Raw genomic sequence first — 57,671 nt, 5'->3', positions numbered from 1 at the left:
TTGGTCAGCAGCACTTGTTCGGGCTGAAGCTGATGATGTGTGGCAATCGCCTGACGGGCAGCGTGGTAATCGGGTGCTGGGTAGCATTCAACACCGGCCAGTTGCTCCATCAACCAATCGCGAACCCACGCGGGCGGGCCCATGGGGTTAAGGTTGGCACTAAAATCTTCCAGGCGATGATCTGCGGGCAAATTGAAATGTGCTAACAGTGCCTCGGCTTGGCCGCCGTGGCTGGGCCATTCAAGCTCATTCATATTACCCCCGAGAAGATAGCCATCTTCATCGCTATCGGTACGATCATTAGAAGAATAAAGAGTAGCGTAAACAACAGCCACGCACCGTGCATTAAACGCACCGTGGCGCTGATGTGTGCAACCCGCAGCACGTTAATGGGTTCGCCTAGCGTCGCGCGGTGCGATGCTAGGCCTTGGTAGAAGCTCGTGCCGCCCAACTGCACACCCAGCAAGTGGGCAACCATTGCCTCCGGCCAGCCAGCGTTTGGGCTTAGGTGGCGCGGCGCATCGTGGCAGGTACTGCGCAGCGCACCTTTCCAGCGCACAGATAACACACCTGCAGTGCTTAATAGCAGGCCTGAAAGCCACAGACACAGCGCCGTTAAGCGCGCCGGTAGCCAGTTGGCGATATCGTCTAGCTTGGCAGAAAAAAATCCAAAATCGCTGTAGCGCTGGTTTCGATAGCCGACCATCGAATCCAAGGTGTTCACCGCCTTGTAAGCCAGCGCTAACGGTGCGCCGCCAATGAAAGCAAAAAATAACGGTGCAACAATGCCGTCTACGGTATTTTCTGCCACGGTTTCCACCGTGGCGCGAGTAATATCGGCTTCATTTAGCGGGTGGGTATCGCGCCCCACAATCATACTCAGCGCTTGACGCGCTGCGGGTAAATCACCGTTAGTCAACGGCACGACAACGGCGCGCGCCGCATCACCCAAGCCCTTAATAGCGAGCGTGGTGGAAAGCAGCCAAAGCTCAGCGATAAGCGCCAAGCCTGGGTGCAGCTGTGCCAATGCCCAAAGCAACAGCCAGCTGACACCCAATACGCCGCCCACCACGCTGACCGTTAGTAGCAATCCGCTAAATCTTCGCGCAGCAGCAGAGCCACGGTTCCAGCGCCGCTCAAATACGCTAATGAAGCGCCCGATCAACACCACCGGATGCGGCCACGAGCGCGGATCGCCGACGATTAAATCAATCATAATGGCCAGCATGATCAAACCTGCCCCACCGAGCGTGGCGCCAGCGATCATGGCTTCGCCTTGTCACTAACGCCCGCCGCGTCAAACGTGGCCATTTCGCGCATCATGGCGGTTGCCGCCTGTAGTAGCGGATACGCCAGCGCCGCACCGCTGCCTTCGCCTAGCCGCATGTTCATATCAAGCAAGGGCTTTGCTGCTAAGGCCGCTAACGCAATATCGTGCCCCGGCTCTTGGGAACGATGACCAAAAATGAGATAGCCACGCACTGCGGGGCAAAGTCGGCAAGCGGTCAGCGCGGCAACGGTGGCAATAAAGCCATCGACAATCGCCGGTAGCCGCTGGGCAGCCGCCGCCAAGTAAGCCCCCGTCATGGCGGCAATTTCCAGCCCACCCAGTTTAGCCAACACGTCAAAAGGTGCCTTAGGGTCAGCGCGCCGTGCGGCAATAGCACGCTCAATCACTGTGATTTTATGCGCTTGCTGGACGCTGTTAATCCCCGTACCCGCGCCTACTAGGCCTGCCACTGATTCGCCGGTCAAGGCCGCTAACATCGCGCTACTGGCGGTGGTATTCGCAATGCCCATTTCGCCAATAATCAGGCAATGGGTGCCGGCGTTTTTGGCTCGCTCAACGGCCGCAATGCCCGCATCAATCGCGGCCAAGGCCTCATACGCTTGCATCGCGTCTTCCACCAGCATATTCCCGGTGCCATGGCGTACCTTGGCATTGACCACGCTGGGTTCAGTTAGATGGCTTGCCACACCAACATCGACTATCTCAACACGGGCGCCAATCTGCCGGGCGAAGACATTAATCGCCGCGCCGCCGTGTACAAAGTTGGCTACCATCTGCGCGGTTACCGCTTGAGGAAAAGCCGAGACGCCTTCCGCGGCGACGCCGTGGTCTGCCGCAAAGACAATCACTGCTGGTGCTGCAACGTTGGGCCTTAGCTCGCCCGTCATGGCGCTAAGCTGAATCGCCAGCGCTTCCAGCGCACCCAGGCTGCCGGCAGGCTTAGTCAGCGTATCTAAATAGCGACGCGCTTCCTCACCCGCTAAGAAATTAACGGGTTGAATGCGGTTAACAGTGGCATGCATGCGGGCTCCAGCTCAGGGATGGCTCATTCAATAATCAAATGCGAGGTATAAAAGGGTAGCAAAAGCCCGAGTGCTATACTTGCTATTTCACGGGCGGCGCTCACACTCCGGCTAGATTTTATGACGTCATGGAGGCCATTGTTGGCGATGTACTCCGGCCTAATTTGAGGTAATAAAACTACAAACAGTGTTTTTATTGCCGTAAAGTCTCTTATATCGACACCAAAGAATGTAAAATAACTACAAGTCTCACACACCGTCTCTATCATGCAGAGGTCACTATGCCGAGTTCAACACCTGCCCCATTAAACCCCATTGTTGCCGAAGTCACCCAGCGCATTCGTGAGCGTTCTGCCGAACGTCGTGCTCTCTACGAGCAGCGCATGACTGATCAGCACAAGCGTGGTGTGCATCGAGGCGAGCTTAGCTGCGGTAATCTGGCTCACGGTTTCGCCGCCTGCAACCCGCGTGATAAGGGCGAGCTTAAGCTGATGAACAGCGCGAACCTGGGCATTATTTCGTCTTACAACGACATGCTCTCAGCGCACCAGCCGTTTGAAACTTTTCCTGAAACTATTAAAGCCGCCGCGCGTGATATGGGCTCGACCGCTCAATTTGCCGGCGGCGTGCCGGCGATGTGTGACGGCGTTACCCAGGGCCAGCCAGGTATGGAGCTGTCGCTGTTCTCCCGCGACGTGATTGCGATGTCTGCAGCCATTGGCCTGTCACACAATATGTTTGATGCCGCTCTTTATTTAGGCGTGTGCGACAAAATTGTCCCTGGATTATTTATTAGCGCGGCGCGCTTTGGGCATCTGCCAGCCATGTTTGTGCCCGCAGGCCCAATGCCCAGCGGCTTGCCCAACAAAGAGAAGGCGCGTATCCGCCAGCTTTACGCAGAAGGTAAAGTGGGCCGAGCGGAGCTGCTTGAAGCCGAGTCCGACTCTTACCATAGCCCCGGCACCTGCACCTTTTACGGCACCGCAAACTCCAATCAGCTAATGATGGAAATGATGGGGCTACACCTGCCGGGCACGTCGTTCGTTAATCCTGGCAGCGACATGCGCGAAGCATTGACCCGCTACGCCACCGAGCAAGCCATTCGCAATACTGAGCCCGGCGGCAACTATCGTCCGTTCTATAAACAGATTGATGAACGCGCTATCGTTAACGCCCTGGTGGGGCTGCTGGTCTCGGGCGGCTCGACCAACCATACGCTGCACCTGATCGCGATGGCCGCTGCTGCCGGCATTACTCTTAACTGGGACGACTTCACGGCGCTTTCCGCAGTGACGCCCAGCCTGATGCAGGTTTATCCCAACGGCCAAGCGGATATCAACCACTTCCAGGCCGCAGGCGGCATGAGCTACCTGTTCCGCGAACTGTTAGCGGCAGGCCTTATTCATGGCGATATCCCTACTGTCTTCGGCACCGATTTAACCGCCTACACCCAAGAGCCTTTCATTGAGAACGGCAAAATTGTCTGGCGCGAAGGCCCTGAGAAGAGCCTTGACGAAGACGTTCTTCGCCCTGTCGCAACGCCTTTCGCACCCACTGGTGGCCTAACGGTAATGAAAGGCAACCTGGGCCGCGGAGTGATCAAAGTGTCGGCGGTGGCAGAAGAGCATCGCATTGTAGAAGCACCGGTCAAAATATTTGAAGACCAAAACGATTTGAAAGGTGCATTTGAGTCAGGCGAACTGGATCGTGACGTTATTGCCGTAGTACGTTTCCAAGGCCCCAAAGCCAACGGCATGCCAGAGCTTCATAAACTGACGCCGTTCTTAGGCGTGCTGCAAGACCGCGGCCACAAAGTAGCGCTGGTGACTGACGGACGAATGTCAGGCGCATCGGGCAAAGTACCTGCCGCTATTCACATTAGCCCTGAAGCCTTGGATGGCGGCCCGCTGGCCAAGCTGCGCGATGGCGACATCGTGCGCTTAGATGCGAATGCAGGCACGCTAGAAGCAAAGGTTGATCCCGCTATCTGGGCGAAACGTGAGCTGGTGGTGGCCAATTTAGATCATTACCACGTAGGCATGGGTCGTGAGTTGTTTGGCGGCTTCCGCCATTTGGCCATGCGCGGCGAAGAAGGCGCCGGGGTATTTGGTGGGTTTGAAGCCGATGATCTCGCTCGCCAGCAGGAGCACATTTCACAAGAGGATGCTTGATGCGACCGGCATTAATCGGCGACATCGGCGGCACCAACGCACGCTTTGCGCTGGTGCCGCCGGGTGAAATGGCCCCACGCGATATTTTAAACCTGCCCTGCGCCGATTACCCCGGCGTAGTAGACGCGATTCAAGACTACCTGAATCGCGTAGGCGTTAGCGCTGCAGGCGCACCTCAAGAAGCATGCTTAGCATTCGCCTGCCCGGTTCACGCTGAGCGGGTCAAAATGACGAACAACCACTGGGACTTTATGAAAGGTGACGTTCAGCAAGCGCTGAACTTATCGCTATTTAAAGTCATTAACGACTTCACTGCTCAGGCGCTGGGCGTGCCCCACGTGGCGGCAGGTGATTTGGTAGAGATCCAGCCTGGGAACCCCCAGGCGCATTCAACCCGCTTAGTCATCGGGCCAGGCACAGGGTTAGGCGTTGCTGGCGTGTTTCCCGGTCAACATGCCTGGATTCCTCTACCAACAGAGGGCGGTCACATTACTTTCGCCCCCACTGACGATACCGAACGCGCGATTTTAGATATTTTTAAGCAACGCCGTTCGCGTGTTAGCGTTGAACGCCTACTTTGCGGTCAGGGCTTATTAGAGCTTTATCAAGCCTACTGCGTTATTGAAGGTGTCGAGCCGCGCCTGACGACCCCTGCCGACGTCACAGCAGCTGCCAATGAAGGTGATAGCCTTTCCACCGCTGCCCTGCTGCGTTTTCTTAAGATTTTAGGCGATGTTAGTGGCGATGCCGCCTTAACAATGGGCGCGCGCGGCGGGGTTTATCTGTGTGGCGGCATTCTTCCACGGCTGCTGGAATGGCTGCCGAAAAGCGAGCTACGTACGGCCTTTGCGAACAAAGGCCGCATAGGTGCTTATAATGCGGATATCCCCATATGGGTTGTTACCGCCCCCTGGACAGGACTGCTGGGCGCCGCAGAAGCACTATATAACGAAGAAGTTTTCTAACAAATTCAATAAGAGGCAGCTTATGACGCCAGTCATCGCATTTGGAGAAGCGCTCGTTGACATGCTCTCCAATCGCTTAGGGGTTTCAACGGCTTCCCAGGAAACCTTCACACCCTATGCCGGTGGTGCCCCCGCTAATGTCGCCGTCGCCTGCGCACGTTTAGGTGTGCCCAGCCAGTTTTTAGGCATGCTAGGCGATGATACGTTTGGCCATTTCCTGGTGCGAGAGCTTAATAGCCACGGCGTAGATACGGGTGGCGTAGTATTCACAAAGCAAGCACGCACGGCGCTGGCGTTTGTTTCCCGTGATGAGGCTGGCGAGCGCACGTTTGATTTTTATCGCCCACCTGCCGCGGACTTGCTTTACCGCCTTGAGCACCTACCCGCGGGCGTTTTCGAGACCCCCGCCATTTTGCATCTTTGCAGTAACAGCCTTACCGACCCCGACATCGCCGCCGTCACCCTTGCGATGGCCACCATGGCTAAGCGGGCAGGCTGTTTGGTCAGCGTAGACGCCAACTTACGTCACAACCTGTGGCCTGAGGGGTCGGCGGATATCAGCCTTGTCACCCAGCTACTCGACGGCGCCGAGCTACTCAAGCTCTCCCAGGAAGAGCTTGACTACCTGCGTGCCGATCATGACGCTGAATCGTGGCTAGCCCAACGGCTAGCGGCGGGAGTGAAAATTGTTTTGATCACCGATGGTCCCAACGACGTCGTACTCAAGGGCATCGATATTGATCAGCGCATTGCGCCACCCAACGTTGTCGCCGTTGACACTACCGCCGGGGGCGACGCCTTTATCGGTGGTCTGCTCGCCGAACTCTCGGCTCACGGCATTAACGAAAACTGGCAGCGCGATAGCAACTTTCTTGCCCAAGCAGTCGATACCGCATGCCGCTGTGGTGCCTTTGCCGTGACCCGGCCAGGCTCCTATGCAGCGCTACCCACTCGAGCGGATATTGCTATACGTTAAAAAATATCTGTCAGCGGTTTGATTAGCATTGCAGTCAGCATGCAACTAGCCGCTTGCCGATATTGTCACCCGCTAAAACGCCGATCAATGCCTCGGGCACTGCGTCCAGCCCTCCTTGCATGATATTCAGTCGCCACTCCAGGCTGCCTGCATCGAGCCGCACCTTCATATCCTTATGGAATGTGGATAAGTACTTTTGGTAGGAGGGAATAGTAAAGGGCATGACGCTCACTTTACGACGAGTGAGCTCAGCAAGATTCGATGGCGCTTGGCGAGGATTGTTTTCTTGATACTGGCTTACTAAGCCACAGAGAACTACTCGACCGTTTTCTCGCATCAGTTCATTGGCGGCATGAAAGACACGACCACCAATGTTTTCAAAATTAAGCGTTATTCCACCAGGCAGTGCATTACGAAGCATCATTTCAAAATCAGATGCGTAATGATCTAACACCTCAGTAAAACCGATACTTCGCAGCCAATCGCGCTTATCTTGCCGCCCCGCGGTTACTACGACGCGAGCGCCAGAGTTTTTAGCTAACTGCGCTGCAATCGACCCTACCGCACCGGCCGCTGCTGAGACGAGTACGGTGTCGCCACAAACCAGCTGTCCGACATGCAGCATACCCACCCATGCCGTAAATCCCGTCATGCCCATTGGGTGCATTAACTCTAAGGGCGCCGGCAGCACGCCAGCGCGGTGCCATAAACCGACACCATCATGAGCAATAGAATCCTGCATCGGCAAGTGTCCAACGGCCCAATCTCCGGCGCGCCAGTCTGGATGACGGCTATCTACAACCTCCGCCAGGGTCCATCCTGACATAACGCTACCTGCTTTCCAGCGCTCTATATAGCCGTAGCCTTCTTGCTGCATCCGCGTTCGCATATACGGATCAACACTAATAAACTTCGGAGCGAGAAGGAGTGCTTTAGAGGGTAAGGAAGGCGCTTCACAAATGCTAAAGTCACTACCGACGAGCGCGCCCCCGGGTAGCTTTTTCAGCATCAACTGACGATTTACTGGCATTTTAACCTGACAAATATTTAGCGAATATTCATGACGAATGTTTCTTTATGACATAGCGAAACGCTAATCGCTATTGCCTAACCATTTACTCTTACAATGACAATACCCTAATAACGCCCCCTTTATGGATGTGGGGACAGAGTGAGTATCGTCAAAATAATAAAACATTGAACACGTATTGCTGCTGTTATCCCCTTTGTGCAGCTTAGCTCGACTTATGTCTAAAGCCGTTTGGTTGTAGAAATGTCAGACATTTAATAAACTGAACTAAATACGGTTATTAACGAGACGCGCCATGACGCTGGACACCCTGCCGCCCCACACAGGTGGTGCCGAACATTTAGCACGCCTACTGGCGCAGGCATTGCTAGCAGGCCGTTGGCAGCCGGGCGACGCCTTTCCCCGCGAACTGGATATCGCTAGACACTTTGCGGTTAGCCGTAACCAGGTTCGCAACGCGCTAGCCACTCTCACCTCGGCGGGGCTATTAGAGCGCACGGCAGGCCGTGGCACGCTGGTTCGCGAGATGGGTGACTGGCACCTGCTCGACCCGCTAATGAGCAAGTGGATGACAGGCCTGGTCAATATTGACCCCCAGTTAGTACGTGCCATCTATGCCTTTCGCTACTCAGCCGAACCCATGGTGGCTGGGCTAGCGGCTCAGGCAGCCCTACCTGAAGATCTTGAGCGCCTAGAAACCGCCTTTGCCGGCATGGAAAAAACCGCTGCCAGCACTGATTTACGTGGCGAACACGCCGAGTACGACGTCGCTTTTCACGATGCGACCTACCGGGCTACTCACAATCTCGTCTGGCGGCAAATGGGGCATCTGCTGCGACCTTCTATCATGGCCCTTGTTTGGGGATCGCAAGACCGCACTGGCACCTTAGACGACAGCCTTTCACGCCATCGCCAGGTGCTTGAAGCGATACGCAACCGAGACATCAGCGCCGCAGAGTCCGCCGCGCACGAAGTCCTTCGCCGTACGGCTATCGATCTTGGCATCGTCAGTTAATCATTAAGAGGAAGATTGAATATGAAAATCACCCGTCTCAAGACCTGGCAGGTTCCGCCGCGCTGGTTATTTCTGAAAATCGAGACTGACGAAGGCTGCTACGGGTGGGGCGAACCCGTCGTAGAAGGTCGCGCCGCCACGGTTGAAGCCGCCGTGCATGAGCTTTCTGACTATCTGATTGGCCAAGACCCGCACCGCATCGAACATCTCTGGAACATGATGTATCGCGCTGGTTTTTATCGCGGCGGCCCGATTTTAATGAGCGCGATCGCGGGGATCGATCAGGCACTATGGGATCTTAAAGGTCGCGATCTGGGTGTGCCTGTTCACCAGCTACTCGGTGGTGCCGTGCGCGACAAGATGCGCATGTACGCCTGGACCGGTGGCGATCGCCCAAGCGATGTAGGCGCGGGTGCTAAAGCGCTGGTCGAAAAAGGATTTACCGCGTTCAAAATGAACGGCACACCAGAGATGCAGATTGTTGACTCCCACCGCAAGGTCGACGAAGCCGTGGCCAGGGTCGCAGAAGCCCGCAATGCCGTGGGCCCTGATGTAGGCATTGGTATCGACTTTCACGGCCGCGTACATCGGCCAATGGCCAAAGCGCTGCTACGCGAATTAGAGCCATTCCACCCGATGTTTGTGGAAGAACCGGTTGCGCCGGAACACCTGCCCTGCTTGAAAGATATTGCAGGAGGCTTGGGTTATCCGCTGGCGACGGGTGAGCGCCTGCACACGCGTTTTCAGTTTCGCGACCTGCTCGCTGATGGCATGATTGATATCATTCAGCCCGATATCTCGCACTGTGGTGGCATCAGCGAAGGTCTTAAAATTGCCGCTCTGGCATCCGCCTACGATGTGGCGCTAGCGCCGCACTGCCCGCTTGGCCCGCTGACATTAGCCGCCTCGCTCCAGCTGGACGCGGTGAGCCACAACGCTTTTATTCAAGAACAAAGCATGGGCATTCATTACAACCAGGGCAACGATGTACTCGACTACCTGGTTGATAAATCAGCTCTCGCCATTGAAGACGGTTTCTGCGCGATTCCCCAAGGTCCAGGGCTTGGCGTGGAAATCAACGAAGAGTTCGTTGAGGAGCGCTCCAAGGTTGGCCATCGCTGGCGCAACCCGGTGTGGACGCACGAAGACGGCTCTATTGCAGAGTGGTGAGCATGAGGTTAATTAAATGAAAACAACCGCTGCAGAAATAGCGCCTCAGTTAGCTTGGATTGCCGTGGACTGGGGCTCCAGTAACCTGCGCGCCTGGGGGCTGGATAAGCACGACCACGTGATTGCCCATGCCAGTAGTGAAAAAGGCATGCTGTCGTTAAAGGCCGATGAGTACGAAGCAGAGCTGCACCGACTGGTAGCTGACTGGCTGCCCGACAGCGGCCAGATCAACGTAATGGTGTGCGGTATGGCCGGGGCTCGACAAGGGTGGCGGGAAGCCGCTTATTTGCCGGTGCCCACGCGCCTTGATCAGCTTAGCCAGGGCGCTGTGATCCCTACGCTGTCTAACGACCGGCTGCGCGTGCATCTGCTGCCTGGCTTGAGTCAAACCCGCAGCGCATCCGCTCATTTTGATGTCATGCGCGGCGAAGAAACCCAACTGGCGGGCCTGGTGGCCGATAACGCCAGCTTTTCGGGCCTTGCATGCCTGCCCGGTACTCACGCCAAATGGGCGATGCTGGCATCCGGTGCCGTCACGCAATTTACTACCTATTTAACCGGCGAAACATATCAGCTGCTGGCACGCCAATCGGTTCTACAGCACTCTATTGGTAGCGACGACTTAAACGATTCGGCTTGCCGCGACGCGTTTATAGCGGCAGTCAGCGAGATCCATAAAGCGCCAGCCACCTTTAGCAGCCGCCTTTTTGGCCTACGCGCGCAAGACTTACTCGACGGCACCTTACCACTAGGCAAGGCGCGCTCAGCAATACTCGCGGCAAGGCTTTCAGGACTGACTATCGGACTGGAGCTTTCAGGCGCTTGTCACGCATGTCCGGCGTCTGAGCCCATTACTCTGATTGGCAATCAGGTGCTTTGTCAGCGCTATACGCTGGCCCTGAATGCTATCGGCTATCAAACACAGTATATGGATGGCGATACGGCCGTACTCGCAGGTTTACGCCTTGCGCATCAAGCGCTGAAGACTTGATGCACGCGCGAATCGCTTGGACCACTATCGGCATACTTAAGGTTGCAACAATTAACGTAAGGAGAGATTGGCTATGACGCTGCCTCTGATTGGTATTTTACGCGGTGTAGCGCCCGATGAAGTCGTTGATATCGCGGCAGCGGTGCTGGCGGCGGGCATTACGCAAATCGAAGTGCCGCTCAACTCCCCCAGCCCGCTGGAAAGCATCCGCCGATTGGTCGATGCATTTGGCGATCGCGCGGTGATTGGCGCAGGCACGGTGCTGACGCCGGCACAAGTGCGCGACGTCCACGCCGCTGGGGGGCGCTTGATTGTATCGCCTAACTGTCAGCCAGCGGTCATCGAAGAAACCCATCGGCTTGGTATGGCAAGCTGGCCGGGCATTGTCACGCCCTCCGAAGCCTTCGATGCGTTAGAAGCAGGCGCCACGGGGCTTAAGCTATTCCCCGCCGTTCAGGTAGGTTTAGAGGGCATGAAAGCCGTTCGCGCCGTGCTACCGGTAGGCACTCTGCTATATGCGGTGGGCGGAGCAGGCATCGATAATTTTGCCCAATGGCGCGCCGCTGGCGTTGACGGTGCAGGCCTGGGCAGCGCGCTATACAAGCCTGGCCAAAGCGCTTCCCAGGTGGGGCAACAGGCGCAAGCCCTTGTCGATGCGTGGTTGGCAGGAGAACAATAAGGGGAGCTAACAACAATGGGCGCAGGCATGCATGTTGCAACGTGGCAGGCAGAGTTAGCGGTTGATTGCCGCTGCACATTAGGTGAAGGTCCGCAGTGGGACGCTAAAAATAAGCGCCTTTATTGGTGCGATATTCTTGGAAAACAGCTGCACTGGCTATCCCCTAGCAGCGGGGAAAGCGGCTATTATCCGCTTGATCATAGGGTATCGCTAGCCACTCCCCTTGAAGAAGGCGGACTGCTGTTAGTGGGTGAAAATCGCTTAAGCCGCTTCGACCCTAGCAGCGGCAGCGTAGAAACATTTTGTGACTTCGAAGCCGATAACCCACTTACCCGCAGCAACGATGCCCGGGTTGATCGACATGGCAGCCTGTGGCTTTCCAGCATGGGTAAGGCTGCCGAAAAAGGCGCAGGCAGTCTTTATCGCCTGCATCGCGGCCAGCTCACACTTTTACGCTCGAACCTGACAGTTCCCAACGCCATTTGCTTCTCTGAAAACGGCGAGTTCGCCTGGTTTACCGACACCGCTGCCGGCGTAGTGATGCGCTGGGCGCTAGATCGCGATGGATGGCCAACGGGTGAGCCAGTGCCCTGGGCTGATTTCTCATCTGTACTGGGCAACCCAGACGGCGCCGTAATGGACAGCGAAGGCTGCCTGTGGCTCGCGCTTTGGGGGGCAGGCCAGGTGGTTCGCCTTGATCATGAGGGTCAGATCATTGCTCGCGTTGAGCTTCCCGTCAGCCAGCCCTCCTGCCCCGCGTTTGCAGGTCCTAACCTGACAACGCTATACATCACCACGGCCCAGGAAGGCTTTAGTGCCGCACAGCTTGCCCAGGAACCGACCGCTGGTTCACTTTACGCGGTAGACACTGGCATTGCCGGTTTGGCTGAGCTGCCGCTACGCCTGATATAACGCGAAGGCCCCGCCAGCATATGCTAGCGGGGCCTTGATCTTGCGGCTGAAGTATCTGGTTTTCTAGTTACTCGATACCACTATTAGCCCGCAAAGCTTATATACATCACGATCACTAACACCACCAAAACGATACCAGCGGGTACCGCGCCTTTCCACGGTGTTAGGTCAACATCACCGGTATGCTCCTGTACCCAGTCAGTCTCACGGGGGCGCAGCTTACCGATAATTAGCATCGTCACCACCAACAGCACAAACACCAGCGCCACAAAGTGGAACTCGTTCATGACCTGTGGCAGCAAGTTAAAGGGCGGTACAAAGTAGCCGGCGGCAATCAGCAAGCAACCACCCACCAGCGCGATTTTAGCCGCCATGGGAGGAACGCGTTTCGTCAGTAGCCCCACCAGCACGACGGCCAGAATGGGAATGAAATAGATCGCATTCATCTTCTGCAGATAGCCAAACAGACTCTCTTGACCTGCCAGCAGCGGTGCAATGATCATGGTAAGAACCGCCATGATCCAACCAAACACCTTGCCCGATTTCACGATCTGCGCTTCAGTGGCCTCTTTATTAAACACACCTTTATAGATGCCTAAGCTGAAAATAGTCGTCGTGCTGTTAAGTGCCGAGTTAAACGATGACAAAATCGCCCCTACCATTACCGCGGCGAAAAAACCTGTTAAGTAAGGCGGCAATACGTTAAACACCAAGTGCCCATAGGCTTCATCAGCACGCACGCCCTGATCGGCATAAAGGTGATAAGCAATAATCCCTGGAAGTACCAGATAAAGCGGACCTAGAAGCTTAAATAAGCCGGTGAGCAAAACGCCTTTCTGGCCTTCAGCCAGGTTTTTCGCGGCAAAGGTACGCTGAATAATCTGCTGGTTGGTGCTCCAATAGAACAAGTTAATCAGGAATACGCCGGTAAACAGCGTGAAGAACGGCACCTGCTGATCGGCGCCGCCAATCGAATTAAGCTTGTCAGGATCACTCTCTTTAAGAATGCTCCAGCCTTCCATAATCCCTGTGCCACCGCTCACGGCCTGCAGGCCGTAATAGACGATGACAAAACCACCGATCAATAGACCGACTCCATTAAGAGTATCGGAGACGGCGACTGTGCGCAGCCCGCCAAACAGTGCATACACGGCACCGATGATGCCGACGATCCAGACCGTTAACCAAAGCAACGTCGTGGAAGACTCAATGCCGGTTAATCCCTGCAGATCAAGCATGCCCTGCAACCCTATCGCCCCCGAATAAAGGATGATTGGCAGTAGAATAACAGCATAAGCAAGCAGGAAAATAATGTTGGTAATCAGCTGTGTATCTTTATCAAAACGAATTTCAAGCAGCTGCGGCAGCGTTGCTATACCGCTTTTCAAAAAGCGTGGCAGGAAAAACAGTGCTAATGCCACCAGCGCGATAACCGCCACGACTTCCCAAGCCATGACGCTCAAGCCATCGGTGAAGGCCGCACCGTTGAGCCCTACCATTTGCTCGGTAGAGAGGTTGGTCATCAGCAATGAACCGGCGATCAGTGGAAACGTTAGGGTACGCCCCGCTAGAAAGTAGCCGTTGGTACTCGAGTGGTCATCTCGGCGGGTGATTCGCCAAGTGATAAAGGCGACAAATCCTGTAAAGAACAGAAAAGACGCCAGGGTCAACGCGTGCATAGGGCTCACCTCATCATCGTTATCAGTGATGCGCACGTCACAATCGATGCGCACTCAAAATGTCAGACATATCGGCTATCATTTTAGACGAGCTAAATATAACTTAGTAATAAGTCTTTGGTCTTAAATACCCGTCAAAGCGATCAACAGGCGTCACGAAGCCATAAAAAAACCCTAACAGTTATTTAAAACAGTTAGGGCGCGTGTTGCTTCGCTAGCGGCTACCCGCCGAGGCAGCCTGATTAGTGGTGAAAACGCTCGGCCGCTTGACGGGCCAGCTCACGAATACCATCCCAGTCTTCCGCCTCTACCATGGCTTTCGGCGTTAGCCAGGAGCCACCGACACACATTACGTTGGGCAGCGACAGGTAGTCATCGGCGTTATCTACCGTGATACCACCGGTGGGACAAAAACGTGCTTCGGGAATAGGGGCGCCAAACGCTTTGATCGCTTTCGCTCCACCGCTAGATTCTGCCGGGAAGAATTTAAACCGGCGATAGCCGTACTGCCAGCCGGTCATTAGTTCAGACACTGTCGACACACCCGGCAACATTGGCACTGCGCTTTCAATGCCATAACGATACAGCGCTTCTGTCGCGCCCGGCGTCACGATAAAGTCAGCCCCCACCTGCTCGGCTTGGCGATACTGCGCCGGTGTTAGCACCGTGCCAACGCCAATGCTGGCACCCGGTAATGCTTCGCGCATGCGTTTAACCGCTTCTAGCGCGCAGTCGGTACGTAACGTGACCTCAAGTACGGTCAAACCGCCTTCGACCAAAGCACGCCCAAGCGGCACGGCGTCTTCCAAGCGCTCAACGGTAATCACCGGAATAACTTCGGCTTTTAGGCAGATGCTATCAAGCTCAGCGGTGCGGGTAGACGGTAATTGTTTTTCAATGGTCATGTGCGAGTCTCCAAAAATCTATTATTGCCCGGCCGATAGGTGGCTAAGCGCGAAGCGTTAAGGCGCCCAGTAAATCGCTAATGGGCAAGACAAAAAGGCCCGGATAGGCAGTTGGCGAACATCATCGCCATTTAATGCCTTCGCCAGCACGGCTCGCTTATCCTCACCGGTAATGTGCAAAAAATGACGGCGCGCTTGATGTAAGCGATCCGCTGAAAAGGTAATTCGTGGCTGTAACTGGCTTGGCGTTCTTACCGCCACCAGCGGCTCGCCTGTCGCCAACGCTAGCGTAAGCTCAGGGCTGTCGGGGAATAGCGAGGCCGTATGGCCATCGCCGCCCATGCCTAAAATCACCGCGCTAGCTGGCCAAGCAAGCAAAGCAGCCTGCTTAGCAACATGCTCCACGCCCTCCTCTGGGGTCTCTGCATCACAGGTTAACGGTAAAAAAGTGGCGGCCGCGGCGTTGCCTTGCAACAAGTGCTCACGCACTAACTTGGCGTTGCTGTCGCTGCTGTGTTCGTCTACCCAGCGCTCGTCGGCAAGCGTGATGTCTACGCGCGCCCACGGCAGTGGCTTCGCCGACAGTGCCGTGAAAAAAGGCAACGGCGTGGAGCCACCCGACACCACCAGCAAGGCCCGCTCGTGATGCGTTAAGTCTTCGTGCAGGGCTTGAGAAACGGCCTCTGCAAGCTGCTCAGCCAGCTGTTGGCGTGCTTGACTCATATCAATAATCCTCGTACCAGCTGCGGCCGTCTTGGGTAATCATCGCAATAGAAGCGACTGGCCCCCACGAACCCGCAGGGTAGCGGCGAGGCGGTGTTTCACGTTTTTTCCAACCGTCGATGAGCTGATCACACCAACGCCACGAATGTTCAATCTCATCGCGACGCACAAACAGATATTGCTGCCCTTTCATGACTTCTAATAGTAGACGCTCGTAGGCGTCGGGAATCCGCGATTTGGGAAAGGCGCTATTGAAATCAAGATGCAAAGGCCCGGGACGTAGGCGCATGCCCTTATCTAGGCCACTGTCTTTGGTCAGCACTTGCAGAGCGATGCCTTCTTCGGGCTGCAGGCGAATAATGAGCTTGTTTGATGCGATACCGCGCTGGTCTGGATCAAAGATATAGTGCGGCTGCTGGCGAAAGTGAATGACAATTTGTGAGAGTTTCTCCGGCATACGCTTACCCGTACGCAGATAGAAAGGCACCCCAGCCCAACGCCAATTAGCCACTTCCGTTTTCATGGCTACAAAGGTTTCTGTCTGGCTTTGTGTATTGGCATCCTCTTCTTCCAAATATCCGGGCACTGACTTGCCGTCGGTGTTACCGGCGATATATTGGCCGCGCACAACGTCACGCCCAAGCGCTTCGCCAACAAAGGGTTTAAGCGCTTTCAGCACCTTCACCTTCTCATCCCGAATCGCATCGGCATCCAAATTGGACGGCGGGTCCATGGCGATTAAGCACAGCAGTTGCAGCAAATGGTTTTGCACCATATCGCGCAGCTGCCCTGCCTCATCAAAGTAGCCCCAGCGCCCCTCAATGCCGACTTTTTCTGCCACCGTAATCTCGACGTGAGAGATATTATTCTGATTCCACTGGGTGCCAAACAGAGGATTGGCAAAGCGAAGTGCAATCAGATTCTGTACGGTTTCTTTACCTAAATAGTGATCGATGCGGTAAATCCGCGACTCGGGAAAAACGTCGCCAATGGCGTCGTTAATCTCAATCGACGACTGCAGATCGTAGCCAATTGGCTTTTCAACGATGATCCGTGAGTTTTCGCTCACACTGTTACTGGCCTGAAGATTGCGACAGATATCGCCGTAAATACGCGCCGCTACCGAAAGATAAACCACCATCGGCTGCGACGAACCCTCCCGCCACTGACGGATTGCATCAAAACCATCAACCTTGGTGAAATCCAGCTGCCGATAATCCAGGCGATTAAGAAAACGCTTTAGGCTCTCTGCATCCTGCTCATCTTTTTTAAGTCGCTTCTGTAGCGCGAGGTTAACCAGCTCGCGAAACTCAGCAACATCGTGCTCCTGGCGAGCCAGCCCCATAATGCGGGTGCTTTCAGGCATCAAGCCTTCGCGGTCTAGATGGTATAAGGCAGGGAACAGCTTGCGCATGGCAAGGTCGCCCAGCGCCCCGAACAGCGCCAGATCAATGGCGTGATTAGGGTCACCGAGGGGAATACTTTGTGAAGCACTAGACTGGCTCATCGTTGCTCCTATTAATATCTAAACAGCTACTTGTAGTTAGATTACCTAAAATTTACCGTAAAGCAGGCATTGTACGCAATAATTCATGTAATTTTACTACAAAAAACACAGTGACTGACAATCAGCACCTGCCAACCCCACGTTATCTGTTAATAGCCTTACATTTTTACAGACTTTTTATGGAAGGCCATGATCTCTTAGCGCATGCTTAAGGGTACTAAATGGCGAGCTGGGTATATGACATCGATGACACCGTGGTTTTATCGTAGCAGGGATGTGTACCGGCACTGGGCACCTGTTTTTAAAATCATTTCGATTCTGTGGGTGGTGCTAGCGCTGTTTATGCTGGTGCCGCTTGTCTTATTGCTCATAGAGAATGATCCCGATGCCATGGCCTTTGGTATTTCGGTACTGATCATACTAGGCGCTGCGGCGCTGATTTGGCTATTGACGTACCGCGTATCGTTGGAGCTAAAGCCGTGGCAGATGTTTATTCTCACTGCCGCCAGCTGGGTCAGTATTAGCGGCTTTGCCAGCCTACCGCTAGTGCTTGGCGCACCTCAATTAACGCTCACAAATGCGGTGTTTGAATCAGTTTCGGCAATCACTACCACCGGGTCGACCATTCTGGTCGGCATTGAACATTTTTCCGATGGCTTGAAGCTTTGGCGCGGCCTGATGCAGTGGATAGGGGGCATCGGCATTATTGTGATGGGCATTGCGATTTTACCGTTTTTGAAGGTAGGCGGTATGCGCCTTTTTCATACCGAGTCATCCGACTGGTCCGATAAAGTGATGCCCCGCACGGGTGGAATTGCCAAAGCGACGCTAACGATTTATGTCAGCCTCACCCTTATCGCTAGCGTTAGCTATTGGTTTGGCGGAATGACGCCGCTGGACGCCATCGTGCACGGCATGTCATCGCTTTCGACTGGCGGGTTTGCTAATTCTGATGCTTCTTTTGGCACCTACGCCGACCGGCCGTGGCTGCTGTGGATGGCCAGTTTATTTATGCTCAGCGGTGCGCTGCCCTTTGTGCTCTATATACGCTTCATACGCGGTTCAGGCAGTGCCTTATGGCAAGATCAGCAGGTGCGTGGCCTGCTTAAACTACTGCTGGTGGCGATCGTTATTTTGAGCGCATGGCGCGTGACTCACGGCAGCGCCCCTTTTGAAGCGGTCACTCACGTGACATTTAATATTGTGTCAGTAGTGACCACCACCGGCTACGCCTCAGATGACTACACTCTTTGGGGCGCCCTACCGGTGGTAGCCTTCTTCTATCTTACGTTTATCGGTGGCTGTAGCGGCTCGACCAGCGGAGGGATGAAAATCTTCCGCTTTCAAATTGCCACTTTGATGCTGCGCAATCAGCTACGCTACTTAATCCATGCTAACGGGATCTTTACCACTCGCTATAATCAACAGCCGGTGACGAACGATATTTCGCGCAGTGTGGTGGCTTTCTCATTCTTCTTTTTCATTACCATTGCCGTGTTGGCACTTTGCTTATCCGCGCTGGGGCTGGACTTAGTAACCGCCCTTTCAGGTGCCGCCACGGCGGTAACCAACGTGGGCCCCGGGCTTGGTGACATCATTGGCCCTGCAGGTAACTTTGCCCCGCTGCCTGACGCCGCAAAATGGCTGCTGTGCATTGGCATGCTGATGGGCCGATTAGAAATACTCACCGTAGTGGTACTAATGACCCCGATGTTTTGGCGACGTTAGCCGTTCACATATATTTACTCTTAGCTGCTGGTTACCGGATAACTATCATGCGCCTGTTAAAAATCGACTTAACATTCTTTTAACAGGCGCATAGATACAGACTAAATCTCGACCGAGCGGCCGATGAATTCGATAGGCCCGGTTGGAAGTCCGGTAGATGAGCCCTTTTCATCTTCAAGCGTTAGCTCAAACAGCTGATTATCTTGCAGTGGTGGCAACTCATCCAGGCGTAGCCGAATCGGCTTGCCGGGTTCGACTAAACCAAGCGAGACCGGTGCTTGCCATTCATCTGCTTTGGTCCAGAACTGAAGCGCTTTGCCTTCAGGCACTGTAAAGGTACCGAGAGGAATTAGCTCTATTTCTTGGCGTGATGATGCCTGCACCACCCAGCCAGCCGACTGAGTTTGCGGGGCTAGCAGCACCACCATGTACTCGGGAGTGGTTGGCGAATTTACTTGGTTTGTCAGCAGCACGCCCATAACCAGTGCAGCAGCTAACCCAAGCCCTGCAGCGCCGCGCCAAAGTGGCAGGCTGCGTAAAAAAGGACGCCGTGGTGAAGAAGCCAGCGGACGAGCAGCGAGTGACGGTTTTTTTGATGCCGTCATGCTGCGCTCAATGCGAGGCCACAAATAGTCAGAAGGCGTTACTGGCGTCGTAATAGCGGTATAGGGCAAGAAACGCTCTTCCCATACCATAACGGCTTTTTGCAATTCAGGCTCATTGGGTAGCCGCGCTTCAAATGCTTGGCGTTGCGCTAACGACAGCGTGCCCAGCACGTATTCACCCGCCAAGGCATAATCGTCTTCGTATTCATTTTGGCTGGGGCGAGTCATGCCATACACTCCCTTAGACGCAGCAAGCTGCGTTTAATCCAAGCTTTCACGGTACCAAGCGGCGCACCCGTATGGGCGGAAATTTCAGCGTGACTGAGGCCATCAACATAGGCATGGAGTACGCAGTTACGTCGCTCCGGCTCAAGTTGTTTTAAACAGTGATCCATTTGTTGACCGGTCTGCCAATCAAAGGCTTCTTCTGCAACAGAGGCGTGCTGGAAATGCTCATCGTGGGCTAATTCGGTCGGATCGTTGCTATCAAAGGTAATTTCACGATCACGATAGCGGATGGCATTTAATGCCAGGTGACGCGCTACGCTAAATATCCATGCTCGCGCGGATCCTTTATCAGGATCATAACTTCCGGCGCGCTGCCAAATATTAAGACAGGCATCGTGGACAATATCTTCAGCCATGCCGCGATCTTTGACGATTCTAAAAACTACTCCTAAAAGTCTTGCACCTTCATGAGCATAGAGTTGATGCAAAGCGTCATGATCGCCGCGAGCACACTTAATTAATGCGGCATCATGATCAAATTCATTAGCTATATCGGACACACCTTCGCTCCCTGATGACGCGTCGATCCCACTCGTCGCACGTCCAGACAGCATAGCGGCTAAGGGGTCGCGATACGACCCCTTAGCCTTACTGAACTCTAGTTTTGCTAAACTTAGTTAGCAGTCCAGAAGATGTAATCGGCTTGATAAGTAACTACTGCAGTTGCGCCGTCGTGATCTGCATCACAAGTGACGTCAGGTGCCACGCCGCCTTCGGTGTTCAAGCGCTGAATGTAGCTAACGTCCATCATCGCGCCTTCGCCTTCAGCTGGGTTGGCTTCTACTAACTGAAGAGGAATGTTGCCATCACCGTTGGCAGCGGTGGCTAGCTGAGTACCGGTGATTTTAGAACCATCCAGCGCTTCCCAAGTAGCTGGGGGACCATAATAGCTACCTACTTGAGTGCCGTCGGTGTCATTAAGTGCAGCGTGTGGGCCTTTGAAAACCCAAGCCATGTCACCAGAGTCATTGGTTTCACACATATAAGTGATAGCGCCAACGCCAACGGTTTCAAGCGCTACGGTGTTGCCGTCTGGTACTTGTACGTCCGCTGGCGTTTCAGCCAAAGCGGCGTGACTGAAGGATGCAATCAGGGCTGCGGCCAGTGTAGTACGCGTCAGGTTTTGAATGGTCATTTCAGTCTCCAAAAAGGGTTGTTATCAACCACCTCAAATAGCGGCTGTATAGGGAATACCCGCGAGACCCTCTTTTGGATGCAGTGATGTTAAAAAAATGTAAAAAAAAGCCCTGAGCAGATTCTCAGGGCATTATTTAGGGGTAATACGTAAGCATTCAAAGCCTAACAATAACGATTAGGCCGTTGCCTGCATCGCAAGCGTGGTATCCAACATCCGGTTAGAAAAGCCCCACTCGTTGTCATACCAAGCCATCACTTTGACCAAACGGCCATTCACGCGAGTGTGATTGGCATCAAAGGTCGAGGAGTTGGCATCATGGTTGAAATCGATAGAGACCAGCGGCTCAGCGTTCACGGCCAATACCGGCGAGTTAGCGGCGGCTTTCTCAACAATGGCGTTGATCTCTTCCTTCGTCGTATCGCGGCTCGCGGTGAACGTGAGATCTACCAGCGAAACGTTAATGACCGGCACGCGCACCGCTAGGCCATCCAATTTGCCTGCCAGCTCTGGCAGCACCAACCCTACCGCCGCCGCTGCACCGGTTTTGGTTGGGATCATTGAATGGGTTGCGCTACGAGCCCGGTAGGGGTCGGTGTGATAAACATCCGACAAATTCTGATCATTAGTGTAGGCATGAACCGTGGTCATCAAACCGTTCTCAATCCCCACGGCATCGTTCAATGCTTTCGCAACCGGCGCTAGGCAGTTAGTCGTGCAGGAAGCGTTGGAGACCACTTTGTGATCAGCCGTTAAAACATGGTCGTTCACGCCATACACGATGGTCGCGTCGGCATCGGGGCTGGGCGAGGAAATCAGTACTCGCTTGGCGCCGGCGGTAATATGCTTGGCCGCCGCCTCACGCTTGGCAAATAATCCCGTACACTCCATGACTAAATCAATTTTCATGGCTTCCCATGGCAGATTCGCCGGGTCACGCTCAGAGGAGATCGCGATACGATCACCATCGACAGTGATGCTCTCGGCATCATGCTCTACTTTAAAAGGAAAGTGACCATGAACGGTATCGTGACGCAACAGGTGTGAATTTAACGACGGATCGCCAAGATCATTAATGGCGACAACCTGAATGCGATCGCGGTAGCTATTTTCGTAAAGGGCGCGCAGTACATTGCGGCCGATACGGCCAAATCCATTAATCGCAACTCTTATTGTCATGATAGCTCCTCAATAAATCGGTGGTGAAAAGTAAGGCATGCTGTAAAAAAATTACCAAAAATACGTATTTAAACCTCAAAAAAGCTGCCAATAGCTACTTAATTGCCTTAAAAGGCTTATGAAAACTCGATATGTAGTAAAATTACTATATAAACACTATTGTAGTCCAATACTAAAAATTCAAAAGAGAGTGATGCCATGAGTGATGCGCAGCCGCCCCGCCAGACTATTCGTACACTACAAGCGCGTAAACGAATTGCCTTGATTGCTCACGATGGTAAGAAAGGTGAAATGCTCGAATGGGCGACTCACTGGAAAGACACGCTTAGCCAGCACACCCTTTTGGGCACCGGCACCACTGCCGGGCGCTTAAAGACAGCTTTAGGATTAAGCGTAGAAGGGCTCATGAGTGGGCCGCTGGGCGGCGACCAGCAGATTGGTGCGCGTATCGCGGAACAGCGCCTGGATATACTGATCTTTTTTTGGGACCCCTTCTCGCCGCAACCACACGACCCGGATGTCAAAGCGTTGCTGCGTTTGGCCGCATTATGGAATGTGCCGGTCGCCTGCAACGCAGCCACCGCAGACTTTTTGCTTTCCTCGCCTTACTTGAACGAAAGCTACGATATGTCGATTCCGGATGCCAACGCCTGGGCTCAAGCGAGAACCGTTTAAGCACTATGCGTAGCGCAACACTATACGGAGCGGGTACGCAGGTGACGCGCCACCACTTGCCGTCCGCTGAGATAGTCGCCACTAGCCGCCGATAACGCACAGGTGAGGGTCAACTCGGCAATGCGGTCATAGTCCTGCAGCGCCGAGTTGACCGGCTGAGGGAGAAAATCCAGCAGCCGGTGGTCGCCAAAAGTGGCTAAATGAATATCTTCCGGCAATCCACCGCGCTCCAAGAACACATCAAACACTCCCTCCAGTAAAGCATAGGACGCCGTCACCAACGCATCCACACTGCCATGCTGATCCAGCAGCTGTGTGGCTAAGTGCGCGCCTTCGCTACGCTCGTAACTCGTACCACTCAGCACAATCGACTCAATGCCAGTGCCCGCCAAAGCATCCTGAAAGCCTGAGCGCCGCTCACTGCTGATGGATAAATCAGGCATCGCGTCAAGCCACGCCACGCGCTTGGTTACTTTGCTGATCACTGAGCGAGTCAGTAACGTCGCTGCTTCCTGATCATTGCTCACGACGCTGGCAAACAGCGCTGGATTTAAACCCCGGTCCATGCCCACTACGCACCAGCCCTCTTCCATCAGGTCGGTGTAGAAGGTGTCATCACTAGGCAAGCAGCTAGCGGTTATCAATACCTCACAGCGCTGGGCACGCAGTGACAGTGCCAGCGTTCGCTCACTCTCGGCACAATCATCTGAACTGACGATCAACAGCTGATAGCCCTTCTCCCGTGCACCACGCTCTAAGCGCTTGGCGAGGCGGGCATAACTGATGTTCTCCAAATCCGGAACGATAAGCCCCAGCAAGCGGCTCGCGCCTCGGCGCAGCGCTGCCGCCTGCGGATCAATGTGGTAGCGATGATGACGCACCACCGCCATCACTTTTTCAATCGTGGCGGCACTGATACGTCGCTGCTCGGCCTGGCCATTCACCACATAGCTAGCGGTAGTGCGTGAAACGCCAGCTAGTCGAGCAATATCGGCGAGTGTCATGAGGGTTCCCCTTGGCGTGACCGGGCAGTTTATCAGCAAGTTAGCGCATGCAAGACCAAAGTCTAGAAGATCAAACCTTGTGTCATTAAGTGAATCGATTCAGCATAGCACTATACTTCGATGAAACGACAGGCATGACACGGTTAATCCAGCTAGGCGACATGCCACGATAACGATCAGTTTATGTACACGTCTCTGCGCTCATGGGCAGTGCTAGCCTGCAGTATTCAGGGCAGCCAGGGCACGTTTACAGGAGAATACTATGTTGACACTCGGCCCCGATGACATCTTGCTAGGCCGCCACGCGGATAGCTGGCAAACCGCCTTGGACAGCGCCGCTGAAGCGCTGGTAGACGCCGGATTCGTTGAGGCTGAGTACCGCGACGGCCTGCATGCTCGTGAAGCACAGTCATCAACGTTTCTGGGCAATGCGATTGCGATACCCCACGGTACGCCAGAAAGCCGCCAGCATGTAAAACGCACCGGCGTTCGCGTACTGCAGTTTCCCCAGGGCATTGAGTGGCACGACGGCCAGAACGTGCATGTGCTGGTCGCTATCTCGGCACACAACGACGAGCATCTGGATATTCTGCGCCAGCTCACCCATGTACTCGACCGCGAAGGCGTGGCCGAGCAACTTGCCAGCGCCACCTCTGCCGCGGATATTGCACAATTGCTTTCAAAGCCAGCGCTTGAACCGCGGCTTGATGCTGACACGCTATGTGTCAATTTTCCCGCTCGAGACCCACAAGAACTCGCCTTGGCTGCTGCCGCTCGCTTGCGCCAAAGTGGCTGTGTTGATAATACCTTTATCGCCGCCGTCGCGGACGCTCAGCCTATTTGGTTAGGCAAAGGGTTATGGCTGTCCAGCAGCTCACACGGCGTCAACCAGCCCGCCCTAGGTATCGCTACACCGGCTGAGCACACCCTGGAAAGCGCGGGTCACCCAGTGCATGCCTTATTCTGTTTAGCGGCACATGGCGATGCCCACCGCCCACTGCTAGAGCAATTAATGGCACTTGTCGACAGCGGCGTCAGCGACATCCTCCTCACACGTACCAGTGATCAGTTGCTGGCACTGCTGGCCGGGGAAACCGCCAATACACACACCCGCCGCGTGCGGGTGCTTAATCCTCACGGCTTACACGCCCGCCCCGCGAAGCAGTTGGTGCAGGTGGCTCGCGCTCAGTCCATGCCGATTAATGTGCGCTTGGAAGAAGGCAGCGCCACGCCAGTTTCCGCAGCGAGCCTAACCAAAGTGATTGGCTTAGGGGCCCGGCGCGGCCAGTGGTTGGTTCTGTCTGCCGAAGGCGACACTGCGCAGCAGGCGCTTGAGCACTTGGCCGAAACGATTGAAGCAGGTCTGGGCGAAAAAGTGACGCTCTTTGAGGGTGGCCGCGATAGCGCCCAAATGCCCAAGGTAGCAACGGCAAACGTGGTTCCGCTGAGTGCGGATACGCCTCATGCAGGAGTGGCGGCCTCGCCCGGCTTAGCCATCGCCCCTGTGTTTGTTATCCGCCCGCTGCAGTTTGATTACCCTCAGCATGCGGACGACTCAGAGCAGCAGATCACCCGGTTAAACAGCGCCATTCAAGAAGGCGCCGCGCAGCTACAGACACTGGTGCGTAATGCACAAGGGGGCGAGGTAGCGGACATTCTCTCAATGCACGAAGAGATGCTCGACGACCCCGAACTTCATCACGCGGCGACGGATGCCATTCGTGAAGGCCGCTCTGCGCAAGCAGGCTGGTGGGAGGCGATTGAAACCGCTGCCCACGCGCAGGAAATGCTCGCTGACCGCCTGCTTGCCGAACGCGCTGCTGATCTGCGCGACGTTGGCCGTCGGGTGCTTGGCGTACTCTGCGACGTGCAACTCCCTGAGCCCCCTAATCATCCTTACATTCTAGTGATGGACGATATTGGCCCGTCCGATGTCGCTCGCTTAGATACTTCCCGCGTGCGTGGCCTGCTGACCGTGCGTGGCGGCGCCACGGCGCACAGCGCTATTTTGGCACGCGCGCTGGGCATTCCAGCGGTGGTCGGCGCCGGACAAGCGGTGATGGCACTTAACAATGCTAGCATGATGATCCTGGACGGCGAGCGTGGCCGTGTAACCTCACAGCCATCTGAGGAGCGTTTACAGCGCGCCGAACAGCAGCTGCTCGATCATCAGCAGCGGGAAGCCGATGCCTGGGAAACCCGCTTTGACCTTGGCCAAACCCGGGATGGTCACCGTGTCGAAGTTGCCGCGAACCTTGGTAATACCGCCCACGCCGCCGATGCAGTAGAGCGCGGCGCCGAAGGCGTTGGCCTGCTGCGTACCGAATTTTTGTTTATGGCCCACGCCAGCGCACCGGATTTAGCGACGCAAATTGGCGAGTATCGCCAAGCGGTTGAAGCGCTGGGCGAGCGCCCGCTGGTAGCGCGCACTTTGGATGTGGGAGGCGACAAGCCCCTGCCCTACTGGCCGGTGCCTCAAGAGGACAACCCGTTTCTGGGTCTTCGTGGTATTCGTTTAGCGCTCACCCAGCCCGAGGTGCTCGAAACCCAGCTACGTGCGTTACTAATGGCAGCAGCGCCAGCGGTAGGCTCGAAAGATAAAAATCATCCGCTGCGCATCATGCTGCCAATGGTGAAAGACATTGCCGAGTTCCGTGCCGTTAAGAGCGTTTATGACCGACTACTGCAAGAGATTCCCTCCGCTCAGCGCGCCACCGACGTGCAGCTTGGGGTGATGATCGAAGTTCCCTCCAGTGCGCTTTTGGCGCCTAGTCTGGCCACCGAGGTGGACTTCTTCTCGATAGGTACCAACGACTTAACCCAGTACACCCTGGCAATTGACCGTGGCCATCCAGAGCTCTCGGCACAGGCCGATGGCCTGCATCCTGCGGTACTGCGCCTGATCCAAATGACCGTGGCCGCCGCGCATACCCAGGGCAAATGGGTGGGCATCTGCGGTGAGCTGGCCTCAGATGCCGCGGCTATTCCGGTGTTGGTCGGTTTGGGCGTGGACGAGCTGTCGGTAAATGCGCGGCAGATCCCCTTAGTGAAGGCACGCCTGCGTGAGTTTGACCTTGCCGATGCCCAGGCCAGTGCTCAGCTTGCGCTAAGCAAAGCAACCAGTGATGAGGTGCGCGACGCCCTGGAGGCGCGTTAATGGCTCGCGTGCTGTGTATCACCCTGAACCCGGCGCTGGATTTAGCGTTTAACCTTGACGCTTTAGTACTGGGCAGCGTGAATCGCCCCACCAGTGCGCAGCTAGAAGCGGCAGGAAAAGGCGTCAACGTCGCCCGAGTGCTGGCTAGGCTTGGCCACCAGGTAACGGTCAGTGGCTTTTTAGGCAGCGAGAACGATGCCCCCTTTACGCTGGCTCTTCAGCAGACGGGATTGGTCGATGCCTTTGTGCGCGTTCCCGGTAGCACTCGCATTAATGCCAAACTGGCCGAACACAGCGGCCGCGTCACCGACATTAACAGCCCCGGCATGCCGATTGATGCCGCTCACCTGAAAGCGCTGATCGCAGCGCTGGATACCGAGCTTACCAGCGCCACGCCGCCACACGCGGTCGTGATGGCGGGCAGCCTGCCCCCAGGCTGTTCGCTGGACGATTTCAGCCAACTGCTTGACCACCTAAACGCCAGCGGCATTCCGCTCTGGGTCGACACCAGCGGGCCCGCCCTGAATAAAGCGATTGCGTCAGCTCCCGCAGGCGTCAAACCGAATGAAACAGAGCTCGCTGAATGGGCCGGTGAGCGCATCGATGGTACTCAGGCACGCCTGGGTGCCGCCCGGCGACTGCACGAAAGTGGCATCGCACATGCGCTTATCTCAGCGGGCAGCGAGGGAGTGCTATGGGTCAACGCTCAAGGTAGCTGGCATGCTACGCCGCCCAGCGTCACCGCCACCAACACGGTGTGTGCCGGAGATACGTTGGTCGCTGGCATGCTGCATGGCCTGCTCAGCCAGCATGACGCTGGACAAACCCTGCGCTTCGCCACCGCGCTTTCTGCTGAAGCCGTGCGCCACGTAGGCGTGGGCGACCCTCACGCGGCTGATTTCGACTCACTCCAACAACATACCCGGATACGGCGTCTAGACGACGCCATTACCGAGGGAGCCACGCTATGAATGTCATTCTGATTACCGCCTGCCCCAACGGCATGGCGACGACCTTCCTCGCCGCGAAGCGCCTGGAGCAAGCCGCCCAGCGCCAAGGCTGGTCGGCTCACGTGGAAATGTACGGTGAAGTAGCGCCCCTGCACGCTGCTAGCGCAGAGCAGATCGCCAACGCTGATTTAATTGTGGTAGCCGCCGATCACGTGCCCGCGCCAGAACGGTTCGAGGGCAAGCGCCTATTTCAGGCACCGATTGCGAGCGCCCTACCCGACCCTAGCGGCTTTCTTGCTCAAGCGAAGCGGGAAGCGCCTATTTATAGCGCCCCCGTAACGTCTAGCGCACCGGCTGCTGCAAGTAGCGACGGCGGCAAGAGAATCGTTGCCGTTACCGCCTGCCCGACCGGCGTTGCCCATACCTTTATGGCCGCTGAAGCGCTAGCAGAGGCGGGCAAAGCCATGGGCCACGCCATTCGCGTTGAAACCCAAGGCTCGGTAGGTGCACAAGATAAATTAACTGCAGATGAGATTGCTGGCGCCGACATCGTCGTACTGGCCTGTGACATTGACGTTGATCCTTCTCGGTTTGCAGGCAAACGCATCTACCGCACGTCGACCGGCAATGCGCTTAAAAAGCCGCGCCCCACCCTTGAAGCCGCGCTCAGCGAGGCCGCCATAGAGAGCGACAACAGCAATGCGGGCACAGCCAATAAGAGCGTCAAAGAGAAAGGCGTTTACAAGCACCTGCTCACCGGCGTTTCCTTTATGCTGCCGATGGTGGTGGCAGGCGGCCTGCTGATTGCGCTCTCCTTTGTATTTGGCATTGAGGCCTTTGAGCAGGAAGGCACGCTGGCTGCCGCGCTCATGCAGATCGGTGGCGGTACCGCCTTTGCACTGATGATTCCCGTTCTGGCAGGCTATATCGCCTACTCCATCGCCGACCGCCCCGGCATCGCCCCGGGTATGATTGGCGGCATGCTGGCGGCCAATATCGGCTCCGGCTTTATCGGCGGTATTTTGGCAGGTTTCCTGGCGGGCTATGTGGCGCTGGCGGTTACTCGCTACGTCAAACTGCCTTCTAGCGTTGAATCTTTGAAGCCGATTCTGATTATTCCGCTAGTGGCCAGTTTGGTCACTGGTCTGACCATGATCTACGTGATTGGCGAGCCGGTTGCTGCGCTGCTCAATGCCCTGACCAGTTTCCTGGAGTCCATGGGCTCCACCAACGCAGTACTGCTGGGTATTCTGTTGGGCGCGATGATGTGCTTCGACCTGGGCGGCCCAGTTAACAAAGCCGCCTACACCTTTGGCGTGGGTTTGCTCGCCTCCGAAACGTACGGCCCTATGGCGGCGATTATGGCGGCGGGCATGGTGCCAGCCATTGGTATGGGTATTGCCAGCTTTGTGGCACGTAACAAGTTTTCTGCGCCGGAACGCGAAGCGGGCAAAGCATCATTCGTGCTTGGCCTTTGCTTTATCAGTGAGGGGGCCATTCCGTTTGCGGCGAAAGATCCGCTGCGGGTCATCCCCGCCTGTATTGCAGGGGGCGCGTTAACCGGTGCCCTTTCGATGCTAGTGGGCGCAAAGTTAATGGCGCCTCACGGCGGTATCTTTGTACTGCTCATTCCCAATGCCATCACCCCTGCACTGCTTTACCTTGGCGCCATTGTCGCGGGCTCGCTGGTGACAGGTTTAAGCTATGCGTTTATCAAACGCGGCGCCGCCCAGGTCGCTGTCGCCAGCTAAACGCTCCGAAACAATAGACGATAGGCAGGCAAGTAAACCTGCCTATCGCTAAAAACACGTACTTTTACGCAGATAATTGCTTTAAAAGCTTCAACACGCTCCCCTTTATGCGCTTTTTTATGTAGTATTTTTACATAACGTCGATATAAGCCATTCCGCTTTTAACAGCCTCTTATAACAAACGGATCGCTCAATGTTTCAGCTGACTCGCAGTGTTACCTGGCAGGCGCTAGATCGCCTACGCGACAAAACAACGAACGACCGCATTCGTGACTACTTCACCCATGACCCCCAGCGTTTTGAGAAAATGAGTTTACGCGTGGGCGGCCTATTTCTTGATTACTCCAAAAATCACGTCTCTGATGAAGTACTCGCTAAGCTGATTGAACTGGCAGACCACTCCGCGCTAGTTCAACGCCGCGCGCAGATGTTCTCTGGTGACATTATCAACGTCACCGAAAATCGCCCGGTACTGCATACCGCGCTGCGTAATCTCAGCGATGACCCGGTGTATGTCGACGGCGAAGACGTGATGCCGGAGATCACGCGGACTCGCGAGCAGATCAAGCAATTCTCAGAAACGGTCCGTAGCGGCGAATGGAAAGGCTACAGCGGCAAACCGATCAAGGACGTGGTTAATATCGGGATTGGCGGCTCGGACCTTGGCCCTAATATGGCCGTGCGCGCGCTGCTTAAATATCGCCACCCCGAAATGCACTTTCACTTTGTCTCTAACGTGGACGGCACTCATATACAGAAGGTGCTTTCACGGCTTGACCCTGCCACAACGCTGTTCATTGTTTCCACCAAGACCTTCTCGACCCAGGAAACGCTGCTCAATGCCAAAACCGCACGGCGCTGGTTCCTGGAAAACGCCGGTGACGATGCCGATATAGGCGCCCACTTTGTGGCGGCCTCTACCAACCGCAAAGCAGCCATGGAATTCGGCATTCGCGAAGAGAACGTATTCGAATTCTGGGCCTGGGTCGGCGGGCGTTACTCCATGTGGTCGTCGATTGGGCTACCGATTGCGCTTTCCATCGGTTTCGAGGGTTTTATCGAGCTATTGGAAGGCGCTCACGAGATGGATAATCACTTTATCCATGCGCCCCTCTCGGAAAATATGCCGGTATTGATGGCACTGATCGGTATTTGGTACATCAACTTTATTGGTGCTGAAACCCAAGCCATCGTGCCCTACGACCAGGCGCTGAATCAGCTGCCCTCTTTTTTGCAGCAGCTGGATATGGAGTCAAACGGCAAGTCTGTGGATATATTCGGCCACCCGGTCAACTACAAAACCGGCCCAATTGTTTGGGGTCAAACCGGCTCAAACGGCCAGCATGCGTTCTTCCAACTGCTGCACCAGGGCACGCGCTATGTGCCGATTGATTTCATCGCTTCGCTCAAACCTGAGCCGGGCATGGAAGACCACCACTTCGCCCTACTAACCAACATGCTCGCCCAGGCCAACGCGTTCATGGAAGGCAGCCAGGGTGGCAGCCAGCAAGATCCGTTCAACTGCCCCGGCAACCGCCCTTCCAGCACGCTGCTGCTGGACGAACTCACGCCCCGCAACCTGGGCGCACTGATTGCGCTTTACGAGCACAAAGTGTTCGTGCAAGGCGTGATCTGGAACATCAACTCGTTCGATCAGTGGGGTGTTCAGTTGGGTAAGCGCATCGCCGGTGAAATCAGCGAACGTATCGATACTAACGCTGCGGATTTTGATGCTTCTACGCAAGGATTATTGGAGTTGGTGCGGGCGCATTTTCCTAATGAAAGCAACAACGAAAAGGAAAGCGCACAGCCAAATGGCGATAAGAAGCCGATGAAGAGCAAGCGATAAGTGGAGGTCATGGCGATCTATGAACAAGTTAAACACTCTCGTTCATTTGCTGAAGTATCGCCATGACCCACTCTTAAGACCTTTTACCACACGCTTAGTACTCAATGATGCCCTGCTGCCCGGCAAATATTGGCAAACGAGCCTGCATCGAGAGAAGCTCCACCGATTAGCCCGCCGTCGATGTCTGGCTGGGCAAACAGGGCCTTGGCATTGGCGGCCTTAACACTGCTGCCGTAGAGCAGCGGTAGGCGTGCCGCGAGCGGTGCAGAGTGATTAGTCAGCCACGCGCGACTATAGGCATGCACAGCCTGGGCGTGATCCGGAGTTGCCGTCTCGCCGGTACCGATAGCCCAGACCGGCTCGTAGGCAATCACGCTTCCGCTAAGGGCTGCGACACCTAACGTATCCACCACCGCTTGAAGCTGCCGTGCCACTACCGCTTCCGTTTCACCCCACTGGCGTTCAGCCAGTGTTTCACCCACGCAAAGCACCGGTACTAGATCTACGGCCTGGGCGGCGGCAAATTTTGCCGTTACCGCGAGATCGGATTCGCCGTAACGGCTGCGTCGCTCTGAATGACCGACCAACACATACTGGCAACCCAAATCCTTCAACATCGCAGCGCTGACCTCGCCGGTATGCGCACCTACTTCATACTCATTGAGCGTCTGGGCACCAAGGTCAATAGAGTGATCCTTTAGGTGCTGCGCCACCTGTGCCAAGTAGGGTAAGGGTGGGCAAACAGCAACCTGTACGTTCTCTAGCTTTTCGAGCGACGATAGCAACGCCTCTAGCAACGTCTCGTTGGCCAAGAGATTACCGTTCATTTTCCAGTTACCGATAACAATGGGTTGTCTCACTTCCAGGCTCTTTTCCATGCGGGTCTGCCTTCATAGCTAAATTCACTGTTCACGACATCGCCCCATGCGACCGGTAGCTCGGTGTCGCGTAACGTTATGCGCTTGGTTTTGCCAGCAATTGTTCAGCTTCAGCTTTGCGAAGCTCAACGGTGATGCCGAAGTGCTGAAACAGATCCCCAGCTTTGCCGGATTCACCAAAGGTTCGCATGCCGATAATACGAACTTCTAAGCCGACATATTTGTACCAGTAGTCGGCGTGGCTGGCCTCGACCGCGACTCGTGCTTTGACTTCCGCTGGTAGCACGCCCTCTCGATAGGTGGCGTCCTGGGCGTCGAAGATATCGGTGGAAGGCATTGAAACTACGCGTACGGCGCGACCGTCCTGGCCGAGTTCGTCGGCGGCGTCCATGGCAAGGGCGGCATCCCAGGCGGCGGCAGTCTCCACGGCGTCGCAGGGCCGCCAGGTCGAAAGATTGGGCGTTGAACGCATGCTGGCCAGTTGCTCTACCGGCTGGTGAGTAGGGCCATCTTCACCCAGGCTAATGGAGTCGTGGGTAAAGACGTAGATCGCCCGGTGGCCCATCAACGCAGCCATCCGCACGGCATTACGCATGTACTCCATAAAAATCAGGAAGGTGGCACCATAGGCAATGCAACCACCATGAGCGGCGATACCATTAATAATCGCCCCCATGCCAAATTCGCGCACCCCATCGTGAAGGTAGTTGCCGCCCGGCGCGTCGGCGCCAATCGGTTCAGCGCCGCTCCAAAATGTCAGGTTCGAAGGCGCCAAGTCCGCGCTGCCGCCAAGTAACTCGGGGAGTTGCGGACCGAGCTCGTTGAGGCAGGCCAATGAGGCTTTGTGCGAGGAGACAGGCTCACCGCTGGCTTGGGCTTGCCACGCTTGAAAGCTCGCTGGGTAGCTCGCCCTTCAGTCGGCGCCTTAATTCACGGGCTTGCTCCGGATAGGCAGCGGCGTAGCACTCGAAGCGAGCATTCCAGTCCGCTTCGCGTCCGGCACCCCGCTCGGTAACGTCCCAGCCCTGATAGATAGCTTCGGGTATATGGAAGGGCGCGAGGGGCCAGTTTAACCGCTTCCGGGCGGCGACCACCTCGTCTTCGCCCAGTGCCGCACCGTGGCACTCCTCCTTGCTCTGTTTGTTGGGTGCACCGAAGCCAATGATGGTTCTGCAGACTATCAGACTAGGCTGGTCGTCATGACTACGGGCCAGCTTAATGGCGGCCTTGATTTCCTCCGGCTGATGGCCATCGACACTTGGCACTACGTGCCAGCCGTAGGCCTCGAAGCGCTTGGCGGTGTCGTCGGTGAATCAGCCCTTCACCTCGCCATCGATAGAGATACCGTTGTCGTCGTAGAAGACGACCAGCTTGCCAAGCCCCTGGGTACTTGCCAGCGAAGCGACCTCATGGGAGATGCCCTCCATCAGTCAGCCATCACCGACAAAACAGTAGGTGTGATGGTCGACAATAGCGTGGTCAGGGCGGTTAAACTGTGCAGCCAGGGTACGCTCTGCCATCGCCATCCCAACGGCATTGGCTAGGCCCTGGGCCAGCGGGCCAGCGGTGGTTTCTACGCCCGGCGTATAGCCCAGCTCGGGGTGGCCTGGGGCGCGCGAGTGCAGCTGGCGGAAGTTCTGAAGATCCTCCAAGCCCAGTTCGTAGCCGGTGAGATGGAGAAGCGAGTACAGTAGCATGGAGCCGTGGCCGTTGGAGAGCACGAAACGATCGCGGTCAGCCCAAGCGGAGTTTGCCGGATTGTGGTTAAGAAAATCATTCCACAGCACCTCGGCAATGTCAGCCATCCCCATTGGAGCGCCGGGGTGGCCAGAGTTAGCCTTCTGAACGGCGTCCATGGAGAGGGCGCAAATGGCATTGGCCAGTTCGAAACGGGTCGACATGAGCTAAATCCTATGGTCAGTGGGCGGTGAGGCGTTCGGAGATCAGGCTCTCAAGACTGGCTTGATCCTCAGCAATACAGCGTATGCCTTCCGCCAGCTTGTCGTTGGCCATGGCATCCTGGTTATGACCCCAGCGGAACGCCGCTTCGTCTAGCGGTGCCGGGCACGTGCTCTGCGCTGCGCTCATTTCAATCTCCTGCGTCACGTCGCCCTCGGTGGCGGCGAGTTCCTCAAGCAGCGCCGGCGAGATAGTCAACCGAGGGCAGCCAGCGAGTGCCAATAACTGGCCGACATTACGAAAACTGGCGCCCATCACCACGGTGTCGAAGCCACCTTGAGATACCCGCTGGCAAACGCCGTGTACAAACTGCACACCGGGATCGGTGTCGGGTGCAAAGTCTTGACCGGTCGACTGCTTGTACCAGTCGGTGACCCTGCCCACAAAGGGCGAAATTAAAAATACCCCTGCGTCGAAGCAGGCTTGCGCCTGGACGTCGCTGAACAGCAAAGTCAGGTTGCAGTTGATTCCCTCCTTCTCCAGCACCTCGGCGGCACGGATCCCCTCCCAAGTGGAAGCCAGTTTGATCAGTACGCGTTCCGAGGAGATGTCTCGCTTCTGGTACAGCTCAATCAACTCGTGGGCCTTGCGAATGCTGGCCTGGGTATTGAAAGAGAGCTTCGCGACTATCTCTGTTGACACACGACCAGGTACCACCTGAGATCTCACTGCCCATTACAACAGCAAGACGATCTACGGCATGTTCGACCTGGGTATGGCGATCGCCGCCTACAGCGCTAATCGACGCAAGCTCTTCGTTAATCAATGACTGGTAATCGGGCAGCTCGAAGGCATTAAGTATCAGCGAGGGGTTGGTGGTAGCGTCCTGGGGCTGGTAGCGCCGAATGGCGGTCAGATCGCCAGTGTCAGCAACCACCAGGGAAAAGGATTTTAAAGCATCCAGTTTGGAAGACATGCAAGCCTCCTGACAATATTCATTGAAGCTCAAGGCGCAAAAGCGCCCCAAGCGAATAGTTACGGGAAGGGATCAGTCAGTTAACAAGTCAAAAGGCACAAATTGTGAAAGTGTTAATCTAAACCATAATGACTGGGTATATTAAGTCGAGACCATAACGCGCTTATGTAGACGCTGTTGCAGTTGGTCAATGACAACAGCGATGATAATGACCAGCCCCATAATGACCATTTGCCAGAAATTACTGACTCCGGACATCACCATGCCGTCGTTGAGAATGCTGATGACGCATGCACCAATAACCGAGCCAATGACTGAACCACGCCCTCCGGCCAGCGCGGTGCCACCCAGCACTACCGCGGCAATGGCGCGCAACTCAAAGGTATCGCCCGTCATCGGATGTCCGGTCTGCAGCTGAGAAGTAATGACAAGCCCCACAATCGCAGCGCAAAAACCTGAAAAAACATACACCCACAATTTAATCTTGCGAACTCTCAGCCCCGAAAACACGGCAGCCGTTTCGTTACCACCAATCGCATACACATAGCGGCCGAAAGGGGTCTTATAACTCACGAACCAGGTAATGAGTGTCAACGCCAAGAGCAACCAAACTGGGATACCGATACCCAACAAAGAGCCATTCCCCAGCACGGAGAAACCAGTGTTACCCAGCTCTTCATGGCCTTGGAGTCGAGAAAAAGTGCCACCGTCGTTAAACAACAACGCTGCGCCACGTACCACATACAACATTCCCAAGGTAGCAATGAAGGGGGCTACATTGAGATAGGTGATCAGTGCACCGTTTATATAGCCGATAAAGGCGCCAATCAGGCAGGTAACCAGGATAACCTCGGGAACGTTCAGAAATAATATGGAATCCCCAATAGAAATACCGTTCATTATCAGAAAACCAGCCACCATCCCACTAAAGCCGACCGTTGAACCTACCGAAAGATCGATACCTGCCGTCAGGATAACCAGCGTCATGCCAATGGCCAAAATGCCAATGACGGTAATATGCTGGGCCATAATTAACATATTATTCGTGGTCAGAAAGTTATCTACCGTCAAAGAGAAATATAAGACGACGGCGAACAAGGCTACAAAGATTCTGAGCTTCAATATTTGCAGCAGCACCCAAGACGCCTGGACACCTTGACTGCGATGCGGATGCTCGTGGGTAGACATATTATTGGTTGCAGTTGTCATGATTAGATCCCTTACTGAGCGACGGCGACGGCTACGTCTTGAACGACGGAAGGTGATGCTTTTTGGGTAATGAAATCACGATCCACCTCATCACGCGGAAGATCGACGGTAATCCGACCTGATGCCATGACCAGAATACGATCAGCTACAGCCAGAGCCTCATCCAGCTCTGAAGTGGTGTATATAATGGAGACACCTTTCTCGGCGATGTCATTCATGGCTCGGTAGATATCGGCTTTGGCCCCCACATCGACGCCACGGGTAGGCTCGTCGAACAAGAGAACACGTGGTTCGGTAAGCAGCGCTTTGCCAATAACGACCTTTTGCATGTTACCCCCGCTCAGCGTGGTGATCTTGTCAGAGTCATGCGATACCTTGATACCAAGCACTGAGACCATGCGCTTACTCTGTTCTTTTTCAAGCCGACCACGAATCATGCGAAACCCGAGAAAACGCGAGCAGCACCGCCCTATACTTGACAGAGTCATGTTCTCACGCACAGAAAGGGTCTGAATCATTCCAGACTTTTGACGATTTTCCGGTACCAAGGCAATGCCTGCCTTGATTCGATTGGCTGGCTTCCCTTTCGCTAATATCCTTCCATCAAACTCGATCTTGCCCACTGCGCTGCGATGCAGACCAAGCAGCACTTCTAACAGTTCGGTTCTGCCCGCCCCCATCAAGCCATAAATCCCAATAACCTCTCCACGCCCAACGCTAAAATTAACGTTATCCAGCGCCATGGTGCCGTTCACTCTTTTTAGGCTCAGGTTGTTGACCGTTAATGTGGGTTCCCCGATTTGACGCGGACGGTAGTCGAATATCTTATGATCGCCCCCCACCATCTGGCGGACGATCCAGGGAATATCAATATTTCCAACCAGTTCGACACCAACAATACGGCCATTGCGCAGTACCGTAATATGGTCACCGATCCTCATGATCTCTTCTAAACGGTGAGAGATATAAATGACGGCGACGCCATCCTGGCGTAACGAATCAATAATGCCGAACAGCACCTCGACTTCTTTTTGACTAAGAGCAGACGTGGGCTCATCCATGATTAAGACATCAACCTGGCGACTTAGCATCTTGGCGATCTCGACCAACTGTTGCTGTCCCACATAAAGATCACCGACACACGTGGAGGGATCGACCACTAGCCCTACTCGTTCAAGTAACTGCTTTGCTTTACGATATTGCGCACGGGCATCTATCCTACCGGCATGGCGTATCTCATTACCGATAAAAAGGTTTTCAACGATGCTCATATCTGGAAAAAGATTAAGCTCTTGAAAGATAATCCCTATGCCTGCTTTCTCCGCATCGCGCACACCATGAAAGTAAACCGATTTTCCTTTAACAAAAATCTCTCCTTCGGTTGGCCGCTCAGCGCCCGCCAACAGTTTCATAAGGGTCGACTTACCCGCGCCATTCTCTCCGATCAAGACATTAACGCTTCCCGGATATACCTCATAACTAACCGTGTCGAGGGCCACCGTTCCAGGATAACGTTTCGAGACATTCTGAACTTTAACCAGAGCGTCTGATTTCGAATTAATTTGCTGTTCATCGCCTGAGTTGTGTTGTTCTTCCAGCTTATGCATGGCGTTATCCTCTTCCGACTCGGAGTGATAATTGTCGAACATTATTTTCTTATCACTCTGCATTAACGCGATTCAGTGCCACTGGGACAATCTCTACCGTATCGCCTAAGCCATCCCAGGTTGAAAAGGCCCCATATGTTTCTACGACATCGCCGTTATTAACATTGCCAAAGCTTTCAAGAATTGAGATAACCTGCACGTTCAGCTCATCACCAAAGGTGGCAAATTGGTCTTGATTGGCAAAATCAGCATAACCTAGCTCCGGGTAACCATCTCGAACGGCTGATCCCGGAATAACGGGGCCAATCAGCAGAGAAACCTCTTTCTGCTGCACACTACCCAGGTTGATTTTGCCAACACGAGAGGAAGTATCCACAGACTCGACAGTCTCAGAAACACTTACCCAGAAAGTGCAGGGAAATGCCTGACTTTGCTGGACACCATACTGCTCACAGGCTGCCTGAAAGCCTTCTGATGCAATCGCCGAAAGCACTAAATTCAAGGGTTCTGAATTGGAGTTGACCCAAGGAATAATATCGTCATGCATTAATTCTTCAGCATTAATCGAGACTGCACTACCATCATTAAGAATAGTGGCAAGTTCATCCTTCGAGACCAACTTAAAACCACTAAGTGTAGAAAGCATCGCAATCGCCAACCCTGAAACAAAAAACACTTTCGACAGACTCATAGACTTATCCATATAGCTACCCAGTCGCTACTAATTATCTGAGCAGGAGTGGCGGAAGCCGCCACTCCTCGTGTCAGTTACTCGGTTTGATACTCAAAGTCCTGAACCAGCTCCGCGTTATCTTCCGTGATAAGAACACCGCGGAACAGTTGACGCTCTGGCTGCCCCGTTTCACCAGTCTTTAGATACTGGTCGAGCTGTCTTACACCCTCACGCGCTAGTTCCTGCGCCTGAAGCATGGCAGTCGCATAGAGATCTCCGCTCATGATCGCATCACGTTCATCGTTGCTGCCGTCGATACCTACAACAGTGATATCCGAGTTCCCCGCCGCTTTAATGGAGGCAATCGCACCAAGTGCTACCGGGCCGTTACCGGTAATGACGCCATCGATATCGGGATACTGTTGCAGAATGGAATCCATAGCCTGCTTGGCCTTGAGAAGTTCGCCACCGGCATCCTGACGCGCAACCATGTTTAAGTCAGGGTATTGATCGAGCACACGATGGAAGGAGGTAGAGCGAGTGACACAGTTATTGTCGGCCAGGTTACAGGTCAGCTCGACATAAGTGCCCTCTTCGCCAACCTGCTCTATGAACTTCTGTGCTACTTGAGAAGCTGCCTGGACGTTATTGTGAGAAATTTGAGCGATAGCGATTCCTTCTTCAGGGATCTCCCTATTTATCAACACTACCGGCACATCACGCTCGGCGGCATGCCGCACGGCCGCGACGCTTGACGTAGAGTCGGCATTATCCAAAATAATACCGTCGACCCCGCGAGCGACCACGGAGCTAATTAACTCGCGCTGACGATTGACGTCTTCGTTATGCGATAGCACCTGGGTGGAGTAGCCCAGCTCTTCAGCTTGCTGTTTGGCCGCATTGGCCTCCGCTGCGTAATATGGGTTGTCTAGCGAGTTCACCAGGATGGCAATGTCGCCTTGATTGCCTTCTTGAGCGAGGGCCGACGATACTCCCATAGTGACGATAGAAGCTGTCAGAGATACGGATAATAGGCTACGAGCGATAGACGTAAGCGATAGATTGTTCATTATTTTCACCTTTCTCGAGTGCTGGTTTATGCTTAGTTATTGAATTGTTTTCAAACCAAGTTAATGGCTGGCGTTACCAAATGGTGTAGCCACCATCTATTACTAGATCCGCGCCATTGATCATGTCGCTGCCATTGGCGGCAAGGAACACAATGCTTGCGGCAATCTCGTCGGTATAGGCAAACCTCCCCGTTGGAATCATGGTTTTCATGCGCTCCCCTTTTTCGCCTGACCAGGCAGCAGCCCCCATTGGGGTCAACACCACGGTGGGTGAAATGCTGTTGACCGTAATGCCATGCGGCCCCCATTCTTTGGCCAAGCTTTTCGTCATGCCGATCAGCCCCGCTTTCGCTGAGGTGTAGGCACAGTGCTGATCGATGGCGACCGTGGCGGCCTGGGAAGCAATATTAATAATCTTCCCCCCGTGGTCGCTTTTCAGTAGATAACGTCCGACTTCCCTGGCACATAGGAAGGGAGCGGTCAGGTTGACATCGATCTGGCGCTGCCACTCGGTGAGCATCACGTCTTCAGCGAAATTTAACGTGATAGTGCCGGCGGCATTAATCAAGATATGCAGGTCACCAAAGTGGTCGACCACTTCTTTTACGCATCGCTCTACTTGAGCTTCTTGGGTGACATCACAGCACCAGGCCTGAGCGCGATCTTTCGGAAACTGTGCCATGACCTCTGCCACCCGATCAGCCTCGAATTCCGGGTAAAAAATGGCAATACTGGCTCCTTTATCAAGCATCGCTTCGTTGGCTGCAGTTGCGATCCCCCCCAGCCCACCGGTGATTAATACAATTTTGCCTTCAAGTGAGAAGTTAAAATCCACACCGTGCTTAAGAGACATGTCATAGGTTGTCGTCATTGCGTGCTCCTTATTTCATCTTTCAGGGCTATCTTTAAGGGCCATCGTTTTTTGGAGTTAGCTGTTAATCAGGACATGATCAGTCCACCATCGACATTGATCGCTTGCCCGGTGATATAGCGCGCATCTTCAGAAGCCAGGAAGGCTGCCGTCCCACTGATTTCCTCTGGCGACGCGGCACGTTTCATGGGGACACTGGCCACCCATTCACGGATTAATTCACCGGGCTGGTAATCACCCAGGAGCTCACCCCAAGCTTTATCGTTGTAGTCCCACATATCGGTCATCACGATACCGGGGCAGATGGCATTGATGGTGATACCCGAAGCGGCAAATTCACGCGCTAGACTTTGAGTAATCCCTAACACCCCGAACTTGCTGGCGGCGTAATGAGGTGTATAGATAAAGCCCTGACGCGCCTGGCCTGAGGCCATGTTGATTAATGCCCCTCGACCAGCCTTAGCCATATGCCGGAGCGCTGCTTTGCAGCACAGGAATACCCCTTTGGTATTCACGTCCAGTACCTTGTCCCAGTCCGACTCAGACAGATCCTGCAAGCGAGAGATTGTAATCACGCCAGCGTTTTGAATAGATACATCAATGCGCCCAAAGCGTTTACAGACATCATCATAGAACTGCTCAACCTGGTCACTCTTGGTGACGTCGACTTCCGCGGCCATGATGCTTCCCGACAAGCCTTTTTCGCGTACACGATGTTCAAGCTCAGCCGCGGCTGCATGAATTTCCTGGCGGTTGGAAGCCATTGCCACGCTCGCCCCTTCATCAGCGAACCGAGTCGCTATAGCAAGGCCAATTCCACGATCAGCACCCGCCACCACTACTACCTGCTGCTCGAAACGTTTCATTGTTATTCTCCTTTTCAGCATTAGCGCTAAAGACTGTTCAAACACTGATCTCTAGATTGTTAGCCCGCCTCCAGCCTCTCTAACCTGCCGTACCTAGCAATGCTTCGGCGGTAAAGCTGTCGGTAATTAGCACTTGAATCCATCCGCCCAAGGCTGCCGCGCGTATCGAAGCCACTTTTTGCTGGCCTCCCGCCAGGCCAACAACCCTTGGTATGGCCTTCAATTTTTCTGGCGAAATCGCCACCACTCTTTCGTTAAGAGAGTGCGCGACCAACTCACCGTTGCGGTCATAAAACCTCAAGCAGACATCTCCCACGGCGCCACAGCCATCTAGATCTGAAAGCTCTTCTTTGGAAAAGGTGTTGCCACTTCTGGCCAGAAACCGGGAAGGCTCAAGTGTTCCAATTCCCACCAGAGCAATACTTAGCTCATCAAACAGCGCCATGGTCTCGCGTACATAAGGCTCCTGACTGATAACCTTGCGAGCCTCTGGGCTGCTGGCAATGCCTGCCACCTGCATAAATCCAGGGCGCGCATCCAACCGATTGGCCAGTTGCAGCGTCAGGTTTTCGGCAAGATGTTCTGCATGACCCAGAGCCATGCCGCCCATCAGTTGCACAACACGCTGCGCTTTTAACGAGCCATTTTTTGGCAGATGTTCGGCAAGCGCTACCAGCGCCGAACTCCAGCTCGATATCCCTATCTGGTCGTGATCACGCAAAGTCGCTTCAAGGTATTGCGCCGCCGCTTCGCCAATACTCAGCAAGATGGCGTTCTCGCTGTTGTCAGGACAGGCAGCCACCATCACTTCTTCAAGTCCATACTTGGCACACAATGCCTCTTCGAGCAGGTGATAGGTGCCTTCGGGCGGCTTGATACTAATGGAGACGATGCCCTCCTTCTGTGCACGGCGCAGCAAGCGCGATACGCCTGCTTGGGACAAATTCAGCCGCGCGGCAATATCAACTTGGCGCATTTGCTCCACCCAATAGAGGTGAGCCACCTTGGTCGCCAAACGCAGTTCGTATTCCGGGTTCATCGTCTTCTCCTGCCTAATCTTTCGATTGAGAGAGGGTGCGTTCCACAGACCTAAGCCACGTCTGATGACGTTCTCCTTGGTCGGCGCCCAGCCCCTCGAATGTATCAAAAGTCGACAGCGCGCTCTCCAAAGCATCTAGCGTCGGCCACACCCCAAGCTTAAGGCCCGCCAGCATTGCTGCACCGACCGCGGAAAGTTCTGCTTGAGCAGCTCTTTGAACCGTAATACCTAAGGTGTCTGCCTGGAGTTGCATCAACCAGTTATTAGCGCTAGCACCTCCATCGGCCTTGAGCGCTGATAGCGGTGGCAATCCATGGCGCTGACATGCTAACTGCATAACATCGACGACATCTTTGATCTGGAAAACAATGGACTCGAAGGCGGCCCGCGCTATGTCAGCAGGTTCGGTATTGAAGGTCAGTCCATCCATAAGGCCACTGACGTCGCCCACCCAGCGTGGCGCACCTAATCCCACCATGGCGGGCACCACAACCTCTTTGCCCTTACCACTCGCTGCTTCGGCGAGTACAGCCAGGCGCTCGACAGAGCCATCGAGTCCCAGCAACTTCGCGGCCCAGGGCAGTACGGCTGCACTCACCGTGATATTGCCTTCGAGAGCATAAACACGCTGCTCCGAGGTTTCCCACGCCACCGTGGTCGCTAGGCCCTCGGCTCGTACCTGTTGGTTCTGGGTGGTGGTCATCACCGAAGAACCCGTTCCATAAGTTGCCTTAACAACGCCAGGGCGAAATCCTCCCTGGGCGAACAGAGCCGCGTGGGAATCCCCAATCATTGACAAAATAGGAATGCCCGCCTTTAGCGACCCAAACGCGCAAGTCTGACCAAAGGTGTAGCTTGAAGGACGAATACCCGGAAGCATCTCGGCACTAATGCCAAAGACGTCAAGCAACTCGGGAGACCACTGACCACTGTTGATATCGCATAGCTGAGTGCGGGACGCATTGGACGTATCCGTCAGATGCACCTGCCCCTCGGTGAGATTCCATAGTAGCCAGCTGTCGATATTGCCCAGACGGACGTTATGACGATTGACACTGTCATCGAAGGAATCGAGCAGCCAGCGAAACTTGGAGCCAGAAAACAGCGGATCGATGGGTAGCCCGGATAGCTCTTGTACCCTAGCGTTGAGGCCTAGACGTTTTAGCTCCTGGCAGAAAGGCTGACTGCGACGGCATTGCCAACCGAGGCAGGGCGCAAGCGATTTACCGCTGACACTATCCCAGGCGATAGCAGATTCCCGCTGAGCGGATATCCCCACGGCAACTACGTCGACATCCTGCTGTGCTGAGAGGCAAACATCGATGGCCTGCTTAACACTCTGGGCGATCTCTTCTCCCGACTGCTCGACCCAACCTGGCTGCGTATACTGGCAGGAAATCCCTACCGCTGCCTTACCAATGATATTGCCGCCGAAGTCAACCAGCACCGCCTTAGAGTTGGTAGTGCCTTGATCGATAGCGAGAATGGCGGAAGTTGCCATAACCTTCTCCTTACTTAAGCAGCGCTTTGGCCGAATCCACGATGCCACCCACAGACATGCCAAAGTGGTCGAGCAGCCACTCAGCCGAACCTGTCGGAGCAAAGGCAGGGAAGCCCAGCAACCTCATCTTGCACGGCGCTTTGCTGACAACAACTTCAGCGATCGCGCTGCCCATACCACCGCGCACACTGTGCTCCTCGATGGTCAGTAAGTGCTTGGTTTCCTTAGAGCACTGTATGATGGTCTCTTCATCCAAAGGAGAGATACTCGAGAAATTAACCACACGTGCCTCGATACCCTCACTGACTAACATCTCAGCCGCGTCCATGGCCCTACAAACGGTCACACCACAGCCGATCAAGGTGATGTCCTTGCCTTCGCGCAGAATTTGGGCCTTACCAGGCTGGAATTCATAGTCCTCGGGCAGCAGCCTCGGCACGCCCATGCGGCTCAGTCGCACGAAGGTCGGATGGTCGTTTTGAGCGACATAGCGAATGACCGCTGCCGTTTCCACGTCATCCACCGGAACGAAGATATCGAGGCCTGCCAGTGGCCGTGTCCAGGCAAGATCCTCAATAGAGTGGTGCGTGGGACCGAGCTCGCCATAGGCGACACCGCTGCTGATACCGCACAGTTTAACGTTGGCATTCGAGTAGACAATGTCGGCCTTTATTTGCTCAAGTGCACGCCCCGTCAGGAAACAGGAGGCACCACACACAAAAGGCACCAGCCCTGAGTTAGCCAAGCCCGCACCTGCGCCGACCAGGGTCTGCTCAGCGATGCCAACATTGATCAAGCGCTCGGGCCATTTGCTACGAAAATCTCCCAACTTGCTTGAGCCGATAGAGTCGTTACAGACGCTAACAATCCGTTCATCTGCTTCCGCCAGCGCCTCAAGAGTCTTCGAGAAGGCATTTCGACAATCGTGTAGTTGAATATCATTCGACATGGTTATACGCCTCTTTCCAGCTCGTTCAGGGCTTCTTCGACTTGTTCCGGCGACGGTACTTTATGGTGCCACTCAACACGGTCCTGGATGAAAGACACGCCTTTTCCTTTAAAGGTATTAGCCACTAAACAGCGAGGCTTACCTTCGACGCGCGGCGTCTTTAGTGCTTCAATCAGCGCGCCATAATCGTGGCCATCAACTTCATGTGAATCCCAACCAAAGGCTTTGAAACGTTCAGTCAAAGGCTCTAGTGAAGTCACGTCATCGGTGCGATCACCCTGCTGGAGCCGGTTGCGATCGATAATAAGTGTTAAGTTATCCAGTTTTTTGTAGGCAGCTGTCATAGCAGCTTCCCAGTTGCTGCCCTCCTGAATCTCACCGTCGCCAACGACTACGTAAACCTGCCAGGCTTTCTTCTGAATTTTGGCACCAATGGCCGCACCCACCCCCACAGGCAGCCCGTGTCCCAGAGGGCCTGTGCTGGTTTCAACACCCGGCAGCTTCTCGTTGCAAGGGTGGCCGTTGAGCCGTGACAGGGGCTGCACGAAAGTCGACATTTCTTCAACTGGGAAGTAACCGGCGTAAGCCATGGTCGTGTAGAGAGCGACTGCACAATGCCCCTTACTCAAGATAAAGCGATCACGATCAGGGGCTGTTGGATCTTCAGGATTCACTTGCAATATATTGAAATACAAGGTTCCCAGTATATCGATGACGGAAAGATCACCACCAATATGGCCCATATTGGCCTTACTGATGGTTTGAATAATGGTCTTCCTCATCTCACGACACTGATCTGCCAGTTCATCAGGGCCCAATGGTTTACCTATCATCTTTGCCACACCTCTTATGAATAAATATTCAAACACTGAATATTGATTTATAAAATCATCTTTGTGCATATACTGATTAGCGTCAAGGACAATCCAAAGGACAACACTTATACATTAGTATGAAGGTGGGCGAGAATATGATGCCGGTTTAAGCGCTATAAATGAATAAATATCTCTTTATCAAAACTTGATAAATTTTTTCTAACCGACAGGCGCTTAGCGATGATTAATATAAATATATATTCATCAATAAAGTTGGAATATATATTCAGAAAACAACCAAGATAGCTAAAAAACTCTGAGTGCGTAAGCACTTAAAAAACAAATTTATTATGAAAAACTTCCTGAAAATTATTCATTAAAGTAATAAATCGCTTGATGATTAGCGTAGTATTTTTACCATTAAAGGGCTAAATCATATGTTATAAAGTGCCGACCTCATATACTAATAATGATCTAAATAATAGGCCCGTTATATTTCAACTTACTCGCAGTGTTACCTGGCAGGCGCTAGATCGCCTACGCGACAAAACAACGAACGACCGCATTCGTGACTACTTCACCCATGACCCCCAGCGTTTTGAGAAAATGAGTTTACGCGTGGGCGGCCTATTTCTTGATTACTCCAAAAATCACGTCTCTGATGAAGTACTCGCTAAGCTGATTGAACTGGCAGACCACTCCGCGCTAGTTCAACGCCGCGCGCAGATGTTCTCTGGTGACATTATCAACGTCACCGAAAATCGCCCGGTACTGCATACCGCGCTGCGTAATCTCAGCGATGACCCGGTGTATGTCGACGGCGAAGACGTGATGCCGGAGATCACGCGGACTCGCGAGCAGATCAAGCAATTCTCAGAAACGGTCCGTAGCGGCGAATGGAAAGGCTACAGCGGCAAACCGATCAAGGACGTGGTTAATATCGGGATTGGCGGCTCGGACCTTGGCCCTAATATGGCCGTGCGCGCGCTGCTTAAATATCGCCACCCCGAAATGCACTTTCACTTTGTCTCTAACGTGGACGGCACTCATATACAGAAGGTGCTTTCACGGCTTGACCCTGCCACAACGCTGTTCATTGTTTCCACCAAGACCTTCTCGACCCAGGAAACGCTGCTCAATGCCAAAACCGCACGGCGCTGGTTCCTGGAAAACGCCGGTGACGATGCCGATATAGGCGCCCACTTTGTGGCGGCCTCTACCAACCGCAAAGCAGCCATGGAATTCGGCATTCGCGAAGAGAACGTATTCGAATTCTGGGCCTGGGTCGGCGGGCGTTACTCCATGTGGTCGTCGATTGGGCTACCGATTGCGCTTTCCATCGGTTTCGAGGGTTTTATCGAGCTATTGGAAGGCGCTCACGAGATGGATAATCACTTTATCCATGCGCCCCTCTCGGAAAATATGCCGGTATTGATGGCACTGATCGGTATTTGGTACATCAACTTTATTGGTGCTGAAACCCAAGCCATCGTGCCCTACGACCAGGCGCTGAATCAGCTGCCCTCTTTTTTGCAGCAGCTGGATATGGAGTCAAACGGCAAGTCTGTGGATATATTCGGCCACCCGGTCAACTACAAAACCGGCCCAATTGTTTGGGGTCAAACCGGCTCAAACGGCCAGCATGCGTTCTTCCAACTGCTGCACCAGGGCACGCGCTATGTGCCGATTGATTTCATCGCTTCGCTCAAACCTGAGCCGGGCATGGAAGACCACCACTTCGCCCTACTAACCAACATGCTCGCCCAGGCCAACGCGTTCATGGAAGGCAGCCAGGGTGGCAGCCAGCAAGATCCGTTCAGCTGCCCCGGCAATCGCCCTTCCAGCACGCTGCTGCTAGACGAACTCACGCCCCGTAACCTGGGTGCACTGATTGCGCTTTACGAGCACAAAGTGTTCGTGCAAGGCGTGATCTGGAACATCAACTCGTTCGATCAGTGGGGTGTTCAGCTGGGTAAACGCATCGCCGGTGAAATCAGCGAACGTATCGATACTAACGCTGCGGATTTTGATGCTTCTACGCAAGGATTATTGGAGTTGGTGCGGGCGCATTTTCCGGGTGGCGGTTCCGAGGAGAATGCCCAAGCTGAAAGTGGTAAGAAGATAAATAAGAAGAAGGGCTAGAAAGTTTTAGTTGTCGCAACAAGCAGTAAGCAAAAGCCCTGACCTAACAGCCGGGGCTTTTTTGAATAAGCAGGGCTGAGCCTATACAGGCAGCACAGCGGTGTGAGCTTGCGAACGTCTGGCGGCCAGCGGCCGCGTACAGCCACTTGTTAGCTTAACTTACTCTCCAAGTTAATCTTTACAGCAGGCCATTCACTTGAAATTATTGAATAAACTATGGTATCTCTGAGTGAGCCATCACGCATTATCTGATGGCTTCGAAGTACTCCATCCTGCTTTGCACCTAATCTTTCTATCGCAGTTCGAGACTGTTGATTGAAGAAGTGGGTGTGGAACTCCACCGCTATCGCCGATGATGCTTCAAATAGGTTTCTTAGCAGGATTAATTTGCACTCAGTATTTACGGAAGTCCTTCGAACTAAGCTCGAGTACCATGTGTAGCCTAACATTGCTCGCATATTAACCGGATCAACGTTGTAATATCTTGTTGTTCCTACAATTTTATCATGCTCTTTTGATCGCACAGCGTAAGCTATATTGCCTGTCTTCGCTTCTTCTATTGCTGATAATACATAATCTTCCATTTCGTCAGGTCCAGGAACATTTGCATACCATATTTTCCAAGGCTCACCATCAAGAACTGCTTCTTTTAACGGTTCGATATGACTTTTAGACAAGGGCTCTAGAGTCACATGCTTTCCAGTCAATCTGACTTCATTTATAAACATTAAACTTCCCCTATAGAGCTAACGCCCGCAGCACGCGCGGCTTTGTAGTGGAGGCGAAGCCGCAACGAAAAGACGTCGCAGTGCCTGCGATTGTTATGCATTTGCCGCAATTACGGTTGTGTTGAACCCTTCATCAGATGTGGGTGCAACAAAGTACTTGGTAACCAGCTCAAACATCTCTTCCGTATCAGTTGCCGCTCTCTCTGGCTGTTCTATCCGCCTTTTTTCGATTTGTCCCAAGCAAATCTCATTTGGCTGGTCGATGTAAATTAATTCATGTGGAGCCTGGATCTCTGAAAATATGGTTTTAAACCACTTTCGTTGTGAAATTGTATTTGCCGGAAAATCCATTACCACGCTGGTTCCAGACACCAAGATCGATTGAACCAGTTTTTTCATTTGAGGCTTAAGACGGCCAGAATATTCAATGTAATCATCTAAGGTATTTATGTTATTCGGATAAATGGATGGAAGCCACTCGTCTTCTGAGAGCAGTACGGCGTTTCGCTCTTGGGAGATCTCACAAGACTTTGTAGTTTTCCCTGCTCCCATTTTTCCACAGAAAAACGTCAATACTCCTTTGTTCATTTCTTACCCCGTATTGCATAACAGTGATTATATACCGGCTGCATAACCTCAATGAACGTGCTGTCGCGTTGATTGAGGTTATCTAGCCGCTTAGATCAAATCTACCTCATTGATTCTATTGCTAGCAAAGCAAATTCTGGCTGCCTATCCAAAATTCGCGTGCTTTCTCGCTTTGCCTGTAGCGCATATGATTAAGGGCTGCGATCAGCGTCCTACCTCCATGTAGGAGCAGTCGAGCCAGAGCCCTATTGATTAGCTACGTGGCCGGCTTAACAAATAGTTGAGATGTGCCTGCACTTCTGGCCACTCTCCCCTGTGCAGGCTATACATCACGGTGTCGCGAATAGTGCCATCTCGGCGCAGCTTGTGGCCGCGTATGACACCATCCTTTTTAGCCCCCAGGCGCTCAATGGCACGTTGGCTTGCGTAGTTGAAGTTGTCGGTGCGCCAGCCAACCACTTTACAACCCAACGTATCGAAAGCATGTGTTAACAGCAGCAGCTTGCAGGTGGTATTAATATGGGTACGCTGCGCGCGTTTGGCATACCAGGTGTGGCCAATCTCTACCCGTTTTACCTCAGGTAAGATGTCGTGATAGCTCGTCGTGCCCAGCACGGTACCGCAGGCCTCCTCAATGACAGCAAAAGCAAAGCGGTGGCTTGCCTCACGGTCTTTCAAGGCGGTTTCAATAAAGGCGCTTGTTTCATCGGGCGAAGGCACCGATGTGACGCGTAGATTCCACAACTCGCCATCGGCGGCAGCGGCGCGCAGGCCAGCTTCGTGATCGTGCGCTAATGGCTCAAGCTTTACACCGTGCGCGTTAAGGGTGACAGCGCTTACGTAAGTCATATCTATCCACACGCCTCTTATATTTGGCAGTCGAAAAACAGCAATTAGTCGATATTACTAAAATAAGATTCGAAATAGTCGATAATGTCTATTAATAACACGAAGAATTGGTCATGGCGGTCGGCATTTACACGTTGGCTGGTTTTTATCGCAGCTTTTAGCTTAGCAGTGCCCAAGAACGCAGACGCCGGAACTATAGAGTTCCGGCGCCGGTGCAGTCAGGTAAAATTACTACGGGGTGTTAAAGCCTAATGCTTAAAGCGTATTTTTATACGCCACGCCCCCTTTCATGATAAGCATCAGTTGCTCATCCGGCTCAGTAAGCACAGTGATATCGTCCAGGGGGTTATCTTTAAGGATAATCACATCACCACGGGCGCCAGGAATGATTTCACCAAAATCGCCCGTATGGCCGTAGGCATCGGCCGCGTGACTGGTGGCCGCACGGATCAGCTCATCGGCAGGTACCACCTCTTTGCGAAGGTGGAACTCATTGAGCTGATGGCGCTGCATACGGCCCAAAAGGTCAGAACCGTAGAGCATTTTCACCCCAAAGCGCTGGGCCATTTCAAGGGCTTTGCCGCCGGCCTCAAGCACTTCAAATACTTTTCGCTGCAGCTCTTCGGCCATCCCTGCTTCAACGCCTTCTTTCGCTAGCGCATCGTAAGTACACAGCGTTGGCGTCAAATAAGCATCATGTTCGAGGAACAGGCGGCAGCTCTCTTCGTCCATAAGGTTACCGTGCTCGATGGTTTTAACGCCGCGAGGCAGCAGTCGATTAATAGCACGCGCAGTATAAGCATGTGCCATGGTATGAATATTGGCAGCAGTCGCCTCTTCTACAATGGCATCAATTTCTTCAAGTGAGAACTGCGTGCTATCGATACGATCCGTTGGCGATGATACGCCACCTGACGCCATGATCTTAATCTGAGTAGCGCCCTTGCGAATCTCATCGCGTGCGGCATGTCGTACTTCACTGACACCGTCACATACACGGCCCAGACCTGCGCAGCAGAAGCAGCCTTCAAAGGTTTGCTGGCCTGGCCCACGCATATCCCCGTGGCCACCGGTTTGCGAGAGAGCTCGCCCAGCGTACATGATGCGTGGCCCGGCCAGCGTCCCTTCGTCTACCGCTTTGGCAAGGCCGTAATCCGCGCCACCTGCATCACGCACAGTGGTAAAGCCGCGCATCAGCATGGCTTCAAGCAGCTCACTAGACTTGGCGCCCACGTAAAACGGCGAAAGCGTGCCTAGGAGCGCAAAGTTGGGCGTGATAGCGGTTACGTGTACGTGGGAGTCCACCAAGCCCGGCATCAAATAGCGCCCTTTGACATCGATCACCTGATCGTCGTCGCCTTCAAGCGGCGTTGCGCTTACCGCGTCGATGCGGCCATCTTTAATACGCACCTGATGATTAGGGAGCACTTTACCGTTGCGTGAATCGATAACGTTGGCGTTGATAAAACGAATTGCTGTCATGTGTGTTCCTTATTGAGAAAGCGTCAGAACATTTTCTGCGGAAGATAAAGCGAAAGCGCGGGAATCAATACGATGAGTAATAGTGCGACGATGTCCATGACGATAAACCAGCTCACGCCCTTAAAAACTTCGCTAAGCGTAACGCTGTTGCCCAGGGCACCCTTGATGACATAAACGTTAAGGCCGATGGGCGGAGTCACTAACCCGATTTCCAGGAGCTTAACCACGATAATGCCAAACCAAATCAAATTAAGGTCTGCACCTTCGACCAAAGGGAGTATCAGCGGCAGCGTTAGAAGCAGCAGACCAATTGAGTCGATAAACATTCCGAGCACAAGATAGATCAGCGCTACCGCCAGAATGATCCACCATGTTTCAGTACTGACACCCAGAATCAACTCAGCGAATGCAGCAGGTACACCGCTCATGGCCAAGAAACGGGTAAAAAAGAGCGACCCAATCAAGATAATGAAAATGCTCGCCGTGCTGACTGCGGTTTGCGTAACGGCTTCACGAACAGCTTCAAGGGTCAGGGTACGTCGAGCCAAGGCAATTAATGCGGCAATGGTAGTTCCTACCGCTCCAGCTTCGGTAGGTGAAAAGACTCCCAGGAAGATCCCCCCAAGCACGGAGCCAATGAGCAATGGCAGTGGCCAAATATGTTTGAACGCCTCCCATTTTTCATTCCACGTCGAGCGAATATCAGTATCACCCGCGAGCTTCGGATTCAGCTTGGTCCTCACCATAATCATGCCGATATATAACAGCGCAGAAACTACGCCTGGGATGAAGCCTGCCATAAACAGCTGGCCGACTGACACTTGGGCATAAACACCATAAAGCACCAGCAATACGCTTGGTGGAATCAGCGAACCCAGTGTCCCAGAAGCAGCTACGGTGCCGGTGGCAAGCCCCTTGTCGTAGTTGTGTTTGAGCATTTCGGGTACAGCGATGCGCGACATGGCCGCGGATGTTGCTACACTAGAGCCAGACGCAGCCGCAAAAAAGGCAGAGGCCATCACGCTGGAAACGGCCAAGCCTCCCGGAAGACGCGCTAGGTAAAGACGCATGGCCTGAAATAAGCCTTGCGTCATATTGGTAGTGGTACACAAATAGCCCATGAATAAAAACATAGGCGCGGCGGTTAATTCCCAAGTGCCTGCAAAATCGAAAGGAGTGGCAGAAATCATCCCCCATGCCACGCGCATACTGGTCATTTCGCCTATACCGATAATCGATACTAGGCCAAGGGCAATGCCGATTGGCACCCGCAGGGCGATCAGGGCCAAGGCGATGGCGATACCCGCCACACCTATCTCGATGTTAGTCATTGATTAGCTCCTACAGCGCTTGGCGTTGCTGCACTGCCTTTATCATATTGGCGAGAATGGCCAGACACATGGCGGCAAAACCGACGGGTAATGCCCAACGACTAGGCCACAAATAGAACGTGAAGTTGGCCATGGCAGTTTCCATACGAACCGTGGCACGAACTGCATCGAGATAGCTCTGGTAACAAAGCATGCCAAAATACACAAGGCCCAGAGCACCGGCAAAGAGGTAAAACGCTAGCTGTACAGTAGGCGAACACCTGCCCACAAAAACATCAACGCTAATATGCTCGCGTTTTAATTCAACGTAAGCAATTGGCAGGAAAATCACCGCGACCATATAGTAGAAAGAGACGAACTCCAGCGTGCCGGCAAACGATTTTCCAAAGAAATAGCGCAGTCCGACATCAAGTGAGACATGCAGTGCCATTAGTACTAAAAAGAAAGCAGCGAGTACCAACGTGCTCTTAGCGACCCACTGGGATAAGCGTTCAATACTGTTCGCGATCATGCTGTTCTGCCCCTCTCGGAATCTGTAGTCGAGAAACCAAGCTTCATAAGAGTTTCCTTCCAAAACAGCAACATATCACGATAAAGCTCAGGATCATCACGCCAAATGCTCTGTGCACCCATCCCTCTCATCATGCATAAAGTGGCGTTCAAGGCGACACGATTTTGATGAGAAGTGTGCTCAGCACTAGCGACTAACTGCTCCCATATATATTCAAGTGACGTGTTGAATTTGATCCCTAATGGAGCTAGAACTTTCATTAAGTTAGGGTCAGTTCGCGCATTGGTAAGATATTCTAGCGTCACCATATACAGGTCGCCCTTGAAGTGCTCATGCAAGGCTTTTAATAGACTATCAAAATCCAAGGCACCCTCTTTGATGCCATTAGCCATGATTCGAACGCTCTCAACCTCTCTGCTTAGCAGGTCTTCAAGCGCCGACTGCATTAACAGCGTTTTGGATGGGTAGTGATGTACGAGAGCACCGCGAGAAACGCCAGCTTGACGAGCGATGTCAACAGTCGATGTAGCACGGATACCATTTTCAAGAATGCATTCAATAGTCGCTTGTATAACGCGAGCCTGGGTATGACGTGAGCGCTCTTCCTGATTTTGTCGTTTAGTCATATAGCGCACCCTTTTATCGTATTAGCATTGGCTGCCCATTAGGGCAGCCAATGACGGCCAAAATTAATAAATGCCGTAGTCAGCGGGTAGCTTATTATAAATTTCTTGCATAGCTAGCTCGGCAAGCGCCCCTTCATCATTACGATCAACGTCGCTGAGTAAACTTTCCCACTTTTCGTAAGTGGCGAGGAAATCATCAATTAGCGCTTCTGGATCTTCCACACCGTATTGATCACGGGCCTTATCGTAAACATTTGCCAATGCCTCATCACGGAAAGCCACCACAGATGCCATTAGATCTTCTTCCGGCTCATAGATGTTATTGCCAAGCTTGATCGCTTCTTCGATAGCTGCCTCTGACGCATTAATATACTGCACAACCATACGCGTCATTGCATGAGCGGTAGCTTCTTTGAACACATCACGCTGCTCGTCATTAAGGTTTGACCAGAAATCTTCGTTGAAGCCCCACTGAGGGCCGGACCAGTACATGCCGGTGGGCAGCAGCGTGGTGTGCTCAGCCACTTCCCATAGGGAGCGATCAATCAAGTCATTAGCCGCGTTGGTTGCACAATCCAGCGAGCCTCGATCAAGGCCACTATACATTTCACTCGAAGGAACATTGACAGGCGTGCCGCCGGCTTGTTCGACCCAGGCAGACACCGTTGAGCCCGCAGTGCGGATCCGTTTACCGCGTAATTCTTCAAGGTTTCGAACCGGTTCGCGGCAGAACATGACATAAGGCGGGGTGCTGTAGGCGCCGAGATAAACGATATTCAGGCCTTCCCATTCGGCTAGTTGAATGGGGTTGTTAAGGCTGAAATCGGTAACGGCCAGTATGCTGACTAACGGATCATCGTAGTTAAAGCCCAGCTCCTGAACGGCATTCGCTACTGGCATTTCAGACGGAGTAAAAATAGCAGCATGATGCGCCACCTGAACGATATTATCCTGAATGCCCTGCAAATTAGCACGAGGTGCTAGCAGTACAGTCCCGGTATACACCTCGGGTTGAAGCTCCCCGTTAGACAGTTCTTTAACCATCTCTGCCCATTCGATATAGCCGTAACGAGAGAAAGGGTGTTGTTGATCATAAAACGAATTGGCAATAAATGAAGTTGAAGCTTGAGTAGAACTAGCTGTTACAGGTAAAGCTAAAGCTGTTACCGCCAGTGTTATTACATTGCGCTTGAAGTTCATATATCAGTCTCCTGACCGAATTAATCGGCTTTTTTTAGTGTTATATTATTTCATTATTTTTAATAACACATTGCCTAGCGGTGTATGTGTGCTGTTAAATCTAAACGCGAAGAATAATAAAAACAAGCACGACTGTTTGTTTTTATTATTCACTATCAAAAGATGCCTAGTAAGCTTATGAATAAAAGAGAAAATAAAATAAAATTGGATATGGCGGGTACATGGCGAGGTATTCTCATGATGCTGCCTTTGGCCACTTTCACGGTGGCCTTTGGCCTAGCCTTCGGCGTAGCAGCTATCCATGCAGGCATCACTCATTGGGAAGCGATATTAATGAGCATGTTTGTATTTGCTGCTCCCTCACAGTTTGCGGCACTTGAACTATGGACAACGCCGCTGCCCCTTCTGGCCCTAGCAATGACGACCATGGCCATTCATACCCGACACCTATTAATGAGTGCATCGCTTTATCCTTGGCTCAAACCATTACCTCTACTGCAGCAATTTGGCGTCATTTTCATGTTAACGGATTCCAATTGGGCCATGGCACTGGGCGAATATCAGCGCGGAGAGCGCAATATTGGCATTCTCCTAGGAGGAGGTATCGCGTTATGGACTGCCTGGGTAATAGGTACGGGTATCGGCTTGGCATTTGGCGGTGGTATCCATCAACCTGAACGCTTTGGTCTTGACGTGATCATGCTATGTTTTCTGCTTGTGATCGTGATAGGTGGTAACCCAAAGCTAGTAATGATTCTTCCATGGTTAGCAGCAGCCCTCAGTGCGCTGCTAGCCTATTGGTGGCTACCGCCCTATCTACATGTACTGGTCGGCGCACTGACAGGAGGAATGGTCGCCATATTACTTCCCAAACGCTGGTATAAGGCGGGTATTTTGTGAGCTCATCACCATTATGGCAATCGCTATTAGCCATCATGATGATGGTAGCTATAGGCTACGGGTCTCGAATTTTGGGGCTCCTCATTATGGCCCGTATACCATTAAGCCCTAACATTCGCCTGTTTATTGATGCCATGTCTAGCTCGGTGCTTATTGCCATCATCACCCCCATCATTGTGCATGGTGACGGAGGAACCCGGTTTGCCGCTTTAATGGCAGGTGCTGTCGCTATTATCTTAAAAAGTCCTTTAGCATCAATTGCCGTTGGCATTATATGTGCGGCAAGCTGGCGCTGGTGGTTTGTAACATAATGAATTGCTAGACGGATTCAGGGCACGGCACAATGCTCGATAATGTCACCAGAAGTGCCGTCAGCCAGATGGCTGAGCAGTATACTCTCAGACCCTGAGCCAGAGCCTTTTGTCCACCACTCTAAATCGTCACTCACATAACGCGCACCGCTGCCAGAAACTGCAATTTGCATACTGTAGCTTCGGCCTTTGTACTGCACTCTCGCCGTGTCTGCTGAGGGGTAGGCGGCGGCTATCGTTTCACCGCTCTCGCACTCATAGCTATGCATAATAGATTCTGGAAGTGTCGCGGCAGATGCTTGAGCATCAACTTGATTTTGGGCTGAATTTGCACAGCCCGAAATGAACAAAATTGAAGTAATCGTTAGCGGAACGAAGATTTTCACATGAGCCTCCCGGTTGTTGAGATGCGGGCTAATCCACACTATATAATACTGTAGCCAGTGCGGGAGTGTTACCGCCCGCCCGCCACATCAATAAATGATCCCGTCACATAAGAAGCTTCCTCCGAAAGCAACCATGCGATGCTATTCGCCACCTCCTCAGCGGTACCGCCACGCTGCATAGGAATCTGCGGTGCTAAACGGTCAACACGACCTGGCTCGCCCCCATCGGCATGCATATCAGTGTAGATAGATCCAGGGCGAACGGCGTTGACACGAATACCCAAGGCGGCAACTTCTAAAGATAAGCCTTTAGTCAGCGTGTCCATGCCTCCTTTCGAGACGGCGTAGTCAACGTACTCAAAGGGCGAGCCTGTTTGTGAGGCACGCGAAGAGACATTGACGATCGCACTGCCTTGCCCAAAGCGTCGGATAGCTTCTCTGCAACACAGAAAACAGCTGTCCACGTTACTACCCATCACCTGTTTGAAGCGTTCAAAGTCAATATCAACAAACCTGGATTGCGTAAACAAAATACCCGCATTGTTAACCAAGTGGGTCACACTGCCAAAGTGAGCCTCTGCCGCATCAAACAAGCGGATGACATCGGCTTCCTTGCTGACATCGGCTTGATAAGCAAAGGCCCTGCCCCCGCCACGTATAATGGAATCAACCACTTCACGTGCTCGCTCTTGGTTAGTAAGATAGTTAACGCACACCGCATAGCCTTTAGCGCCTAGCAGTAATGAGGTCGCTGCCCCAATACCACGGCTTCCTCCTGTCACGATGACTACTTTCGACATAATGCTTCCTCAGTAACGCGTTAACAGTCAGTTCCTGCAAATACCTTAACGTCGTAATAGGGCCTTAGGTAGCGCCTTGTTCACTTTATCACTCGCTCAACAACTGG

General features: G+C 53.6%; 51 protein-coding genes and 2 pseudogenes (1 of these 53 running past the window's edge). 17 read left to right on the top strand and 36 right to left on the bottom strand.

What is annotated here, in order from left to right; translation table 11 throughout:
- The 3 genes in view from cobD to cobT are tightly spaced (each overlapping or abutting the next) and all read right to left on the bottom strand, a layout consistent with a single transcriptional unit that may run on beyond the window.
- On the bottom strand, positions 1–254 hold the beginning of the coding sequence (gene cobD, locus ACT3RP_RS13100) for a threonine-phosphate decarboxylase CobD (RefSeq protein WP_483394031.1). The gene continues 841 nt to the left of window position 1, outside the view; 254 of the gene's 1,095 nt are visible here — the first part of the coding sequence; its start codon is at positions 252–254; the stop codon falls past the left edge of the window.
- Complete coding sequence (gene cbiB / locus ACT3RP_RS13095; protein WP_483393933.1) at positions 251–1,267, bottom strand: adenosylcobinamide-phosphate synthase CbiB; 1,017 nt, start codon at positions 1,265–1,267, stop codon at positions 251–253. The genes cobD and cbiB overlap by 4 nt, the downstream gene beginning before the upstream one ends.
- A complete protein-coding gene (gene cobT / locus ACT3RP_RS13090; RefSeq protein WP_483393932.1) occupies positions 1,264–2,313 on the bottom strand; it encodes a nicotinate-nucleotide--dimethylbenzimidazole phosphoribosyltransferase in 1,050 nt (349 codons plus the stop codon). Before cobT ends, cbiB begins: the two co-directional genes overlap by 4 nt.
- Before the next feature lie 281 nt (positions 2,314–2,594).
- Between cobT and edd the strand changes: the two genes are divergently transcribed.
- From edd to ACT3RP_RS13075, 3 genes are read left to right on the top strand one after another with little or no spacing between them, the layout of a single operon-like run.
- On the top strand, positions 2,595–4,484 hold the full coding sequence (gene edd / locus ACT3RP_RS13085) for a phosphogluconate dehydratase (RefSeq protein ID WP_483393931.1): 1,890 nt from the start codon (positions 2,595–2,597) through the stop codon (positions 4,482–4,484).
- Positions 4,484–5,449, top strand: coding sequence for a glucokinase (gene glk, locus ACT3RP_RS13080; RefSeq protein ID WP_483393930.1), 966 nt, complete (start codon positions 4,484–4,486; stop codon positions 5,447–5,449). The genes edd and glk overlap by 1 nt, the downstream gene beginning before the upstream one ends.
- Positions 5,450–5,471: 22 nt before the next feature.
- A complete protein-coding gene (locus ACT3RP_RS13075; RefSeq protein WP_483393929.1) occupies positions 5,472–6,425 on the top strand; it encodes a carbohydrate kinase family protein in 954 nt (317 codons plus the stop codon).
- Between the two features lie 34 nt (positions 6,426–6,459).
- Here the strand turns inward: ACT3RP_RS13075 and ACT3RP_RS13070 are convergent, their stop codons facing one another.
- Positions 6,460–7,455, bottom strand: coding sequence for a zinc-binding dehydrogenase (locus ACT3RP_RS13070; RefSeq protein ID WP_483393928.1), 996 nt, complete (start codon positions 7,453–7,455; stop codon positions 6,460–6,462).
- 295 nt (positions 7,456–7,750) lie between these two features.
- Between ACT3RP_RS13070 and ACT3RP_RS13065 the strand changes: the two genes are divergently transcribed.
- The 5 genes from ACT3RP_RS13065 to ACT3RP_RS13045 all read left to right on the top strand — a co-directional run bounded on the left by ACT3RP_RS13065 (position 7,751) and on the right by ACT3RP_RS13045 (position 12,222).
- Positions 7,751–8,470 carry a FadR/GntR family transcriptional regulator gene (locus ACT3RP_RS13065; RefSeq protein WP_096279401.1) on the top strand — a complete coding sequence of 240 codons (720 nt, stop codon included), beginning with the start codon at positions 7,751–7,753 and terminating at the stop codon, positions 8,468–8,470.
- Positions 8,471–8,491: 21 nt separating this feature from the next.
- The gene (gene dgoD, locus ACT3RP_RS13060) at positions 8,492–9,640 is read left to right on the top strand and encodes a galactonate dehydratase (RefSeq protein WP_096279399.1); all 1,149 of its coding nucleotides are present in this window, start codon (positions 8,492–8,494) and stop codon (positions 9,638–9,640) included.
- A gap of 16 nt (positions 9,641–9,656) precedes the next feature.
- Positions 9,657–10,631 (top strand): 2-dehydro-3-deoxygalactonokinase, encoded by a 975-nt coding sequence (locus ACT3RP_RS13055; protein WP_441683790.1) that lies wholly within the window; start codon positions 9,657–9,659, stop codon positions 10,629–10,631.
- A gap of 73 nt (positions 10,632–10,704) precedes the next feature.
- Positions 10,705–11,310, top strand: coding sequence for a 2-dehydro-3-deoxy-6-phosphogalactonate aldolase (locus ACT3RP_RS13050; protein ID WP_483393927.1), 606 nt, complete (start codon positions 10,705–10,707; stop codon positions 11,308–11,310).
- A 27-nt stretch (positions 11,311–11,337) separates the two neighbouring features.
- A complete protein-coding gene (locus tag ACT3RP_RS13045) occupies positions 11,338–12,222 on the top strand; it encodes an SMP-30/gluconolactonase/LRE family protein (protein WP_483393926.1) in 885 nt (294 codons plus the stop codon).
- Between the two features lie 83 nt (positions 12,223–12,305).
- Here ACT3RP_RS13045 and ACT3RP_RS13040 read toward each other — a convergent pair whose 3' ends face one another.
- The 4 genes from ACT3RP_RS13040 to zwf all read right to left on the bottom strand — a co-directional run bounded on the left by ACT3RP_RS13040 (position 12,306) and on the right by zwf (position 17,036).
- Positions 12,306–13,901, bottom strand: coding sequence for a solute:sodium symporter family transporter (locus ACT3RP_RS13040; protein ID WP_441683795.1), 1,596 nt, complete (start codon positions 13,899–13,901; stop codon positions 12,306–12,308).
- Between the two features lie 242 nt (positions 13,902–14,143).
- Positions 14,144–14,806 (bottom strand): bifunctional 4-hydroxy-2-oxoglutarate aldolase/2-dehydro-3-deoxy-phosphogluconate aldolase, encoded by a 663-nt coding sequence (locus ACT3RP_RS13035; protein WP_096279391.1) that lies wholly within the window; start codon positions 14,804–14,806, stop codon positions 14,144–14,146.
- A gap of 57 nt (positions 14,807–14,863) precedes the next feature.
- Complete coding sequence (gene pgl / locus ACT3RP_RS13030; protein ID WP_483393925.1) at positions 14,864–15,529, bottom strand: 6-phosphogluconolactonase; 666 nt, start codon at positions 15,527–15,529, stop codon at positions 14,864–14,866.
- A 1-nt stretch (position 15,530) separates the two neighbouring features.
- On the bottom strand, positions 15,531–17,036 hold the full coding sequence (zwf, locus tag ACT3RP_RS13025) for a glucose-6-phosphate dehydrogenase (protein ID WP_483393924.1): 1,506 nt from the start codon (positions 17,034–17,036) through the stop codon (positions 15,531–15,533).
- A 237-nt stretch (positions 17,037–17,273) separates the two neighbouring features.
- Here zwf and ACT3RP_RS13020 point away from each other — a divergent pair, with 237 nt between their 5' ends.
- Complete coding sequence (locus ACT3RP_RS13020) at positions 17,274–18,764, top strand: TrkH family potassium uptake protein (RefSeq protein WP_483393923.1); 1,491 nt, start codon at positions 17,274–17,276, stop codon at positions 18,762–18,764.
- A 101-nt stretch (positions 18,765–18,865) separates the two neighbouring features.
- Here the strand turns inward: ACT3RP_RS13020 and ACT3RP_RS13015 are convergent, their stop codons facing one another.
- The 4 genes from ACT3RP_RS13015 to gap all read right to left on the bottom strand — a co-directional run bounded on the left by ACT3RP_RS13015 (position 18,866) and on the right by gap (position 21,971).
- The gene (locus ACT3RP_RS13015) at positions 18,866–19,597 is read right to left on the bottom strand and encodes an anti-sigma factor (RefSeq protein WP_483393922.1); all 732 of its coding nucleotides are present in this window, start codon (positions 19,595–19,597) and stop codon (positions 18,866–18,868) included.
- Positions 19,594–20,157 carry a sigma-70 family RNA polymerase sigma factor gene (locus ACT3RP_RS13010; RefSeq protein WP_096279381.1) on the bottom strand — a complete coding sequence of 188 codons (564 nt, stop codon included), beginning with the start codon at positions 20,155–20,157 and terminating at the stop codon, positions 19,594–19,596. Before ACT3RP_RS13010 ends, ACT3RP_RS13015 begins: the two co-directional genes overlap by 4 nt.
- A gap of 113 nt (positions 20,158–20,270) precedes the next feature.
- Positions 20,271–20,792, bottom strand: coding sequence for a DUF3455 domain-containing protein (locus tag ACT3RP_RS13005; protein WP_096279379.1), 522 nt, complete (start codon positions 20,790–20,792; stop codon positions 20,271–20,273).
- 177 nt (positions 20,793–20,969) lie between these two features.
- Positions 20,970–21,971, bottom strand: coding sequence for a type I glyceraldehyde-3-phosphate dehydrogenase (gene gap, locus ACT3RP_RS13000; protein ID WP_096279377.1), 1,002 nt, complete (start codon positions 21,969–21,971; stop codon positions 20,970–20,972).
- 198 nt (positions 21,972–22,169) lie between these two features.
- Between gap and ACT3RP_RS12995 the strand changes: the two genes are divergently transcribed.
- Complete coding sequence (locus tag ACT3RP_RS12995) at positions 22,170–22,646, top strand: methylglyoxal synthase (protein WP_483393921.1); 477 nt, start codon at positions 22,170–22,172, stop codon at positions 22,644–22,646.
- 20 nt (positions 22,647–22,666) lie between these two features.
- On the opposite strand, the gene cra is transcribed toward ACT3RP_RS12995, so the two are convergent.
- A complete protein-coding gene (cra, locus tag ACT3RP_RS12990; protein ID WP_441683807.1) occupies positions 22,667–23,650 on the bottom strand; it encodes a catabolite repressor/activator in 984 nt (327 codons plus the stop codon).
- Between the two features lie 262 nt (positions 23,651–23,912).
- Between cra and ptsP the strand changes: the two genes are divergently transcribed.
- The 4 genes from ptsP (at position 23,913) to pgi (ACT3RP_RS12970) (ending at position 31,357) form a co-directional block, all read left to right on the top strand.
- On the top strand, positions 23,913–26,807 hold the full coding sequence (gene ptsP / locus ACT3RP_RS12985; protein ID WP_483393920.1) for a phosphoenolpyruvate--protein phosphotransferase: 2,895 nt from the start codon (positions 23,913–23,915) through the stop codon (positions 26,805–26,807).
- Positions 26,807–27,778, top strand: coding sequence for a 1-phosphofructokinase (gene pfkB / locus ACT3RP_RS12980; protein ID WP_483393919.1), 972 nt, complete (start codon positions 26,807–26,809; stop codon positions 27,776–27,778). Before ptsP ends, pfkB begins: the two co-directional genes overlap by 1 nt.
- A complete protein-coding gene (locus tag ACT3RP_RS12975) occupies positions 27,775–29,508 on the top strand; it encodes a PTS fructose-like transporter subunit IIB (protein WP_483393918.1) in 1,734 nt (577 codons plus the stop codon). The genes pfkB and ACT3RP_RS12975 overlap by 4 nt, the downstream gene beginning before the upstream one ends.
- Before the next feature lie 193 nt (positions 29,509–29,701).
- On the top strand, positions 29,702–31,357 hold the full coding sequence (gene pgi / locus ACT3RP_RS12970) for a glucose-6-phosphate isomerase (RefSeq protein ID WP_483393917.1): 1,656 nt from the start codon (positions 29,702–29,704) through the stop codon (positions 31,355–31,357).
- 101 nt (positions 31,358–31,458) lie between these two features.
- On the opposite strand, the gene tpiA is transcribed toward pgi (ACT3RP_RS12970), so the two are convergent.
- From tpiA to ACT3RP_RS12905, 13 genes and pseudogenes are all read right to left on the bottom strand, one after another.
- Entirely contained in the window at positions 31,459–32,217 is a 759-nt protein-coding gene (gene tpiA, locus ACT3RP_RS12965; protein ID WP_483393916.1) for a triose-phosphate isomerase, read from the bottom strand.
- 94 nt (positions 32,218–32,311) lie between these two features.
- A pseudogene (tkt, locus tag ACT3RP_RS12960) lies at positions 32,312–34,136 on the bottom strand (transketolase).
- Positions 34,137–34,152: 16 nt separating this feature from the next.
- A pseudogene (gene tal, locus ACT3RP_RS12955) lies at positions 34,153–35,110 on the bottom strand (transaldolase).
- Positions 35,111–35,251: 141 nt separating this feature from the next.
- Entirely contained in the window at positions 35,252–36,319 is a 1,068-nt protein-coding gene (locus tag ACT3RP_RS12950; RefSeq protein WP_483393915.1) for an ABC transporter permease, read from the bottom strand.
- An 11-nt stretch (positions 36,320–36,330) separates the two neighbouring features.
- A complete protein-coding gene (locus ACT3RP_RS12945) occupies positions 36,331–37,926 on the bottom strand; it encodes a sugar ABC transporter ATP-binding protein (RefSeq protein WP_483393914.1) in 1,596 nt (531 codons plus the stop codon).
- A gap of 52 nt (positions 37,927–37,978) precedes the next feature.
- The gene (locus ACT3RP_RS12940) at positions 37,979–38,617 is read right to left on the bottom strand and encodes a DUF2291 family protein (RefSeq protein WP_483393913.1); all 639 of its coding nucleotides are present in this window, start codon (positions 38,615–38,617) and stop codon (positions 37,979–37,981) included.
- A 77-nt stretch (positions 38,618–38,694) separates the two neighbouring features.
- Entirely contained in the window at positions 38,695–39,669 is a 975-nt protein-coding gene (locus ACT3RP_RS12935) for a D-ribose ABC transporter substrate-binding protein (protein ID WP_483393912.1), read from the bottom strand.
- 73 nt (positions 39,670–39,742) lie between these two features.
- Positions 39,743–40,540, bottom strand: a complete 798-nt coding sequence (locus ACT3RP_RS12930; protein ID WP_483393911.1) for a GolD/DthD family dehydrogenase — start codon at positions 40,538–40,540, stop codon at positions 39,743–39,745.
- A gap of 68 nt (positions 40,541–40,608) precedes the next feature.
- The gene (locus ACT3RP_RS12925) at positions 40,609–41,406 is read right to left on the bottom strand and encodes an SDR family NAD(P)-dependent oxidoreductase (RefSeq protein ID WP_483393910.1); all 798 of its coding nucleotides are present in this window, start codon (positions 41,404–41,406) and stop codon (positions 40,609–40,611) included.
- 79 nt (positions 41,407–41,485) lie between these two features.
- Entirely contained in the window at positions 41,486–42,445 is a 960-nt protein-coding gene (locus ACT3RP_RS12920; protein ID WP_483393909.1) for a sugar-binding transcriptional regulator, read from the bottom strand.
- Between the two features lie 13 nt (positions 42,446–42,458).
- Positions 42,459–43,946, bottom strand: coding sequence for an FGGY family carbohydrate kinase (locus ACT3RP_RS12915; RefSeq protein ID WP_483393908.1), 1,488 nt, complete (start codon positions 43,944–43,946; stop codon positions 42,459–42,461).
- A gap of 10 nt (positions 43,947–43,956) precedes the next feature.
- Positions 43,957–44,895, bottom strand: coding sequence for a transketolase family protein (locus ACT3RP_RS12910; RefSeq protein ID WP_483393907.1), 939 nt, complete (start codon positions 44,893–44,895; stop codon positions 43,957–43,959).
- Between the two features lie 2 nt (positions 44,896–44,897).
- Entirely contained in the window at positions 44,898–45,797 is a 900-nt protein-coding gene (locus ACT3RP_RS12905) for a transketolase (RefSeq protein WP_483393906.1), read from the bottom strand.
- A gap of 405 nt (positions 45,798–46,202) precedes the next feature.
- Here ACT3RP_RS12905 and pgi (ACT3RP_RS12900) point away from each other — a divergent pair, with 405 nt between their 5' ends.
- Positions 46,203–47,852, top strand: coding sequence for a glucose-6-phosphate isomerase (pgi, locus tag ACT3RP_RS12900; protein ID WP_442346190.1), 1,650 nt, complete (start codon positions 46,203–46,205; stop codon positions 47,850–47,852).
- Between the two features lie 149 nt (positions 47,853–48,001).
- Here the strand turns inward: pgi (ACT3RP_RS12900) and ACT3RP_RS12895 are convergent, their stop codons facing one another.
- The 8 genes from ACT3RP_RS12895 to ACT3RP_RS12860 all read right to left on the bottom strand — a co-directional run bounded on the left by ACT3RP_RS12895 (position 48,002) and on the right by ACT3RP_RS12860 (position 55,011).
- A complete protein-coding gene (locus ACT3RP_RS12895; protein ID WP_444625692.1) occupies positions 48,002–48,580 on the bottom strand; it encodes a GNAT family N-acetyltransferase in 579 nt (192 codons plus the stop codon).
- A gap of 93 nt (positions 48,581–48,673) precedes the next feature.
- Positions 48,674–49,168, bottom strand: coding sequence for a P-loop nucleotide/nucleoside kinase family protein (locus tag ACT3RP_RS12890; protein ID WP_483393905.1), 495 nt, complete (start codon positions 49,166–49,168; stop codon positions 48,674–48,676).
- Positions 49,169–49,420: 252 nt separating this feature from the next.
- Positions 49,421–50,017 carry a GNAT family N-acetyltransferase gene (locus ACT3RP_RS12885; RefSeq protein WP_444625693.1) on the bottom strand — a complete coding sequence of 199 codons (597 nt, stop codon included), beginning with the start codon at positions 50,015–50,017 and terminating at the stop codon, positions 49,421–49,423.
- Positions 50,018–50,272: 255 nt separating this feature from the next.
- A complete protein-coding gene (locus ACT3RP_RS12880) occupies positions 50,273–51,499 on the bottom strand; it encodes a metal-dependent hydrolase family protein (RefSeq protein WP_441683824.1) in 1,227 nt (408 codons plus the stop codon).
- Positions 51,500–51,522: 23 nt separating this feature from the next.
- Entirely contained in the window at positions 51,523–52,830 is a 1,308-nt protein-coding gene (locus ACT3RP_RS12875; RefSeq protein WP_441683826.1) for a TRAP transporter large permease, read from the bottom strand.
- Between the two features lie 10 nt (positions 52,831–52,840).
- Complete coding sequence (locus ACT3RP_RS12870; protein ID WP_096279355.1) at positions 52,841–53,341, bottom strand: TRAP transporter small permease subunit; 501 nt, start codon at positions 53,339–53,341, stop codon at positions 52,841–52,843.
- The gene (locus tag ACT3RP_RS12865; protein WP_444625694.1) at positions 53,338–53,967 is read right to left on the bottom strand and encodes a TetR/AcrR family transcriptional regulator; all 630 of its coding nucleotides are present in this window, start codon (positions 53,965–53,967) and stop codon (positions 53,338–53,340) included. The genes ACT3RP_RS12870 and ACT3RP_RS12865 overlap by 4 nt, the downstream gene beginning before the upstream one ends.
- A gap of 63 nt (positions 53,968–54,030) precedes the next feature.
- On the bottom strand, positions 54,031–55,011 hold the full coding sequence (locus ACT3RP_RS12860; RefSeq protein WP_441683831.1) for a C4-dicarboxylate TRAP transporter substrate-binding protein: 981 nt from the start codon (positions 55,009–55,011) through the stop codon (positions 54,031–54,033).
- A gap of 393 nt (positions 55,012–55,404) precedes the next feature.
- On the opposite strand from ACT3RP_RS12860, the gene ACT3RP_RS12855 reads away from it, so the two are divergent.
- Positions 55,405–56,067, top strand: a complete 663-nt coding sequence (locus tag ACT3RP_RS12855; protein ID WP_096279348.1) for an AzlC family ABC transporter permease — start codon at positions 55,405–55,407, stop codon at positions 56,065–56,067.
- Between the two features lie 35 nt (positions 56,068–56,102).
- The gene (locus ACT3RP_RS12850; RefSeq protein WP_225734499.1) at positions 56,103–56,378 is read left to right on the top strand and encodes an AzlD domain-containing protein; all 276 of its coding nucleotides are present in this window, start codon (positions 56,103–56,105) and stop codon (positions 56,376–56,378) included.
- Between the two features lie 17 nt (positions 56,379–56,395).
- Here the strand turns inward: ACT3RP_RS12850 and ACT3RP_RS12845 are convergent, their stop codons facing one another.
- A complete protein-coding gene (locus ACT3RP_RS12845) occupies positions 56,396–56,764 on the bottom strand; it encodes an MliC family protein (protein ID WP_441683835.1) in 369 nt (122 codons plus the stop codon).
- A gap of 68 nt (positions 56,765–56,832) precedes the next feature.
- Positions 56,833–57,564, bottom strand: coding sequence for an SDR family oxidoreductase (locus ACT3RP_RS12840; protein WP_444625695.1), 732 nt, complete (start codon positions 57,562–57,564; stop codon positions 56,833–56,835).
- Between the last annotated feature and the right edge of the window lie 107 nt (positions 57,565–57,671).

The organism is Halomonas sp. AOP5-B2-8 (assembly GCF_052376475.1).
Lineage (GTDB): Bacteria > Pseudomonadota > Gammaproteobacteria > Pseudomonadales > Halomonadaceae > Vreelandella > Vreelandella casei.
This window is presented reverse-complemented; position numbering and strand designations above follow the sequence as displayed.

What these genes read in the sequence shown, in the direction of transcription:
- cbiB (WP_483393933.1), bottom strand. Translation starts at nt 1,267, where the DNA reads ATGATCGCTGGCGCCACGCTCGGTGGGGCAGGTTTGATCATGCTGGCC.
- cobT (WP_483393932.1), bottom strand. Translation starts at nt 2,313, where the DNA reads ATGCATGCCACTGTTAACCGCATTCAACCCGTTAATTTCTTAGCGGGT.
- edd (WP_483393931.1), top strand. Translation starts at nt 2,595, where the DNA reads ATGCCGAGTTCAACACCTGCCCCATTAAACCCCATTGTTGCCGAAGTC.
- glk (WP_483393930.1), top strand. Translation starts at nt 4,484, where the DNA reads ATGCGACCGGCATTAATCGGCGACATCGGCGGCACCAACGCACGCTTT.
- ACT3RP_RS13075 (WP_483393929.1), top strand. Translation starts at nt 5,472, where the DNA reads ATGACGCCAGTCATCGCATTTGGAGAAGCGCTCGTTGACATGCTCTCC.
- ACT3RP_RS13070 (WP_483393928.1), bottom strand. Translation starts at nt 7,455, where the DNA reads ATGCCAGTAAATCGTCAGTTGATGCTGAAAAAGCTACCCGGGGGCGCG.
- ACT3RP_RS13065 (WP_096279401.1), top strand. Translation starts at nt 7,751, where the DNA reads ATGACGCTGGACACCCTGCCGCCCCACACAGGTGGTGCCGAACATTTA.
- dgoD (WP_096279399.1), top strand. Translation starts at nt 8,492, where the DNA reads ATGAAAATCACCCGTCTCAAGACCTGGCAGGTTCCGCCGCGCTGGTTA.
- ACT3RP_RS13055 (WP_441683790.1), top strand. Translation starts at nt 9,657, where the DNA reads ATGAAAACAACCGCTGCAGAAATAGCGCCTCAGTTAGCTTGGATTGCC.
- ACT3RP_RS13050 (WP_483393927.1), top strand. Translation starts at nt 10,705, where the DNA reads ATGACGCTGCCTCTGATTGGTATTTTACGCGGTGTAGCGCCCGATGAA.
- ACT3RP_RS13045 (WP_483393926.1), top strand. Translation starts at nt 11,338, where the DNA reads ATGCATGTTGCAACGTGGCAGGCAGAGTTAGCGGTTGATTGCCGCTGC.
- ACT3RP_RS13040 (WP_441683795.1), bottom strand. Translation starts at nt 13,901, where the DNA reads ATGCACGCGTTGACCCTGGCGTCTTTTCTGTTCTTTACAGGATTTGTC.
- ACT3RP_RS13035 (WP_096279391.1), bottom strand. Translation starts at nt 14,806, where the DNA reads ATGACCATTGAAAAACAATTACCGTCTACCCGCACCGCTGAGCTTGAT.
- pgl (WP_483393925.1), bottom strand. Translation starts at nt 15,529, where the DNA reads ATGAGTCAAGCACGCCAACAGCTGGCTGAGCAGCTTGCAGAGGCCGTT.
- zwf (WP_483393924.1), bottom strand. Translation starts at nt 17,036, where the DNA reads ATGAGCCAGTCTAGTGCTTCACAAAGTATTCCCCTCGGTGACCCTAAT.
- ACT3RP_RS13020 (WP_483393923.1), top strand. Translation starts at nt 17,274, where the DNA reads ATGACATCGATGACACCGTGGTTTTATCGTAGCAGGGATGTGTACCGG.
- ACT3RP_RS13015 (WP_483393922.1), bottom strand. Translation starts at nt 19,597, where the DNA reads ATGACTCGCCCCAGCCAAAATGAATACGAAGACGATTATGCCTTGGCG.
- ACT3RP_RS13005 (WP_096279379.1), bottom strand. Translation starts at nt 20,792, where the DNA reads ATGACCATTCAAAACCTGACGCGTACTACACTGGCCGCAGCCCTGATT.
- gap (WP_096279377.1), bottom strand. Translation starts at nt 21,971, where the DNA reads ATGACAATAAGAGTTGCGATTAATGGATTTGGCCGTATCGGCCGCAAT.
- ACT3RP_RS12995 (WP_483393921.1), top strand. Translation starts at nt 22,170, where the DNA reads ATGAGTGATGCGCAGCCGCCCCGCCAGACTATTCGTACACTACAAGCG.
- cra (WP_441683807.1), bottom strand. Translation starts at nt 23,650, where the DNA reads ATGACACTCGCCGATATTGCTCGACTAGCTGGCGTTTCACGCACTACC.
- ptsP (WP_483393920.1), top strand. Translation starts at nt 23,913, where the DNA reads ATGTTGACACTCGGCCCCGATGACATCTTGCTAGGCCGCCACGCGGAT.
- pfkB (WP_483393919.1), top strand. Translation starts at nt 26,807, where the DNA reads ATGGCTCGCGTGCTGTGTATCACCCTGAACCCGGCGCTGGATTTAGCG.
- ACT3RP_RS12975 (WP_483393918.1), top strand. Translation starts at nt 27,775, where the DNA reads ATGAATGTCATTCTGATTACCGCCTGCCCCAACGGCATGGCGACGACC.
- pgi (WP_483393917.1), top strand. Translation starts at nt 29,702, where the DNA reads ATGTTTCAGCTGACTCGCAGTGTTACCTGGCAGGCGCTAGATCGCCTA.
- ACT3RP_RS12950 (WP_483393915.1), bottom strand. Translation starts at nt 36,319, where the DNA reads ATGACAACTGCAACCAATAATATGTCTACCCACGAGCATCCGCATCGC.
- ACT3RP_RS12945 (WP_483393914.1), bottom strand. Translation starts at nt 37,926, where the DNA reads ATGCATAAGCTGGAAGAACAACACAACTCAGGCGATGAACAGCAAATT.
- ACT3RP_RS12940 (WP_483393913.1), bottom strand. Translation starts at nt 38,617, where the DNA reads ATGAGTCTGTCGAAAGTGTTTTTTGTTTCAGGGTTGGCGATTGCGATG.
- ACT3RP_RS12935 (WP_483393912.1), bottom strand. Translation starts at nt 39,669, where the DNA reads ATGAACAATCTATCGCTTACGTCTATCGCTCGTAGCCTATTATCCGTA.
- ACT3RP_RS12930 (WP_483393911.1), bottom strand. Translation starts at nt 40,540, where the DNA reads ATGACGACAACCTATGACATGTCTCTTAAGCACGGTGTGGATTTTAAC.
- ACT3RP_RS12925 (WP_483393910.1), bottom strand. Translation starts at nt 41,406, where the DNA reads ATGAAACGTTTCGAGCAGCAGGTAGTAGTGGTGGCGGGTGCTGATCGT.
- ACT3RP_RS12920 (WP_483393909.1), bottom strand. Translation starts at nt 42,445, where the DNA reads ATGAACCCGGAATACGAACTGCGTTTGGCGACCAAGGTGGCTCACCTC.
- ACT3RP_RS12915 (WP_483393908.1), bottom strand. Translation starts at nt 43,946, where the DNA reads ATGGCAACTTCCGCCATTCTCGCTATCGATCAAGGCACTACCAACTCT.
- ACT3RP_RS12910 (WP_483393907.1), bottom strand. Translation starts at nt 44,895, where the DNA reads ATGTCGAATGATATTCAACTACACGATTGTCGAAATGCCTTCTCGAAG.
- ACT3RP_RS12905 (WP_483393906.1), bottom strand. Translation starts at nt 45,797, where the DNA reads ATGCACAAAGATGATTTTATAAATCAATATTCAGTGTTTGAATATTTA.
- ACT3RP_RS12895 (WP_444625692.1), bottom strand. Translation starts at nt 48,580, where the DNA reads ATGTTTATAAATGAAGTCAGATTGACTGGAAAGCATGTGACTCTAGAG.
- ACT3RP_RS12890 (WP_483393905.1), bottom strand. Translation starts at nt 49,168, where the DNA reads ATGAACAAAGGAGTATTGACGTTTTTCTGTGGAAAAATGGGAGCAGGG.
- ACT3RP_RS12885 (WP_444625693.1), bottom strand. Translation starts at nt 50,017, where the DNA reads ATGACTTACGTAAGCGCTGTCACCCTTAACGCGCACGGTGTAAAGCTT.
- ACT3RP_RS12880 (WP_441683824.1), bottom strand. Translation starts at nt 51,499, where the DNA reads ATGACAGCAATTCGTTTTATCAACGCCAACGTTATCGATTCACGCAAC.
- ACT3RP_RS12875 (WP_441683826.1), bottom strand. Translation starts at nt 52,830, where the DNA reads ATGACTAACATCGAGATAGGTGTGGCGGGTATCGCCATCGCCTTGGCC.
- ACT3RP_RS12870 (WP_096279355.1), bottom strand. Translation starts at nt 53,341, where the DNA reads ATGATCGCGAACAGTATTGAACGCTTATCCCAGTGGGTCGCTAAGAGC.
- ACT3RP_RS12865 (WP_444625694.1), bottom strand. Translation starts at nt 53,967, where the DNA reads ATGACTAAACGACAAAATCAGGAAGAGCGCTCACGTCATACCCAGGCT.
- ACT3RP_RS12860 (WP_441683831.1), bottom strand. Translation starts at nt 55,011, where the DNA reads ATGGTTAAAGAACTGTCTAACGGGGAGCTTCAACCCGAGGTGTATACC.
- ACT3RP_RS12855 (WP_096279348.1), top strand. Translation starts at nt 55,405, where the DNA reads ATGATGCTGCCTTTGGCCACTTTCACGGTGGCCTTTGGCCTAGCCTTC.
- ACT3RP_RS12850 (WP_225734499.1), top strand. Translation starts at nt 56,103, where the DNA reads ATGATGATGGTAGCTATAGGCTACGGGTCTCGAATTTTGGGGCTCCTC.
- ACT3RP_RS12840 (WP_444625695.1), bottom strand. Translation starts at nt 57,564, where the DNA reads ATGTCGAAAGTAGTCATCGTGACAGGAGGAAGCCGTGGTATTGGGGCA.